42 protein-coding genes and 5 pseudogenes are annotated in these 44,832 nt (G+C 72.9%); 24 read left to right on the top strand and 23 right to left on the bottom strand.

From position 1 onward, the window contains the following. Positions 1-434, top strand: a 434-nt coding sequence (locus IE318_RS45490; protein ID WP_308438609.1) for a carboxyl transferase domain-containing protein, incomplete at its 5' end; no start/stop codon positions are given. Positions 435-447: 13 nt separating this feature from the next. Then, positions 448-1,101, top strand: coding sequence for a ScbR family autoregulator-binding transcription factor (locus IE318_RS33385; RefSeq protein WP_051845514.1), 654 nt, complete (start codon positions 448-450; stop codon positions 1,099-1,101). Between the two features lie 14 nt (positions 1,102-1,115). Here the strand turns inward: IE318_RS33385 and IE318_RS45485 are convergent. The 3 genes and pseudogenes from IE318_RS45485 to IE318_RS45480 all read right to left on the bottom strand — a co-directional run. Continuing rightward, positions 1,116-1,757 (bottom strand): annotated as a pseudogene (locus IE318_RS45485) (IS5 family transposase); the annotation flags it as partial. Between the two features lie 32 nt (positions 1,758-1,789). After that, positions 1,790-2,674 carry a hypothetical protein gene (locus IE318_RS33375; protein WP_229903913.1) on the bottom strand — a complete coding sequence of 295 codons (885 nt, stop codon included), beginning with the start codon at positions 2,672-2,674 and terminating at the stop codon, positions 1,790-1,792. Between the two features lie 257 nt (positions 2,675-2,931). Then, positions 2,932-3,122 (bottom strand): annotated as a pseudogene (locus tag IE318_RS45480) (hypothetical protein); the annotation flags it as partial. A 497-nt stretch (positions 3,123-3,619) separates the two neighbouring features. On the opposite strand from IE318_RS45480, the gene IE318_RS33370 reads away from it, so the two are divergent. Both IE318_RS33370 and IE318_RS33365 read left to right on the top strand, forming a co-directional pair. After that, positions 3,620-4,447 carry an AfsR/SARP family transcriptional regulator gene (locus IE318_RS33370; RefSeq protein ID WP_030186178.1) on the top strand — a complete coding sequence of 276 codons (828 nt, stop codon included), beginning with the start codon at positions 3,620-3,622 and terminating at the stop codon, positions 4,445-4,447. An 848-nt stretch (positions 4,448-5,295) separates the two neighbouring features. Then, positions 5,296-6,117 carry an AfsR/SARP family transcriptional regulator gene (locus tag IE318_RS33365; protein WP_189906377.1) on the top strand — a complete coding sequence of 274 codons (822 nt, stop codon included), beginning with the start codon at positions 5,296-5,298 and terminating at the stop codon, positions 6,115-6,117. Positions 6,118-6,207: 90 nt separating this feature from the next. Here the strand turns inward: IE318_RS33365 and IE318_RS33360 are convergent, their stop codons facing one another. After that, complete coding sequence (locus tag IE318_RS33360) at positions 6,208-6,438, bottom strand: DUF6059 family protein (protein ID WP_189906376.1); 231 nt, start codon at positions 6,436-6,438, stop codon at positions 6,208-6,210. A 71-nt stretch (positions 6,439-6,509) separates the two neighbouring features. Between IE318_RS33360 and IE318_RS44615 the strand changes: the two genes are divergently transcribed. The 4 genes from IE318_RS44615 (at position 6,510) to IE318_RS33345 (ending at position 11,647) form a co-directional block, all read left to right on the top strand. Then, the gene (locus IE318_RS44615; protein ID WP_194717506.1) at positions 6,510-6,995 is read left to right on the top strand and encodes a hypothetical protein; all 486 of its coding nucleotides are present in this window, start codon (positions 6,510-6,512) and stop codon (positions 6,993-6,995) included. A 473-nt stretch (positions 6,996-7,468) separates the two neighbouring features. Next, complete coding sequence (locus IE318_RS33355) at positions 7,469-8,446, top strand: aromatase/cyclase (RefSeq protein ID WP_189906374.1); 978 nt, start codon at positions 7,469-7,471, stop codon at positions 8,444-8,446. 305 nt (positions 8,447-8,751) lie between these two features. Next, a complete protein-coding gene (locus IE318_RS33350; RefSeq protein ID WP_189906372.1) occupies positions 8,752-10,563 on the top strand; it encodes an acyl-CoA dehydrogenase family protein in 1,812 nt (603 codons plus the stop codon). A gap of 121 nt (positions 10,564-10,684) precedes the next feature. Beyond that, positions 10,685-11,647 (top strand): 4'-phosphopantetheinyl transferase family protein, encoded by a 963-nt coding sequence (locus IE318_RS33345; RefSeq protein WP_229903912.1) that lies wholly within the window; start codon positions 10,685-10,687, stop codon positions 11,645-11,647. Positions 11,648-11,745: 98 nt separating this feature from the next. Here the strand turns inward: IE318_RS33345 and IE318_RS33340 are convergent, their stop codons facing one another. Next, positions 11,746-12,213 (bottom strand): nuclear transport factor 2 family protein, encoded by a 468-nt coding sequence (locus IE318_RS33340; protein WP_051845128.1) that lies wholly within the window; start codon positions 12,211-12,213, stop codon positions 11,746-11,748. A 165-nt stretch (positions 12,214-12,378) separates the two neighbouring features. On the opposite strand from IE318_RS33340, the gene IE318_RS33335 reads away from it, so the two are divergent. The 8 genes from IE318_RS33335 to IE318_RS33300 all read left to right on the top strand — a co-directional run bounded on the left by IE318_RS33335 (position 12,379) and on the right by IE318_RS33300 (position 20,492). Further along, the gene (locus IE318_RS33335) at positions 12,379-13,866 is read left to right on the top strand and encodes an FAD-dependent monooxygenase (RefSeq protein WP_189906370.1); all 1,488 of its coding nucleotides are present in this window, start codon (positions 12,379-12,381) and stop codon (positions 13,864-13,866) included. Between the two features lie 61 nt (positions 13,867-13,927). Further along, positions 13,928-14,623, top strand: a complete 696-nt coding sequence (locus IE318_RS33330) for an antibiotic biosynthesis monooxygenase family protein (protein ID WP_189906369.1) — start codon at positions 13,928-13,930, stop codon at positions 14,621-14,623. A 166-nt stretch (positions 14,624-14,789) separates the two neighbouring features. Next, positions 14,790-15,119 (top strand): TcmI family type II polyketide cyclase, encoded by a 330-nt coding sequence (locus IE318_RS33325; RefSeq protein WP_030184109.1) that lies wholly within the window; start codon positions 14,790-14,792, stop codon positions 15,117-15,119. Positions 15,120-15,226: 107 nt separating this feature from the next. Continuing rightward, positions 15,227-15,502, top strand: coding sequence for a phosphopantetheine-binding protein (locus tag IE318_RS33320; RefSeq protein WP_189906367.1), 276 nt, complete (start codon positions 15,227-15,229; stop codon positions 15,500-15,502). 12 nt (positions 15,503-15,514) lie between these two features. Continuing rightward, positions 15,515-16,300 (top strand): 3-oxoacyl-ACP reductase FabG, encoded by a 786-nt coding sequence (fabG, locus tag IE318_RS33315; RefSeq protein WP_189906365.1) that lies wholly within the window; start codon positions 15,515-15,517, stop codon positions 16,298-16,300. 88 nt (positions 16,301-16,388) lie between these two features. Further along, on the top strand, positions 16,389-17,333 hold the full coding sequence (locus IE318_RS33310; protein ID WP_189906363.1) for an aromatase/cyclase: 945 nt from the start codon (positions 16,389-16,391) through the stop codon (positions 17,331-17,333). 1 nt (position 17,334) lies between these two features. Continuing rightward, positions 17,335-18,837 carry an FAD-dependent oxidoreductase gene (locus IE318_RS33305; RefSeq protein ID WP_189906361.1) on the top strand — a complete coding sequence of 501 codons (1,503 nt, stop codon included), beginning with the start codon at positions 17,335-17,337 and terminating at the stop codon, positions 18,835-18,837. 149 nt (positions 18,838-18,986) lie between these two features. Beyond that, the gene (locus IE318_RS33300) at positions 18,987-20,492 is read left to right on the top strand and encodes an FAD-dependent monooxygenase (protein WP_189906389.1); all 1,506 of its coding nucleotides are present in this window, start codon (positions 18,987-18,989) and stop codon (positions 20,490-20,492) included. A 91-nt stretch (positions 20,493-20,583) separates the two neighbouring features. Here IE318_RS33300 and IE318_RS33295 read toward each other — a convergent pair whose 3' ends face one another. The 6 genes from IE318_RS33295 to IE318_RS33270 form a co-directional block, all read right to left on the bottom strand. Next, positions 20,584-20,985, bottom strand: coding sequence for a GNAT family N-acetyltransferase (locus IE318_RS33295; RefSeq protein WP_189906359.1), 402 nt, complete (start codon positions 20,983-20,985; stop codon positions 20,584-20,586). After that, positions 20,969-22,258: an adenylosuccinate lyase gene (gene purB, locus IE318_RS33290; protein WP_189906358.1), complete on the bottom strand. Its 1,290-nt coding sequence runs from the start codon at positions 22,256-22,258 to the stop codon at positions 20,969-20,971. Before purB ends, IE318_RS33295 begins: the two co-directional genes overlap by 17 nt. A 69-nt stretch (positions 22,259-22,327) precedes the next feature. Beyond that, a complete protein-coding gene (locus IE318_RS33285) occupies positions 22,328-23,866 on the bottom strand; it encodes a glutamine synthetase family protein (protein WP_189906357.1) in 1,539 nt (512 codons plus the stop codon). 26 nt (positions 23,867-23,892) lie between these two features. After that, entirely contained in the window at positions 23,893-25,284 is a 1,392-nt protein-coding gene (locus tag IE318_RS33280; protein ID WP_189906356.1) for an amidase, read from the bottom strand. A 10-nt stretch (positions 25,285-25,294) separates the two neighbouring features. Further along, a complete protein-coding gene (locus IE318_RS33275; protein ID WP_189906355.1) occupies positions 25,295-27,271 on the bottom strand; it encodes a hypothetical protein in 1,977 nt (658 codons plus the stop codon). After that, the gene (locus IE318_RS33270; RefSeq protein ID WP_086723334.1) at positions 27,268-27,597 is read right to left on the bottom strand and encodes a 4Fe-4S dicluster domain-containing protein; all 330 of its coding nucleotides are present in this window, start codon (positions 27,595-27,597) and stop codon (positions 27,268-27,270) included. Before IE318_RS33270 ends, IE318_RS33275 begins: the two co-directional genes overlap by 4 nt. Before the next feature lie 273 nt (positions 27,598-27,870). Here IE318_RS33270 and IE318_RS33265 point away from each other — a divergent pair, with 273 nt between their 5' ends. Next, positions 27,871-28,953 (top strand): methyltransferase, encoded by a 1,083-nt coding sequence (locus IE318_RS33265; RefSeq protein ID WP_189906354.1) that lies wholly within the window; start codon positions 27,871-27,873, stop codon positions 28,951-28,953. Positions 28,954-29,009: 56 nt separating this feature from the next. On the opposite strand, the pseudogene IE318_RS33260 reads toward IE318_RS33265, so the two are convergent. Then, positions 29,010-29,417: pseudogene (locus IE318_RS33260) on the bottom strand (RNA-guided endonuclease InsQ/TnpB family protein); the annotation flags it as partial. Between the two features lie 342 nt (positions 29,418-29,759). On the opposite strand from IE318_RS33260, the gene IE318_RS33255 reads away from it, so the two are divergent. Further along, positions 29,760-30,425 (top strand): response regulator transcription factor, encoded by a 666-nt coding sequence (locus IE318_RS33255; protein ID WP_189906387.1) that lies wholly within the window; start codon positions 29,760-29,762, stop codon positions 30,423-30,425. 145 nt (positions 30,426-30,570) lie between these two features. On the opposite strand, the gene IE318_RS33250 is transcribed toward IE318_RS33255, so the two are convergent. Further along, on the bottom strand, positions 30,571-31,260 hold the full coding sequence (locus IE318_RS33250) for a nitroreductase (RefSeq protein WP_229903910.1): 690 nt from the start codon (positions 31,258-31,260) through the stop codon (positions 30,571-30,573). Between the two features lie 102 nt (positions 31,261-31,362). On the opposite strand from IE318_RS33250, the gene IE318_RS33245 reads away from it, so the two are divergent. Next, entirely contained in the window at positions 31,363-31,944 is a 582-nt protein-coding gene (locus IE318_RS33245) for a TetR/AcrR family transcriptional regulator (protein WP_189906352.1), read from the top strand. A gap of 600 nt (positions 31,945-32,544) precedes the next feature. Here the strand turns inward: IE318_RS33245 and IE318_RS46885 are convergent. After that, positions 32,545-32,622, bottom strand: a pseudogene (locus IE318_RS46885) (IS200/IS605 family transposase); the annotation flags it as partial. Between IE318_RS46885 and IE318_RS33240 the strand changes: the two are divergent. Continuing rightward, positions 32,614-33,303, top strand: a pseudogene (locus tag IE318_RS33240) (alpha/beta hydrolase); the annotation flags it as partial. The pseudogenes IE318_RS46885 and IE318_RS33240 overlap by 9 nt on opposite strands. A 152-nt stretch (positions 33,304-33,455) precedes the next feature. Here the strand turns inward: IE318_RS33240 and IE318_RS33235 are convergent. After that, positions 33,456-33,788, bottom strand: coding sequence for a DUF6192 family protein (locus tag IE318_RS33235; protein ID WP_229903909.1), 333 nt, complete (start codon positions 33,786-33,788; stop codon positions 33,456-33,458). A gap of 190 nt (positions 33,789-33,978) precedes the next feature. On the opposite strand from IE318_RS33235, the gene IE318_RS33230 reads away from it, so the two are divergent. Beyond that, positions 33,979-34,395, top strand: coding sequence for an enediyne antibiotic chromoprotein (locus tag IE318_RS33230; RefSeq protein ID WP_189906348.1), 417 nt, complete (start codon positions 33,979-33,981; stop codon positions 34,393-34,395). Between the two features lie 148 nt (positions 34,396-34,543). Here the strand turns inward: IE318_RS33230 and IE318_RS33225 are convergent, their stop codons facing one another. The 3 genes from IE318_RS33225 to IE318_RS33215 form a co-directional block, all read right to left on the bottom strand. Then, positions 34,544-35,008, bottom strand: coding sequence for an iron chaperone (locus IE318_RS33225; protein WP_189906346.1), 465 nt, complete (start codon positions 35,006-35,008; stop codon positions 34,544-34,546). 94 nt (positions 35,009-35,102) lie between these two features. Further along, entirely contained in the window at positions 35,103-35,735 is a 633-nt protein-coding gene (locus IE318_RS33220) for a VOC family protein (RefSeq protein ID WP_189906345.1), read from the bottom strand. Positions 35,736-35,740: 5 nt separating this feature from the next. Next, positions 35,741-36,205 (bottom strand): helix-turn-helix transcriptional regulator, encoded by a 465-nt coding sequence (locus IE318_RS33215; RefSeq protein ID WP_189906343.1) that lies wholly within the window; start codon positions 36,203-36,205, stop codon positions 35,741-35,743. Positions 36,206-36,458: 253 nt separating this feature from the next. On the opposite strand from IE318_RS33215, the gene IE318_RS33210 reads away from it, so the two are divergent. Continuing rightward, the gene (locus tag IE318_RS33210) at positions 36,459-37,331 is read left to right on the top strand and encodes a helix-turn-helix domain-containing protein (protein WP_189906341.1); all 873 of its coding nucleotides are present in this window, start codon (positions 36,459-36,461) and stop codon (positions 37,329-37,331) included. 27 nt (positions 37,332-37,358) lie between these two features. Here IE318_RS33210 and IE318_RS33205 read toward each other — a convergent pair whose 3' ends face one another. From IE318_RS33205 to IE318_RS33195, 3 genes are all read right to left on the bottom strand, one after another. Beyond that, positions 37,359-38,552, bottom strand: coding sequence for a ParB/RepB/Spo0J family partition protein (locus IE318_RS33205; protein WP_189906339.1), 1,194 nt, complete (start codon positions 38,550-38,552; stop codon positions 37,359-37,361). A gap of 147 nt (positions 38,553-38,699) precedes the next feature. Further along, on the bottom strand, positions 38,700-39,533 hold the full coding sequence (locus IE318_RS33200; protein WP_229903908.1) for an ABC transporter permease: 834 nt from the start codon (positions 39,531-39,533) through the stop codon (positions 38,700-38,702). Further along, on the bottom strand, positions 39,530-40,456 hold the full coding sequence (locus IE318_RS33195) for an ABC transporter ATP-binding protein (RefSeq protein WP_189906337.1): 927 nt from the start codon (positions 40,454-40,456) through the stop codon (positions 39,530-39,532). Before IE318_RS33195 ends, IE318_RS33200 begins: the two co-directional genes overlap by 4 nt. Positions 40,457-40,684: 228 nt before the next feature. Here IE318_RS33195 and IE318_RS33190 point away from each other — a divergent pair, with 228 nt between their 5' ends. Both IE318_RS33190 and IE318_RS33185 read left to right on the top strand, forming a co-directional pair. Then, positions 40,685-41,455 (top strand): gamma-glutamyl-gamma-aminobutyrate hydrolase family protein, encoded by a 771-nt coding sequence (locus tag IE318_RS33190; RefSeq protein ID WP_189906335.1) that lies wholly within the window; start codon positions 40,685-40,687, stop codon positions 41,453-41,455. Positions 41,456-41,563: 108 nt separating this feature from the next. Then, positions 41,564-42,016: a carboxymuconolactone decarboxylase family protein gene (locus tag IE318_RS33185; protein WP_229903907.1), complete on the top strand. Its 453-nt coding sequence runs from the start codon at positions 41,564-41,566 to the stop codon at positions 42,014-42,016. A gap of 160 nt (positions 42,017-42,176) precedes the next feature. Here IE318_RS33185 and IE318_RS33180 read toward each other — a convergent pair whose 3' ends face one another. Both IE318_RS33180 and rfbB read right to left on the bottom strand, forming a co-directional pair. Beyond that, a complete protein-coding gene (locus IE318_RS33180) occupies positions 42,177-43,559 on the bottom strand; it encodes an NDP-hexose 2,3-dehydratase family protein (RefSeq protein WP_189906333.1) in 1,383 nt (460 codons plus the stop codon). Beyond that, positions 43,556-44,536: a dTDP-glucose 4,6-dehydratase gene (gene rfbB / locus IE318_RS33175; protein WP_189906331.1), complete on the bottom strand. Its 981-nt coding sequence runs from the start codon at positions 44,534-44,536 to the stop codon at positions 43,556-43,558. Before rfbB ends, IE318_RS33180 begins: the two co-directional genes overlap by 4 nt. Positions 44,537-44,832: the final 296 nt, after the last annotated feature.

The following is a 44,832-nucleotide window of genomic DNA, read 5'->3' as shown; positions in this document are numbered from 1 at the left end:
AGCACGGCGGGATCATCCGGCACGGCGCGAAGCTGCTGTACGCCTACTGCAACGCGACCGTGCCGCGGATCTCGCTGGTCCTGCGCAAGGCCTACGGCGGTGCGTACATCGTGATGGACTCCCGGTCGATCGGCGCCGACCTCGCCTTCGCCTGGCCGGCCAACGAGATCGCCGTGATGGGCGCCGAGGGCGCCGCGGGCGTCATCTTCCGCCGCCAGATCGCCGCCGCCGAGGACCCCGAGGCCATGCGGGCGCGGATGGTCAAGGAGTACAAGGCCGAGCTGATGCACCCCTACTACGCGGCCGAACGCGGCCTCGTGGACGACGTCATCGACCCGGCCGAGACCCGCGAGGTGCTCATCACCTCGCTCGCGATGCTCCGCACCAAACACGCCGATCTGCCCTCACGCAAGCACGGCAACCCGCCGCAGTAACGGAGCACTTCGAATGGTCAAACAGGAACGGGCGCTGCGTACCCGCGAGGCGCTGATCAACTCGGCCGCCACCGTCTTCCACCGGGACGGCTTCAGCGTGGCCTCTCTCACCGCGATCAGCTCACTGGCCGGGGTGAGCAACGGAGCGCTCCACTTCCACTTCGCCAGCAAGGCCCGCCTGGCCGAAGCGGTGGAGGACGCCGCCGCGCACCGGCTGGAGCGCATCGTCACCGCCCACGACGGCGCGGCCGGCAACGCCCTGCAGCTGCTGGTGGACGTCTCGCACGACCTCGCCCGCCGGCTCACCGAGGACGTGGTGCTGCGCGCCGGCTTCGAGCTGAGCCGCGACCAGGTCCGCGAGGGCGGCCGGGACCTGCACGGGCAGTGGCGCCGGTGGGTGGGGGCGGCACTGGAACGCGCGGCCGGCCAAGGGGTGCTGGGCGAGGTCACGCCCGGGGAGGTGGCGGCCTCCGTGGTGGCGGCGACCACCGGCTTCGAGGTGCTGGGCGCCCAGGACCCCGCATGGCTCTCGCACCGCACGATCACCCGGTTCTGGCAGCTGCTGCTGCCGAGGCTGGCCGCGCCGCCCGCCCTCGGCGGCCTCGTGGCGGCCGGCAGCCACCCGGTACAGCCCGGGCACCGGGGACAGCCGGGGCGGCCGCGCTAAAGGCGTGTCCGGGGGCGTCTGCGCAGACAGCTGCGGTTCCTGCGGGAGGAGTTCGCCTTGTCCGCGCTCATGTGTCCCGGCCGGGTGTGCGGGCGTTGCTCGCCCCCCGGGCCACGCGGATGCGTGGCGAGTACGGGAATCATCCGTGGTGCCTCGCCCCACCGGCCGGGGGTGACCAGCAGCGCGAGAGGTCTGCGACCACCTTCGCCGGCGAGGTGAATCCTGCTCGTCAGGCCGCCGGGGGACCTTCTGAGTCCCTCGGCGGGGCGATGCTGCTGGGGCGTGGCTCTTTTTCCGGAATGCGGGGTGTCTTGCTGTGGGCGCCGGCGGAGTGTCGGTGGGCACGGCAGGACGTCGGGTCGACGCCCGCCATGCTCCCCTCGATCCGGCCCTCGGCGTCGGCATCAGCCGGGACGGCCCGGGGGATCCGGTCCCAGGTGCCGTCCGCGGGCCAGCGTCTGTGCCGTTCGTGGACCGTCTTGCACCTGCCGGACCTCTCCGGCAGGTCCCGCCACGGGATCCCGGTCCGCTCACGGAAAAAGGATCTGGTGGCGGGACCTGCGGTGACGTGCCCACCGCCCACCGTGCCGTCCGCAGAGGGGCAAATGCGGCTCCAGGCGGTGCCGTTCCTCGTTCGTCAGATCACCACGGCCCACGGCCAACTACACGGCCGTGCAGGCCGGAACACTCATGATCCGCCGGACACTCCCTGGCGGCCAAGGGCCTGGCGCACGGTCAGATTGTGATACCTGCGCAGCCGGTACAGTTCCCAGCACGACAGCACCGTCACCGATACCGGAGCCCCGAGCAGGAACACGATCCGGGCAAGGACGGGAACCGTGGCGTTCTCGTTGTTGATCACGTCGAGGGCGGCCATCACCCACACCAGCAAGACGGCGAGGATCGGCGGCAGCACCTCGTGGATGTCGGCGGTGCGGAACACGTGCACGAGGCAGAGCGCGATCCCGTACAGGGCGAAGCCCAGCGACCATGCGCAGAGCGTGATGAGGACGACCATGCCGGCAGTCCCGATGACGTCACGGAAGCCGGCGGTCGCCGGGTCGGGCGCAACGGCGAGGGGGAACGTGGCCATGGACCCCATCAAGGCCGCCACCGCCCCGAAGGACTTCAGGGACCGCCGCAGGTAGAGCCCGCGCAGCGCACCGCGCGCGGCGAACGCGAACAGGGCGATCACGAACGGGAAGGCGCACACGAGGACGAGTGTGCTGATCCAGCTCTGGTCGAACTTGTCGCCCGCGACGGTCTCGACGCCCTTGGCGGTGTCGACCGGCTTGTAGGACATGACCAGCACGAGCCAGGCGGCGATGCCGAGCCCGGTCCGCCACATCTGGATCTTGCGCACCGTCAGGTCTTCGACCACGTCCGGGCGCGAGGGGCGGAAGGCCCGCTGGGCGGCGTAGAACGGGTTGTAGACGCACCTGAGGATCCGCTGTCCGCGCGTCAGCGGCGGCCGGGGCGGGCGCGGGAACGGCGGCTGCGGGCCACCGCCGTGCGGCTGCGGCGGGTAGGGGCCCCAGCCCTGCGGGTGCCCCGGGTACCCCTGCGGCGGCACGGGCGCGGGCTGCGGCGGGTAGGGCCCCGCACCGGGACCGCCCCGGTACGGGTGGTGTCCGGCCCCGGGGTAGGGCTGCCGGCCGGGACCTGGACCCGGCTGTCCACCGGGGCCGGGCCCGGGTCCGCCCGCCGGACCCCAGTGACCGTTGCCGCTCGCACTCATGCCGTGCCGCCCCCCGCTGCTCCGGTCCCTGCCATGCGCGGCGCGGCTGGAACCGCCCGCTCGACGTGCGGGGTGATCCTACCCATCGCGGGGGCCGAGCAAGTGGTCTCCGCCATGGCTTGGCAGGGGCCGCCGAAGCGGAGGAGCCGGAGCGGCTTGCCGAAGACGAACCGGTCGCCGATCGGCGGGCGGTGGCAGCCCAGTGGGCGGGCCGGAGCGTGGACCGCCGCTGGGGCAGCAGCACCGCAAATCGGGGGCCGGCACGCCCTGCCCCGCTGCCCAGCGTGCGGGACCCCGGCCGCAGGAGGCGGGGGAGGCGGGCGGCGGGCTGTGCAGCCGGTTGTGCAGCCGGGAACCGGAGCCGGGAGGTCGGCGCACAGGGCACATATGAGACCGTGCGGTCTGTTTTATTGGTGAAGTCTACCCCTTCTGACCCTCCCGGCCGTCGGCCGGCGCGGCGGCGCGGTGTGGCCCCGGGGTGCCCGCCGACCGCCCGCCGGCCTTCCGCCGTGCCCGTGCCGGAGCCCCCTGGCGGACCAACTGGGTCTGTTTCATGGCTCTTTGGCATATGCGATCCGCTGCCGGGGGGCCGGCCCTCACCAGCGGCCGGGCGACTCGTGTGGCCGAACGTACCCCCTTCCCATTGACAAACCGACTGTGCTGTTTTTTTAATCGTGTTCGAGCCAGAGCCGTCGAACGCCCTCCCGGCGTCCAAGCGGCGGCCCTCGCCGCATGGACCCGCACGCAACCGGCATTGGACCAAAAAAGGGGGAGACGGCAGTGGACATCGAAGTTCTGGGCGCGCTGTCAGCTCGTGAGCACGGCATCTCGGTCACACCGACGGCCCCGAAGCCGCGTCAGGTGCTGGCCCTGCTCGCCCTGCACGCCGACCGGGTGGTCCAGGTCTCCTCCCTGATCGAGGAGCTGTGGGACGACGAGCCGCCGCGCAGCGCCCGCACCACCCTGCAGACCTACGTCCTGCAGCTGCGCGAGCTCATCGGCGAAGCGCTGGCCAAGGCCGGTGAGGAGCACGTCACCGCCAAGGACATCCTGCTCACCCTCCCCGGCGGCTACCGCCTGGACACCCGGGGCGGCCGGGTCGACTTCCGCGAGTTCGAGCGGCAGGCCGGGGCGGGCTACCGGGCCATGGACGCCGAGGACTTCCCCGGCGCCGCGCGGCGGCTGCGGGAGGCGCTGTCGCTGTGGACCGGCTCCGCGCTCGCCGACGTGACCGCCGGCAGCCGGATCGGCCTGGAGGTCAAGCGCCTGGAGGAGGCCCGGCTGTGCGCGCTGGACCAGCGCATCGAGGCCGATCTGCGGCTCGGCCGCCACCGCGAGCTGCTGTCCGAGCTGACCGTCCTCGTCAACCGGCACCGCATGCACGAAAGTCTCCACGGCCAGTTCATGGTGGCCCTGCACCGCTCCGGCCGCCGCGGCGAGGCACTCAGCGTCTACCAGCGTCTGCGCACCACCCTGGTGCGCGAACTGGGCCTGGAGCCCTCGGCGACGCTCAGCCGGCTGCAGCGCTCCATCCTGATGGCCAGCCCGGAGACCGTCGCGGCCCGCGGCCCGGAGGTCACCGGCCCGGCCGTGGCACGGGTGGGCTGACGCGGCACGGGCAGGCCGACGTGCCACGGACGGGCTGACGCGGCCGGGCAGGCTGACGCGGCACGGGCAGGCTGACGTGCCACGGATGGGCTGACGCGGCACGGGCAGGCTGACGCGGCACGGGCAGGCTGACGTGACACGGACGGGCTGACGCGGCCGGGCAGGCTGACGCGGCACGGACGGGCTGACGTGCCACGGACGGGCTGACGCTTTTCCCGGCCGCGGGGGCCGTGCCGGCCCGTCCGGCGGCGGACCGGCGCCACCGGATTCCACGGACGCCTCCGGACGCCCCCGGGGCCACCGGATTCCACGGACGCCTCCGGATGACCCCGGACGGCTCCTGACAGCTTCCGGGCACTCTCCGGACGGCTCCGGGCGCCTCCAGGCGCCCTCCGGGCACTCTCCGGGTGTCTCGGGACGGCTTTGTCCGGCGCTCGGATTCCGGCCGGAAAAACAAAGCTGAAAATTTCTCGGGAATCGTTCCTTGGGCGGCGTGTGGGGGACGGCAAGGGGCGGCACGAGTCCCGCTCCAGCGTTTTTCCGGGACCGTCCGAGTTCACGTCATGCGGCGTTCGCGGTGCCCCGGCGGGAAAACGGCCGGGCTTCGGCGGCCGGGCGGGACCACTTCCGTGGACACAGCTGGAAGCGGCATTGCAAGAAGGCCGCTCAATGACTCCTCGACGAAATCCGAGGGCCGAGTTGCGGCGGGATACGGTGCGCCTCGGGCATACATCGCGGGGCAAGGACACCGGCCTTCCCGCGTGGCGCAATATCGGCGGACCTCGGGCACCGATTCGCACACCGGCTCGGACGCCGGGTCCAGCCGTCGAGGTACGGGGAGGGAAACCATGAAGATTCGCGTTCTGGGTCCACTGAGTGCCGACGTCAACGGGATGTCGATCGTTCCGACGGCCGGGAAGCCCCGCCAGATCCTGGCCCTGCTCGCTCTCTACCCGGGCCGGGTCATGCCCGTGCCCACGCTCATGGAGGAGATCTGGGGCACCGAACTGCCCCAGAGCGCCCTGACCACGCTGCAGACCTACATCCTGCAGCTGCGGCGCCGGCTCGGCACCGCCATGGGGCCGGGCGAGCCCGGCGCCGCGAAGGACGTGCTCGCCACCCGGCACGGGGGCTATCTGCTGCAGATACCGGCCGACGCGGTCGACGTCCACGCCTACGAGCGCCTGGTCAGCGAGGGCCAGCACGCCTTCGAGGACGGCGAGGACGAGCTGGCCGCCAGCACCTACCGCAAGGCGCTGGACCTGTGGCAGGGGCCCGCCCTGGTCGACGTACGCGTCGGCCCGGTGCTGGAGATCGAGGCGATGCGGCTGGAGGAGAGCCGGCTCGTCACCCGGGAACGCCGCATCGACGCCGACCTCAGACTCGGCCGGCACGCCGAGGTCACCGCCGAGCTGACGGAACTGATCGCCCGGCACCCCGAGCACGAGGGGCTGCACTCGCAGGCCATGGTGGCGCTGTACCGCTCGGGCCGGCAGGCCGCCGCGCTCGACGTCTACCACCGGCTGCGCCGGCGCCTGGTCGAGGAACTGGGCGTGGAGCCCTCACCGCAGCTGCAGCGGCTGCACCAGGCGATGCTCACCGTCGACCCGCAGCTGGACGTGGTGTCGGGACCGCGGCGCACCTCCACCTTCGACCTGTACGCCGCCTGACACCACCGCGGCCGATTCCCGCGGCCGGCTCCCGCGGCCGGTTCCCGCGGGCAGTTGCCGCGCCCGACGGCCCTCAAGCCCGTCGCTCCGTCAGCCCGCCGGGTCGAGTTCTCTTTGCAGGGCACGCTCCAGCGCGGTCAGGGGCAGATCGGGGCGCAGGCGTTCGGGATGGCCGGGCGGGGGCGCGTCCAGCAGGCGGGCTTCCGCCCGCGCCGCCTCGCTCGCGAAGTACATGGTGCCGGCGGCGACCAGGCCCTGCCAGACCTGGGCCGCCAGGGCGCGGGTGAACCGCCGCAGGCGCCGGGCGCCGGGAAACGCCATCAGGACTCCTTCGACCGACCGCACAACGTCATCCCACCCCGTCAGGCTCGGCCGCCCCGCTCGGGAACCGCATGACGTTCCCTCGAGCCCCGCTCGAGGCACACGCCCGACACCCGGCACCCGGCGCCCGCCCCGAGGCGACCCGCCCCGCCGTCCGCGCCCGAGCCGTCCGCGCCCGTGACCCGACGACCCGTCACACCGGCCCCGGCGGCCCGCGCGGCGCCGCGCCCCTCACGGCCTGGTCCTGGACACCGACGAGCAGCGCGCCCGCGCCGGCCACGCGCCCGGGCCGGCACCTGCCCGCCGTACGCCCGCGTGGCCGGGTCCGGGAGCCGCCGGAGTGTCTGCCGGCCGCGCCCGGTGGCCGCGGCCTCATCGACCGACCGGGAGCTGCCAGGGGGCTGCACGGCGGGCGGCGGCCGGCCGGGCATGGTGTCGGGGCTGCCCGGGCCGGAGCGGCCACCGGGGCGCTCACGGTCCGCGCCGCGGCCGGCGGTGACGCAGGAGGGAACCGCCGGGTCCTGGCCGGCGCCGAGAACGCCCGCAGGGCCCGTTGAGCGCGAACTGCCGCCCACCGCCATCGAGGCGCACGCCCCTCGCCCCGACCGCCCGCACCGGGACCGGCGGGGAACGCGGGCGCGCCATGACGTACCAGGCACACGCACCTGGCCGGCCGGCGCGACTCCCGCGCCCCTTCTCCTCTCCTCTCCTCTCTTCTTCTCTTCTTCTCGTATGCGGCCCGTCGGAGCGGCCCGCTGCGCATGCGCCCGCAGCCCGCACCTCTGCGGAGCCGGTACGGCGTCGTGGCCGTGGCGTGGCCGGGTCCGGGTCGAGGCGGCCTCGAGCGTGGGCGCCCGGGGGCCGGGACCGACGCGGCGTGCCGCCGACTCGAGCGGCGGTCAAGGAGCGGGCGAGCCGTTCTCCACCGGATCAGGACACCGTCCATAACGAGCCTGTACGGGCCGGCCGGCCACGGCGTCCCGTGGCCGTCCGCCCGGCCTTCCACGTCCGAGACGAGAGGGGTGTGTGGATGTACCTCGCGCCTGTGCACCGTATGGCCCAGCACGCGGTCGTTGACGCCCCGGCCGGTGTGCTCTACGGCCTGATCGCCGACGCGTTGCGCTGGCCCGTCTTCCTGCCGCCCACCGTCCACGTCGAACAGCTGGAGTTCGACGGCGCGTCGGAACGGCTGCGGATGTGGGTCACCGCCAACGGCGAGATCAGGTCCTGGACCACGCGGCGCGTCCTGGACCCCGTGGCGCACCGCGTCGACTTCCGCCAGGAGGTGCTGCCCCGGCCGGTGACCTCCATGGGCGGCAGCTGGACCGTCGAGCCGCGCGGCCCGGAGCGGTCGCTGGTCACCCTGCGCAACGACTTCGCCGTCGCCGACAACGCGCGCGCCGACGTCGACTGGGTCAAGCGGGCCACCACCGCCAACAGCCGTGCCGCGCTGGACAACCTCAGGCAGCTCGCCGAGCGCTGGCGCCGCCTGGACGACCTCGTGCTGTCCTTCGAGGACTGCGTCCACGTCGACGCGCCCGCCGAGCCGGTCTACGACTTCCTGCACCGGTTCGGCGACCGGGCCGACGCGGTGCCCGGCGCCACCGGCATCGACATCACCGAGCACATGCCCGGGGTGCAGCTGATGACCGTGGAGCTGGCCGGCGCCGACGGGACGGCACGGACGACGGAGTCGGTACGGATCGGCTTCCCGCACGCCGGACGCATCGTCTACAAGGACATCCGGGACACCGAACAGCCCGCGCTGCTGGCCGCGCACACGGGGGAGTGGTCGGTCGAACCCGACCCCTGGGGCGCGGGCGTCACCGTCGTCGCCCGGCACCACGCGGTCCTCGACGAGGACGGCGTCCGCCGGCTGTACGGCGACGGCGCGGACGCGGTACGCCTCGCGCGGCAGGCGCTGCGCGCACGGCTCGCCGCGGACAGCGGCCGCGCGCTGCGGCTGGTCAGGGAGCACGCCGAGGGCGCCCTGGCCCGCGGAGTCTGACCCACGCCGCCGGCCGGCCCACGCCGCCGGCCGGCCCACCCGGGCACCGGGCCCACCCGGGCACCGGGCCCACCCGGGCACCGGGCCCACCCGGCCCCCGGGCCCACCCCGGCCACCGGGCCCCCCTGGCCCTGGCCCCTTGGCCTCCCGGCCCCCGGGCCACCCGGCCCACCCCGGCCACCTGGCCGACCGGGCCACGCGGTCCACCGGGCCGCCCGGTGGGCCGGGCCCCGGGTCCGTGCGTGCACATCGCGCCGAACGACCCCGTCCGCCTGGCCGGACGGGCTTGATGCTGGAGGTCCCCCGTGAAAGACAGCCTGGCCGCGGGCGCCGACACGTCCGCGGCCGCGGGACGGCCCGCCGCCCCGCCCACCCGGCGGGTGCCCGGCGACGCGCGCCTGCGGGCCCAGTACCTCGAGGACCTGCTCGGCGATCCCTTCGCCGCCGGCAACCCGCACGGCCAGCAGGCGCTGCTCGCCGCCGACGAGCGGCGCGAGGCACCGGCCGCCACCGAGGAACTCCTCGACCGCTTCGGCCTCGCCGCCGAGTTCGTGCCAAGAGCCCTGGGCGGCCGCCTCACCGGTGTCGAAGGGCTCGCCCAGGTGCTGCGGCCGGTGTTCCGGCGGGACGTGGCGCTCGGCTTCGGCGCGGGGATGACCGCCCTGTTCGCCGCGTCCGTGGTGTGGACCGCGGGCGACGAGCGCCAGCGCCGGGACCTGGCGCGGCGGCTGCTCGACGGCGGCCGGATCACCATCCTGCACCGCGAGTTCGCGCACGCCAACGCGATCCTGCGCGGCGAGTACACCGCACGCCCCGCACCCGGCGGCTTCACGGTGGAGGGCCGCAAGGAGGTCGTCATCAACGCCGACCGCGCCGACGCCTTCGTCGCCTACGTGCGCACCGCGCCCGGCGACGGCCCCGACAGCCACTCCGTGTTCCTGCTCGAGACCGACCGGCTCCCCGCGCCCGCCGTGCACCGGCTGCCGCGCGCCCGCACCCACGGCATGCGCGGCGCCCACTACGCCGGACTGGAACTTCAGCGCTGCCCCGTGCCCGCCGGCGCCCTGATCGGCAGGCTTGGCGAGGGGGTGTCGCTGTCCCTGCGCACCTTCCAGGTCAGCCGGGCCCTGGTGTCCGGCGGCGCCCTGGTCGGCGGCATGGACAGCGCGCTGCGCTACGCCGTGCGGGCCGCCGGCGAGTCCCGCCGGGGCCTGGTGCCGCGCGGCCGCCGCGGCCGGGTCCTGGCCGGGGTCTTCGCCGACCTGCTCGCCTGCGACGCTCTCGCCGTCGCCGGGCTGCGGCTGCTCGACCTGGCCCCCCAGCACGCTCTCATCCCGTCCGCCGCCGTCAAGTACGCCGTGTCCGCCCTGCTCCACGAGGACCTCGACGAACTCGCCGCGGTGCTCGGCGCCCGCGGCTACGACCGCGGCCCCGCCTACGGCGGCTTCCAAAAGCTCGTGCGCGACCTGCCGGTGGCCGGGCTCGGGCACGCCGGCACCGCCGACACCCAGGCCGTGCTCGTCCCCCACCTGCGCACCCTCGCCCACGCCGGCTGGCGCGGCGAGGCCGGACACGAAGCCCCATCCGCGCTGTTCACCCCCGGCGCCCCGAGCACCGCGCTCGACTTCCGGCGCCTGGACGCCGAGCCCCGCGACCCGCACAGCGGCTGCGACGGGCTGCTCGCCGCGCTGCTCGGCGCCGCCGCCCGGCTCGAGGGCAAACGCACCCGCGGCCCCCGATGGGCGGCACTGGCCGCCCTCGCCCGCGCCTTCGCCGGCGAGGTGCACAGCCTCGCCGAACGGTGCGCCACGCTCTTTTCCCGCCCCGACACCGGGACGCTCGCCCCGGCCGCGTACGTCCTCGTCGACCGCTACTGCCTGCTGCTGGCCGCCGCGTCCTGCCTCGCCGTCTGCGAGAACGCCGACCCCGGCGCCGCGGAAGGAGACCTGCTCGCCGGACCCGACTGGGCACTGCTCGCCCTGACCCGCTTCGGCCGCCGCCTCGGCCTGGAGGTCCCCGACCTGCCGGACGGCACCACGCAGGACCTCGCGGCCGCACTGGCCGACCGCTACCGCCGCGGACGGAGCTTCGACCTGTACGGGATGCGACTCGCCTGAACCCCACACCCCGCACCCCCACCCCGCACCCCCACCCCGCACCCGGGCCCGGGCCGGGCCCCGGCAAAACGGTTCTGCGCCGCGGCGGGCGGCCGGACGACGACACAAGGAGGCGAACGCCGTGCACCACAGTGAGCCCGCGGCCGCGCCGAAGGACGGCGGCCGCGTCACCGACGACATCCGCGCCCGCGACGTGGCCGCTGTCCTGGACACCCTGCACCGCCTGAGCGCCCTCGGCGTCATCGCCACCGCGCACGGCTCCGCCGTCGCACCGCCCGTGCACATCCCGCGCCCGGACAGCTCCTGGCTGCGGATCCGGGAGAACCTCCTGGACCGCGGGGCCACCGTGGCGTACGCGACCTGGACCGAGTGGCTGCCCGCGGTGCTCACCACGCCGCGCCTCAAACCCCTGCTCGGCCGCGACTGGAACCGCTACGCCGCCACCCGGGACCCCGCGGTGCGCAGCCGGTTCGCCGCGTCCCGGCTGCTCATCAAGTACACGGCGGCCGCCGCGCTCGGCATCGAAGCGCAGGACATCGACATCGCCTACCGGCTCGGCGGCCGCCCCTACCTGCGCGGCCTCGACCAGGTCGAGGTGGGCCTGACACACACCGGTGAGCTGATGGCCGTCGGGATCAGCCGGATGGGCCGGATCGGCCTGGACGCCGAACGCGCGGACCGGCGTTTCGACCTCGGCCTGATGCGCCGGCAGATGTGCACGCCGGCCGAGGCCGCGGAGCTGGCGGCGCTGGCGGAGGAGGAGCAGGCGGCCTGCGTGCTGCGGCTGTGGACGCTGAAGGAGGCGTACACCAAGGCGCTCGGCCAGGGCATGCGGCTGCCCTTCACCGAGTTCGGGTTCGGCCTCGCCCTCGGCGGGCTGCGCACCCCCGACGGCGCCGCGGCCCAGGGCGAGGAGTGGGCGTTCGCCAGCCATCCGGTGCTCGGCCGCTACCTGATCAGCGCGGCCTGCCACGACGCCGGGCTCGACCCGGCCGGGGACACCTCGGTCGGCACCATGCTGGACCGGCGGCTGCTCACGGCCATGACCCCGCCCGGCGACCAGGGCCCGGCCGTGGACATCTGAGCGGCCCGGCCGGGGACGCCCGAGCGGCCCGGCCGCGGACATCCGAGCGGCCCGGCCGGGGACGCCCGAGCACCGCGCGGTCGGTCCCGCGCCGCGAGTCAGTCCCGCTGCGGGGGCTCGCCCTCGGTGAACAGCACCCGGAACGACAGCTCGCCCAGCCGCCACCCGGCCGCGGTCCTGCGGGCCTCGCCGGAGGCGAGCGTGCCCGCGCGGAAGAGCGGCGGCCGGTCGCCGCCGGGATGGTGGACGTGCGTGGTCAGCACGTTGGCGCGGAACACGGCCCGGTCGCCGCGGATGCTCACCACCGCCGGGGAGCCCAGATGCTGGGTGGCCGCGAACGCCGCGAGCGAGGCGCGGTGCCACTCGGCCAGGCCGGCGCGCCCCTGGTGGCGGCTCATCGGGAAGGTGACGACCGCGTCCTCGGTGAACAGGCTGCGGGCCCAGGCCTCGTCGGGCTCCTCGTCGTCGAGCGTGACCAGATAGCGGCCCAGGAGTTCCGCGACCTGGGCGGCGTCGGCGAAATCGGCGGCCGGGGCCGAAGCGCCGGGCAGAAGACTGGAAGTCACCGCCCGAGCATGGCGCCGGGCGCGGCCGCCGTACCAGATCCCTGCCAGAGATCTGACATTCCCGGCCAAGTTCTGTAGCGGCTTGTAAAAAGCCTGTACCGCATTCGCTTTACCGTTTCTCCGTGGCCCGGCAATACTCGTCAAACATCAGTCGGGAGAGGGCGGATGAACAGCATTGACGCGGACGTGATCATAGTAGGAGCAGGTCCCACCGGACTCATGCTCGCGGGCGAGTTGAGTCTCAATGGAGTCTCCGTCCTGGTCGTCGACCGGCTTGCCGAGCCCATCAGTCAATCCCGTGCCCTCGGCTTTTCCGCGCGCACGATCGAGGAATTCGCGCAGCGCGGGCTCATTTCCCGGCTCGGCGATGTCGATGTCATTCCGTTCGGTCATTTCGGTGGTGTGCCGCTCGACTACCGTGTCCTTCCGGGCGGTTCCTACGGTGCCCGCGGCATCCCCCAGTCCCTCACCGAGGCCATGCTGGCCGGCTGGGTCGCCGAGCGCGGCGTCGAGGTGCGCCGCGGCATCGAGGTCACCGGCGTCGAGCAGGACGAGGAGGGGGCAGGCGTCCGCATCGCCGGCCCCGAGGGCACGGCAATGCTCCGCGGCCGCTACGTCGTGGGCTGCGACGGGGCCCGCAGCGTGGTCCGCACCAGCGCCCGGATCGACTTCCCCGGCACCGAGCCCACCGTCGAGCTGCGTTTCGCCGACATCGCGGGCGTGAGGCTGCGGCCGCGGTTCAGCGGCGAGCCGGTGCCCGGCGGCATGGTCATGGTGCTGCCGCTCGGCCCGGACCGCAGCCGCGTCATCTACTACGACCGTGCACGGCCGCTGCGCACCGGAGCGGGCCCGATCACCTTCGAGGAGGTCGCCGAGGCGTTCGGGCGGCTGTCCGGCGAGGGCATCAGCGCCGCCACCCCGCTGTGGGTATCCTCCACCACCGACGTCAGCCGGCAGGCCGCCCAGTACCGCAAGGGCCGCATCCTCCTCGCCGGCGACGCCGCCCACATCCACCTGCCCATCGGCGCCCAGGGCATGAGCGCCGGCATCCAGGACGCCGTCAACCTCGGCTGGAAACTCGCCCTGGACATCAAGGGCCGGGCCCCCAAGGGGCTGCTCGACACCTACCACAGCGAGCGCCACCCGGTCGGCGCCCGCATCCTGGCCAACACCCTCGCCCAGCGCACCCTCTACCTCGGCGGGGACGAGGCCGACCCGCTGCGCCAGGTGTTCGGCGAACTGGTGCGGCACGAGGACGTGCAGCGCCACCTGGTCGGCATGGTCACCGGGCTCGACATCCGCCACGACGTCGGCTGCGACCGTCACCCGCTGCTCGGCCGCCGCCTTCCCGACCAGCAGATCACCCGCGACGGCGTCAAACAGAGCGTCTACACCCTCCTCCACGCCGGGCGCGGGCTGCTGCTGGACCTGACCGGCGACGCCGGGCTGCGCGCCGCGGCCCGGGGGTGGTCCGACCTGATCGACACCGTCACCGTGCAGGGCCTCGAGGGCGAGGGGGGCCTGGGCGCCGTCCTGGTGCGCCCCGACGGCTACGTCGCCTGGGCCGGCGCCGCCGGCGAGGGGCCCGCCGCCGGCGTCACCGGCATGCCGCTGACCGACGCACTCGCCCGCTGGTTCGGCCCCGCCCGCTGACCGGGGCCCACCCGCCTGTTTGGGACCGTAACGCACCTCCTTGAACGGAAGCGAAGGAACCATGCCGATCATCTCCACCCAGGACAACTACCTGACCGTCCTCAACCTGTTCACCACCGACACCCCCGAGCACCAGGCACAGTTGCTCACCGAGATGGGCAAGATCGTCGACGCGGCGGCCTACGAGGGATGGATCTCCTCCACCGTGCACGCCGGGCAGGACAGCCCCGGCACCGCCAACCTGATCCAGTGGCGCAGCGGCGAGGACCTTCAGAAGCGGTACGCCGGTGAGGAGTTCAAGCACCGCACGCTGCCCGTCTTCCGGGAGATCACCACGGCCATCCGGCTGCTGCAGAACGAGATCGTCTTCACCCAGACCCACCCCCGGCTCGGCGGCCGCATCGAGGTCTCACCGGACCGTGACGACTACACCGCCATCGAGGTGTACCGGGTCGGCGAGGCCGACCAGGCCGAGCTGATCAAGCTCCTGGGCGAGGGCCAGGACTGGCTGGTGAACGTCCCCGGCTACCGCTCGCACAGCGTCTTCAGGGGCCTGCGCGCGATGTTCGTCGAGGGTGCCTTCGCCGTCGTCTACTCCCAGTGGGACAGCAAGGACAGCTACGAGGCCTTCCGCGACCTGCCGCACGAGCGCAAGCCCAGGCCCCGGCGCACCAACGACGAGCGCATCACCGAGCTGACCGTCGAGCGCGACGCGAACACCTACCGCGTGGTGCACACACGCGCCGCCGGCCACTAGCCCCGCACCCCCGCACCCCGCACCCGCACCCCCACCCCGCACCCGGCACCCGGCGCCCTGACCGGCGCCCGGCGCAGGGCGGCCCGTGCGGCGTCCGGCGTCCCCGCCGGCGGTGCGCCAACCCGCCCCGAGCCACGCACCGGATCTCCTCAAGGAGCGAAAACCTATGCACAGCACGCTGATCGTGGCCCGTATGGCGCCCGGTTCGGGCGCGGACGTCGCCAGGCTGTTCGCCGATTTCGACGCCACGGACATGCCGCACCGGATGGGCACCCGGCGACGCCAGCTGTTCGCCTTCAACGGCCTGTACTTCCACCTGCAGGACTTCGACGAGGACAACGGCGGCGAGCTGATCCAGGGCGCCAAGGACGACCCGCGCTTCGTGCGGATCAGCGACGACCTCAAACCGTTCATCGCACCGTACGACCCGGCGACCTGGCGCTCCCCGGCCGACGCCATGGCACAGCGCTTCTACCGGTGGGAGGCGACCGCCTGAGCGGGCGGCGCACCGCAGCCGCCGGCACGCCGGGCGCCCGTGCCCGCGCGACCACGAGAACCGATCGGCTGGGGCCGCAAGGCCCCGAGATTGCGAAGGAAGTACCCATGCCCAGCATCCAGTTCACCCTCGACGACCTCAGGCGGATCCTTCTCGAGGCCGCGGGCGCCGACGAGAACGTCGACCTCGCCGGCGACATCCTGGACACCACCTTCGAGGTGCTCGGCTACGAGTCCATCGCCCTGCTGGAGACCGGCGGCCGCATCGAACGCGAGTACGGCATCGTCCTGGACGACGACGACCTCGCCGACGACATCACCCCGCGCGACCTGATCGACGCCGTCAACGCCCAGCTGTCCCCGGCCGGGGCCCGCGCCGCCTGAGAGGAGCACCCCATGTCCGACACCACGCGCAGGGTCGCCCTCGTCACCGGCGCGACCAGCGGGATCGGCCTGGAGGTCGCCCGCCTGCTGGCGGTCCAGGGCCACCGGGTCTTCATCGGCGCACGCGACGCCGACAACGTCGCCCTGACCGCCAAGGCGCTGCGCGAGGAGGGCCTGGACGTCGACGGCCGCCGGCTCGACGTGTGCGACGCCGCGTCCGTCAAGGAGTTCGTGCGCAGCGCCGTCGCCGCCTTCGGCACCGTCGACGTGCTCGTCAACAACGCCGGGCGCTCCGGCGGCGGCCCCACCGCGGAGATCACCGACGAGCTGTGGGACGACGTCATCGACACCAACCTCAACAGCGTCTTCAGGATGACCCGCGAGGTCCTCACCACCGGCGGCATGCGCGCCAAGGACCGCGGCCGGATCATCAACATCGCCTCCACCGCGGGCAAGCAGGGCGTCGTCCTGGGCGCCCCCTACTCGGCCTCCAAGCACGGCGTCGTCGGCTTCACCAAGGCCCTGGGCAACGAGCTGGCCCCCACCGGCATCACCGTCAACGCCGTCTGCCCGGGCTACGTCGAGACACCCATGGCCCAGCGGGTGCGGCAGGGCTACGCCGACGCCTACGGCACGAGCGAGGCGGAGATCCTCAAGAAGTTCCAGGCCAAGATCCCGCTCGGCCGTTACTCCACGCCCCAGGAGGTCGCGGGCCTGGTCGGCTACCTCGCCTCCGACACCGCCGCCTCCATCACCTCCCAGGCCCTCAACGTCTGCGGCGGCCTCGGCAACTTCTAGCGCAGCCGGCCGCGCAGGCCCCCTCCCCGCGCGGCCGCTGTGCCACGTCCGCGCAGTCAGCCAGCATCCCCTAGGAGAAGACGTCGCCATGACGACTCGTGAGGTCGAGCACGAGACCACCATCCATGCACCGGCCGCCGCCGTCTACCGCCTCCTGGCCGAGGTGGCCAACTGGCCGCGGATCTTCCCGCCCACCATCTACGCCGACCGGGAGGAGTGCGGCGCCGGCCAGGAACGCATCCGTATCTGGGCCACCGCCAACGGCGAGCCCAAGACGTGGACCTCGCGCCGCACCCTGGATGCCGAGGCCCTGCGCATCACCTTCCGGCAGGAGGTGACGGCGCCGCCGGTCGCCGCCATGGGCGGCACCTGGATCGTCGAACCCATGACCGGGGACACCTCACGCGTGCGGCTCCTGCACGACTACCGGGCCGTCGACGACGACCCGCACGACCTGCTGTGGATCGAGCGGGCCGTGGACGAAAACAGCACCGCCGAACTCGCCGCCCTCAAGGAGAACGTCGAACGCGACCACGCCGCACAGGCACAGGAGCTGACCTTCTCCTTCACCGACACCGTGACGATCGACGGCTCGGCCAAGGACGCCTTCGACTTCGTCAACGAGGCCGGGCTGTGGCCCGAGCGGCTGCCGCACGTGGCCCGCGTCCGCTTCACCGAGGACACCCCGGGCCTGCAGGAACTTCAGATGGACACCCGCGCCAAGGACGGCTCCACGCACACCACCAAGTCCTACCGGGTCGCCATCGGCCACCACCGCATCGCCTACAAGCAGGTCACGCTGCCGGCACTGATGACCCTGCACACCGGCGTGTGGACCTTTAAGGACACCGACGACGGAGCAGCCGTGGCCAGCTCCCAGCACACCGTCACCCTCAACACCGACAACATCGCCAGGATCCTCGGCCCCGAGGCCACCGTCGCCGACGCCCGCGCCTATGTGCACGGCGCGCTCAGCACCAACAGCCTGGCCACCCTCGGCCACGCCAAGGACCACGCGGAGCGGATGCGCTGACATGGCCGGCGCGCACACCCACGGCCCCACGCCGCAGGCCGGGCCCGCCGAAACGGTCGACACCCAGGTGATCGTCGTCGGCGCGGGCCCGGCCGGCCTGCTCCTGGCCGGGGAACTGGCCCTGCGCGGCATCCAGGTGACCCTCCTCGAGCGGCGCCACGGCCCGGACACCGCCTCCCGCGCCTCCACCCTGCACGCCCGCACCATGGAGGTGCTGGACAGCCGCGGCCTGCTCGCCGACCTGGGCAGCCCGCCGTGCGAGGTGCGCGGCCACTTCGGCGGCATCCCCCTGGACCTGACGCTGCCCACCCCCTACCCCGGGCAGTGGAAGGTCGCGCAGACCAGGACCGAGTCCGTCCTGGAGGAGTGGGCGCTCGGCCTCGGCGCCGACCTCAGATGCGGCCACACCCTGCACACGGTCGATGACCGCGGCTCGCACGTCGAGGCCGCCGCCACCGGCCGCCGCGGCGGCCGCCTCACGCTGCGCGCCGCCTACCTCGTCGCCTGCGACGGCCAGGACTCCACCGTGCGCCGCCTGATGGGCGCCGCCTTCCCCGGCACCCCGGCCGCCCGTGAACTGCTGCGCGCCGACGTCGACGGCATCGACATCCCCACCCGGCGCTTCGAGAGGCTCCCGGGCGGCTTCGCCGTCGCCGCCCGCAACCCGGCCGGCATCACCCGGGTCATGGTCCACGAGTTCGGCGCCGAGGTCCGCCAGCACGCCGGCAACCCGCACTTCGAGGAGATCGCCGCCGCCTGGAAACGCGTCACCGGCGAGGACATCACCGGCGGCACCCCGCTGTGGGTCAACCACTTCGACGACGAGAACCGGCTCCTGGCCCGCTACCGGCACGGCCGGATCCTGTTCGCCGGAGACGCCGCCCACCGCCAGATGCCCATCGGCGGCCAGGCCCTCAACCTCGCCCTCCAGGACGCCCACAACCTCGGCTTCAAACTCGCCGCCGCCGTCGACGGCACCGCACCCGCAGGGCTCCTGGACAGCTACGACAGCGAACGCCGCGCCGTGGGCGCCGCCGTCCTGGCCAACATCCGCGCCCAGGCCCTGCTGCTCCTGGGCGGCCCCGAGGTGGAGCCGCTGCGCACGGTGCTCGCCGAACTCATCGCCTACGACGACGTACGCACCCGCCTCGCCGCAATGATCAGCGGACTCGACATCCGCTACGACGTCGGCGGCCCCGAACACCCGCTGGGCGGCGCCCGCCTGCCCCACCTCGGGCTCCGCGTCGCAGACATCGTCTGCACCACGGCCGACCTGCTGCGCTCCGGACGCGGGCTGCTCCTGGGACTGGGCGGCCCGCCGCCGCCCCTCCACGCGCACCTGGCCGACCGCATCGACTCGGTCACCGCCCACCCGGTGCACGCCTCGCCGCTCGCGGGCACGCCCGCCGTCCTGGTCCGGCCCGACGGCCACGTCGTCTGGACGGGCGGAGGAGACGGCGAGGGCCTGGCCCGCGCGGTCGCACGGTGGTTCGGCTCCCCCTGAGACACACGGGGATCCCCAAGATCCACAGGATCCCGCTCACGACCCCGCCCGCGCACCGGCGCAGCCCGCCGCCTTGGCCACCCCCCGCCCGCACGAGCACGGACCACCGTTGACTAAAGAGGGATGACACGACCATGCAGGACACCAGGATGGACGCCGACGTCATCGTCGTGGGCGCGGGCCCGACCGGACTGATGCTCGCGGGCGAACTCCGCCTCGGCGGGGCCGAGGTGATCGTGCTCGACAAGCTGGTCGAGCCCACCGGCCAGTCCCGCGGCCTGGGCTTCACCGCCCGCGCCATGGAGGTCTTCGACCAGCGCGGGCTGCTGCCCCGCTTCGGGCAGGGCGAGAGCCTCGAGGTCAGCGACGTCGGCCACTTCGGCGGCGTCCAGTTCGACTTCACCGCCCTTGAGGGCGCCCACTTCGGCGCCCGCGGCATCCCGCAGAGCCAGACCGAGGCGGTCCTCGCCGACTGGGCCGCCGGCCGCGGCGCCGACATCCGCCGCGGCCACGAGGTCCTCGACCTGGCCGACGGCTTCCTGGACGGCGACCACGTCGAGGTCACCGCCCGCACCCCGCACGGCGTGCGGCGGCTGCGCGCCCGCTACCTGGTCGGCTGCGACGGCGGCAAGAGCACCGTGCGCAAGCTCGCCGGCATCGACTTCCCCGGCACCGAGGCGACCCGCGCCATGTTCCTCGCCGACGTCACCGGCCTCGACCTCAGGCCCCGCTACCTCGGCGAGGCCCTCCCCAACGGCATGGTGATGGCCGCCCCGCTGAAGGAGGGCGTGCACCGCATCATCGTCTGCCCGCACGGCGCCGCCGCCCGCGGCGCCGACGACACCGTCACCTTCGAGGAGGTCGCGAAGGCCTGGGAGCACATCACCGGCGAGGACATCAGCGGCGGCGGCGCCCAGTGGGTCAGCTTCTTCAGCGACGCCACCCGCCAGGCCGCCCACTACCGGCGCGGCCGCATCCTGCTCGCCGGGGACGCCGCCCACATCCACCTGCCCGCCGGCGGCCAGGGTCTGAGCACCGGCGTGCAGGACGCCGCCAACCTCGGCTTCAAACTCGCCGCCGTCGCCACCGGCCGCGCCGGCCAGGACCTCCTGGACACCTACCACGCCGAACGCCACCCGGTGGGCCGCCGCCTGCTGATGAACACCCGCGCCCAGGGCATGGTCTTCCTCGGCGGTACCCCGGCCGAGCCGCTGCGCCGGATCCTGACCGAACTCACCGGCTACGACACCGTCCGCCGCCACCTCGCGGGCATCGTCTCCCACCTCGACATCCGCTACGACGTCACCGACGACACCGGTCAGGTGGCCCACCCGCTGCTCGGGCGCCGCCTGGGCAAGCTCCCGCTGAGCGGACCCGACGGCCACACGGACACGTTCCCTCTGCTGCACGCCGGCCGCGGCGTCCTGCTCGACCTCGCCGGCGACACCCGCCTGCGCGAGGCCGCCGCCGGCTGGGCCGGCCGCGTCGACGTGGTGACGGCCACCCCCGCCACGGCCGACGCCGGCGCCGTCTTCGCCGGCGCCCAGGCGGTACTGGTCCGCCCCGACGGCCACGTCGCATGGACCCACACCGGCGGCACCGACGGCCTGGGCACCGCCCTGACCCGCTGGTTCGGCACACCCCTCCAGGGCTGACCGGCCCGCGGCCGAAGGCGGGGGACGCAGCGGACGAGGGGCGCTACCCGGGTCTCCGGGCGGCGCCCCTCGTGTGCGTGGCAAGCCGCTGTCAGTTGAGCACCCAGGCCGATCCGTGGCGGGTGAACCCGATGTGCGGGTAGTAGTCGACGGCCGCGGGCGCGGACAGCAGCACGAGCTTGGCCTGCGGTGCCTCGCCGCGCGCGGCGTCGATCAGGGCACGGCCGATGCCGGAGCGCTGACGGTCCTTGACGACGGCGATGTCCGAGACGTAGGTGACGTAGGAGAAGTCGGAGACGGCGCGCACGATGCCCAGGAGCGTGCCCTCGTCGTCGCGGGCGACCAGCACGAGGTTGGCGTTGTTCACCATGGCCGCGAACCGCTCCCGGTCCTTGACGGGGCGCCGCTCGCCCAGGCCCGAGGCGTGGTAGACGCCGAGGACCTCGTCCAGGTCGAGCGCCGCCCCCGCCACGCGGTCAATCTTCCAGCTCATGCAGCTTCTCCAATCGGGTGCGGATCACATCATGATGGGCGAGATGGCGCTCGGGGCCGAGCCCGGCCGCCAGGTCGATGCCCTCCTTGGCCAGGGACGCCCCGAAGTGCTCGCCCGTCGCCAGGGTGTGGTTCGCCGCGGCCTGCACGCTGCGGTAGGCGCGTTCGCGTTCCATGCCCGCGCCCAGGAGTTCGGCGAGGACCGAGGAACTGTGCACCAGGCCGTCGGTGGCGTCGATGTGGGCGCGCATCCGGTCGGCGTCGACGGTGAGCGAGGCCACCAGCTCGGCGGCCTTGGTCACCTGGAAGTGGCCGACGCAGAGACTGTCCGGGAGGATGACCCGCTCCACGCTCTGGTGGGCGAGGTCGCGTTCGTGCCACAGCGCCACGTTCTCCAGTGCCGTGTCGGCGTAGCCGCGCAGCAGGCGGGCGAGCCCGCACAGCCGCTCGCTGGTGGTGGGGTTGCGTTTGTGCGGCATGGCGCTGGAGCCCTGGTAGGCGCCGGTACGCCGCTCCTCGACCTCGCGGACCTCGGTGCGCTGCAACAGCCGCAGCTCCAGGGCGATCTGTTCCACGCAGGCGCCCAGGGTGGCCACGGCCTGCAGGAGCTGGGCGTGCCGGTCCCGGGCGACGACCTGGCTGGGCGCGGGCTCGACGCCCAGGCCGAGGGCGGTGCACACGTGCTCCTCCACGCGCGGGTCGATCAGCGCGTAGGTGCCCACGGAGCCGGAGACGGTGCCCACGGCGACGGCCTCGCGGGCGGCGGCGAGCCGGCCAAGCGAGCGGTCCACGGCGAAGGCGTGCCCGGCGAGTTTGTGCCCGAAGGTGGTGGGTTCGGCGTGCACGCCGTGGGTGCGGCCCACCATCGCGGTGTCCCAGTGCTCCAGGGCCCTGTCGGTCAGCACCCGGCGCAGGTGCCGGGCGGCGCCGGTGAGCAGGTCGGTGGCGCGGGCCAGGGTGTGGCCCAGCGCGGTGTCGACGAGGTCGTAGCTGGTCATGCCGAGGTGCACCCAGCGCGCGGAGGAGTCGGGGATGTCCTCGCAGTAGGCGGCGAGGAAGGAGAGCACCTCGTGGTCGCGTTCCCGTTCGATCTCGGCGACCCGCTCCGGGTCGGGGACGCGGGCGCGGCGCATGTCCTCGACCGCCTCGTGCGGTACGCGGCCGAGGGCGGCCTGCGCCTCGGAGGCGAGGATCTCCACCCGCACCCAGGTGGCGTAGCGGGATCGGTCGTCAAAGAGGCCGGCCATCTCGGGCAGCGTGTAACGGGCAATCATGCGGGGCCTTCCTCTTCGCAGGGACCGGCAGGGGACGGGCTCTCGGCGGGGAAATCGCTGCGGCGCAGGTCAGTAGGCGCCGAAGTACTCACGCTGCTCCCACTCGGTGACCTGCCCCGCGGCGGGCGCCATCTGGCCGCACCAGGCCTCGTAGCGGCGCAGTTCGCTCTCCTTGAGCTTGGTGAGGCAGGCGGCCAGCGGCTCGCCGAGCAGCTGGGCGGCGCGGCCGGCGCGGAAGGCGTCGAGGGCCTCGCGCAGCTGCTGCGGCACCAGAGCAACACCGCCGGCCCCCGCGGTGGTGTCAGGGTCTGCGGTGCTGCCGGCCTCCGCGGGGTCTGCGGGGGTGGCCTGGCCGGTCATGCCCTCAAGTCCCGCGAACAGTTGCGCGGCGATGTTCAGGTAGGGGTTGGCGCACGGCTCGCCGATCCGGTTCTCGATGTGGGCGCCGGCGCCGTGGCCGACGACGCGGAGCATCGCGCTGCGGTCCTCCTGGCTCCAGCCGAGCCGGGTGGGCGCGAGGGTGTGCCGGGCGTCGAGCCGCCGGTAGCCGTTGACGGTGGGCACCGAGAGCAGGAACAGCTCGCGTGCGAAGGACAGCAGCCCCTCGGCGTAGGCCTTGCCCTGCGGGGACAGGCCACCGAAGGGGCCCTCGGTGCCGAACAGGTTGCCGCCCGAGGCGAGGTCGGTGACCGACTGGTTCAGGTGCCAGCCGCTGGGGTCGGCGGCGTCGATGAGCGGCTGCGACATGAAGGAGGCGTGGTGGCCGCGGCGGGCGCACCAGCTCTTGGTGACCGTGCGGAAGAGCAGCATCGCGTCGGCGGTGTCCAGCGCGGACATCGGGTGGAACGTCGTCTCTACCTGCCCGGGCCCGGACTCGTGCTCCATCGACCGCAGCGGCAGGCCCAGGGCGAGCAGGTGCAGGGCCAGCGGGTCGGTCAGGGGGGCGACGGTGTCGTAGTGGGCGTCGAGGTTGAACTGGTAGCCGGCGTTCAGGGCGGCCACGCGCGGCGCCCGGCCCTGCAGGCCGAAGCCGTTGCCGGTGTTGCCGGGCGCGTCGTCGAGCCGCCGGGTGAGGTACCACTCGACCTCCAGGCCGAGGACGGGGGCCAGGCCCTGCCCGGTGTACCGGTCGATGACGCGGCGCAGCACGGCCCGCGAGGACAGCGGGTGTGGGCTGCCGTCGCGCAGGTACTCGTCGCCGATCACCCAGGCGGTGCGGGCGGCGCCGCCGGGCAGCACCTGGAAGGTGAGCGGGTCGGGGACGAGGATGAAGTTCCCGGCGCCGGCGATCTCGTCGACGCCGATGCCGTGCTCGCCGAGGAAGTCGACGGCGACGGCGTGCCCGGTGTCGAAGACGAACGGCCCGGGGCTGAAGTTCATGCCGTTGCGCAGCACGGTACGGAACGCCTCGGCGGTGAGGGTCTTGGAGCGGGCCAGTCCGTGCGGGTCGCCGAAGACGAGACGGACGAAGTCGAGACCGGCGAGGCTCGCCTCGATCCGCCGGGCGGCGTCGGTACGGGCGTCGTCCCACAGCCCGTGATCGGCCACGAACGAGGGCCGCCCGACGCTGCCCTCCGCGGCCGGCGAGGACCATGACCTGGCGTACATGAAAACGTCCTTTCCACGGGTGGGGGTCACCGGGCGGCGGCGGGCTCCAGGGCCCGTACGGCGGGCGGATGCACCGGTGTGCCCAGGTCCGCCTCCAGGCGCCCGGCGAGCGAGAGGACCAGGTCGTCCGCGCCGACGGGCCCGACCAGCTGCAGGCCGGCCGGCAGCCCGGAGCGGGTCAGTCCGGCGGGCAGCGACAGGGCCGGCTGGCCGGTCATGTTGAAGGGGTAGGAGGCGGGCGCCCAGGCCAGCCACCGCAGGTCCCGCGGGTCGGCCGCCCAGGCCGGGCCGATGGCGCCGGCGGCGAACGGCTCGACGGGCACGGTGGCCATGGCCAGGACGTCGTAGCGGTCCATGACGGTGCGCAAGGTGGTGCGCAGGCCCTGGCGGACCTCCTCGGCACGGATCACGTCGGCGCCGCTGAGGGTGCGGCCGTGCCGGATCACCTCCAGGCGGCCGGGATCGGCCCACTCGTCGTCCTCGGGCCGGGCCCCGGCCGCCTCGGAGGCGGCCAGGAGGTCGACGAGCGCGGGGTAGAGGTGGGTGCAGCGCACCTCGACGTCCTCGACCAGGTGGCCCTGCCCGAGCAGGGCCAGACGGGCCTGCTCGGTGACCTCGCGGACCTCCTCGCAGGTGCCGTCGTACTCGATCCAGCCGATCCTGAGCACCCCCTCGCCACGGGGCGCGTCGAGGGAGCCGAGGGCGGAGTCGGGGTCGGCCGGGTGCGGGCCCGCCATGACCTGCCCGAGCAGCGCGGCGTCGGCGACGGTGCGGGCCAGGGGGCCCTGGTGGGCGAGCCGGTCGGCGCTGTTGGGAACATACGGGATGCGGCCCAGGGACGGCTTGTAGCCGACGACGCCGCAGAACGCCGCCGGGATCCGGATCGATCCCGAGCCGTCGGTGCCCAGCGCGCCGTCGCACAGGCCCATGGCCACCGCGGCGGCGGCGCCGCCGCTGGAGCCGCCCGCGCTCAGGCGCGGGTCGTAGGGGTTGCGGGTGGGCGGGGCGACGCGGCTGACCGTCGAGGCGCTCCAGCCGTACTCGGAGGTGGCGGTCTTGCCGACGACGACCGCCCCGGCGGCACGCAGCCGGGCCACGGCGGGGGCGTCCTTTCGGGGCCGGTCGTTGGGCAGCAGCGAGCCGCGGCCGGTGGGCAGGTCGCGGGTCTGCAGCAAATCCTTCACGCAGACGGTGACGCCCAGCAGCGGCATGGCCTGCCAGGCGTCGGCGCCCCGTTCGCGGATGTGCGCATCGGCGCGTTCCGCCGCGCGCAGCGCCTCCTCGCCCGCGACGGCGACGTAGGCGTCGAGGGTGTCCCGCTCGCGGACAGCCCTCAGGACGGCACGGGTGTGCTCGACGGCGGACAGCTCGCCCTGCCGCAGGAGTTCCCTGGTGTGGCTGATGCCGCGGGCGGTCATCGCTCTCCCTTCAGGACGCTTTGGGGACCTGGCCGCCCGGGGAGGCCGCAGCCGCCGGCCCCCGGCCCGTGACGGCCTTCCAGTGCCAGCCGGAGTCGAACGCGGTGACCTCCAGTGCCATCCCGGCGGCGACGAGTCGGGCGGCGAGCGAGGTGGCCTGGGCGATGAACGCCGACACCTGGTGCGCGGCGAGCAGGTCCTGCTCGTCGAACGGGTCACCGGCGCAGCGCAGCAGCCTGAGGTCCATGAAGCCCTCGAAGCGGCGCCCGTCGACCTCCACGGCGTGCGGGGAACGGATCGAGAACCGCACGTTGTTGTTGACGTGCCCGTGGTGGTGCTGGTCGGAGAAGAACGCGATGTCCGGGATGACGGGCGGCACGAAGTGGTCGCGGGCCGTCACCTCGGGCACGCGCGGCAGGTTGCCGGCCACGAAATGCCAGGAGTTGTACTGCATGCGCGAGGACATCGCCCAGGCCGCGTCGGCCAGCGCGGCCGTAGAGCCGCCGAAGTGGACGGCGGCCTGGGGCCGGGGCACCACGCAGCAGAAGAAGCGGGTGATGTCCCAGTCGCAGATCTCCGCCCAGCTCTCCCCGCGCAGCGCCCGTACCAGGTCGGGCAGCGACCGCATGCCGCGGCTCATCGCGAAGTCGGCGCCGAAGGCGTCCGCGGCCGCGGCCACGCTCTCGTACACCAGCGACTCCAGGCCGGTGCCGAAGCCGCCGTGCGGTTCGGCGAGCCAGCCGGGCGCGGCGGCCAGGCTCTCGCCCAGCTCGGCGAGCGTACGGCCGGCCAGCGGCAGCCCGGCGCGCAGACGCTCGGTGACGGCGTCCTGACGGGCGCGGGCGGCGGCACCGGGCGCGGCGGCCACCCGCTCCACCTTGTGCATCAGCGCACCGTGGATCTCCCGGTACAGCTGGGCGTGGGCGCCCACCGACCGGCGGCGCTCGCGCAGTGCGCCGGCGAGCCGGTCCAGGTCGGCCACCCGGTGCGAGGCGGCGGCGGGCACCGGCTCGGCGCCGGGTACGGCGTTGTAGAGGCGGCGCACCCGCTCCAGCGTGTCGGCGACGTGGTCGACGGTCAGCTGGGTGCCGTTGGCCTCCTCGATGCGGCCGAAACCGGCCGAGCGGATGAGCAGCGTGAGGCAGACCAGCAGCTGGATGTCCTGGTCGGACCACAGCTGAAGCGGCAGGCCGATGAGCGCGCTGAGGGCGCAGTCGGGGTGGCCGGGCCAGAGGGTCTTGCCGGTCAGGGTGTTGCGGCCCCGGAAGTTCGTGTACTGCGTGTCCTCCTGGTAGAGGACGAACGGGGCGGTGCGCAGGGCCGCCTCCCGGGCCTGGACGAGCAGGGCGTCGCGGCCTGCGGCGCCCTGCGCGGCGAGCCAGGCGCGGCAGTCGGCGGCACGGGCGGCGCCGCGCTTGTGGGCGCGCCCGAGTTCGTCCTGGTAGGCGGCGAGGGCGGCACGGCTCCAGGGCACGCGGCGCACCCCGCCGACCAGGTCACGGGGGTCGAGGGGGCGGGCGCCGGGGGTGCGCACGGCGATGCGGCCGCCGGCCGTCAGGCCGATCTCGCCGAGGAAGACGGGGGGTTCACCGCCGTCGGGGGCCGCCTTGGCGGCCGCCGCCGTCCGCGTCGCGGCCGCGCCGCCCGCGGTGGTGTCGGCGGTGTCGTCCGCATCCCGCCAGCTCAGGCCGCACAGCGCGGTCAGGGCGGCCTGCTCCACGGAGTTCAGGGCGCGCAGCTGGATGCCGGCGGGGACGTGTCCGTCCAGGGTGAGCAGGACCTGAAGACTCGCCCGCAGGTCCCCGGCCTCGGCCGCGCGCCGCCACACGCGCTTGAGCAGCCCGGAAAACCCGGCGTCGGCTTCACGGACGCGGTCCGGTTTGGCCGTGCTTCCGGCGGGCAGGCCGAGCCGGCTGGGACGGCGGCTGATCCGCTTCCTGGCGTTGGCGGCGCGGCGGGACTCGGGGCGCCCTGCGGGGTCCTTCATGCCGCACTCTCGGCGGTGAGCTCGATGTGGTTCCACATCGCGTCGTCGGTCGGGGTCCAGTCCTCGTCCACGTAGATGCAGTCGACCGGGCACTCCAGCACGCAGGCGGGGCAGCCCGAGCACAGCTCGGGGACGATCACCACGTCCAGGCCCCGGTCGAAGACGGCACCGAACTCCGCCGGACAGCCTCGCAGGCAGCTGTCGCAGGTGATGCACTCGGACGGCTCGATACGGCGCGGGGGCTTCTTCCAGTTGCCGGCGCGGGAGCGTCGGGCGATGCGATCGGCGCGCTCCGACAGCGCGGCAGACGAGGCAAGCTTCTTCACAGGATCGGCCCCCTCCGGGACTCTTCTCGGCCACGGCCAAGACGGACGGTCCCGATCGTCACCGGGCCCTCTCGACTGCCCCCGGAGCGCGGGTGGGAACCGGCTGGAGTCCCGCCGCGCCCGCTCGAGCCGGCTGCGAGCGCGGCCCGTCCACGGCACCGGAGCGTGGGTGTGCCAGGCGCGCACCCGGCCCTTCACGGCCGGGGTGCGCGCCGACCTGCCCGCCCGCGGGCCGGCCGCTCGGGCCGCCCGCCGCCCACCACGGAGGAATCCATGCCGCTGCCGCCCGCCCGCCTCGTCCGGGCCGTCGAAGGCGTGCGCACCGGTCTGCGGAGGCTGGCACAAAAGCTGGCCCCCGCACCGTTCTCGCTGCTGGAGATGGTCCAGGGCGCCATGCTCAGCCAGGCCCTCTACGCCGCCGCGGAGCTGCGCGTCGCCGAGGCGCTCAGCAACGGCCCGCTGCCCGCCGGCGCTCTCGCCGAGCGCGTCGGCGCCCACCCCGAGACGCTGCACCGGCTGATGCGGCTGCTCGCCTCCAACGGTGTCTTCGCCGAACGCAAGGACGGGGCCTTCGCACTGTCCCCGATGGGCAAGGCGTTGCTGGAGGACGCCCCGATGTCCATGCGCGGCATCGCGGTGCTCATGGGCCACCCGGTCCACTGGGAGGACTGGTCGCACTTCGTGGACGCGGTGCGCTCCGGCGAGCCGAGCCTGCCCAAGCTGCGCGGCATGACGGCGTTTGAGTTTCTTGAGGCCAAGCCGGAGTACGGCGAGGTGTTCATGAAGGGCATGGGCGCCATGTCCGCCACCGAGACCGAACCGGTCCTGGCCGCCTACGACTTCTCGCGGTTCGCCACGGTCGTGGACTTCTGCGCCGGCCGCGGCGAACTGCTCGCCGGCATCCTGAAGAAGTCCCCGGGCGTGCGGGGGATCCTCGCCGACCCGCGGGTGGACGGCAACGGCGCGGCGCAGTACCTGGCCGAGCAGCAGGTCGCCGACCGGTGCGAGGTGGTGGCCGCCGACCTGTTCGGGCCGGTGCCCGAGGGCGGGGACGCCTACATCCTCAAGCACATCGTGCACGACTGGCCCGAGGAGCGGGCCCTTGAGATCCTGCGCAACGTGCGCGCCGCGATGCGGCCCGGCGGGCGGCTGCTGCTGATGGAGATGGTCGTGCCGCAAAAGCCGAACGCCGCGCACGCCTCGAAGCTGGTCGACCTGTGGCTGATGCTGCTCGTGGGCGGCAAGGAGCGCACCGCCGCCCAGTACGCGCAGCTGCTTAACGAGGCGGGCTTCCGGCTGGAGCGGGTGGTGCAGACGGCGGGGGCGATCTCGGTCGTGGAGGCAAGCGTCCGTTGACTTGCACCTCGGGCTGAAGCCCGAGGATTCTGGCCTTCTCGATCGTTGCTGTGCCGCTACGCGGCACGGGGTTCGGTCGGGAATCCGTGGCTTCCTGTTTCTTCGCGCTGTGCCGGGATTGCTCCTGGTCTTACCGGCGCTCCGCAGGCCGATACCGCCAGTCCGGCGGCCGTCTTCACGTTGATCGCGGCATTGGTGTCCCGGTCGTGGACGGTGCCGCAGGCGGTACAGGTCCATTCCCGGACGTTCAGGGGTTTGGGTCCGTCCTTGACGCCGCAGGTGGAGCAGGTCTGGGAGGTCGGCTCGAACCGGCCGATCTTGACCAGGGCACGGCCGTACCGTTCCGCTTTGTATTCGAGCATGCTGATGAACGATGCCCATCCGGCGTCGTGCACGGACTTGGCCAGCTTCGTGCGGGCCAGTCCCGCCACCGACAGGTCCTCCACGGCGATCCCTTGGTTCTCGGACCGCCGACCTGAGTCTGCGACGCTCCGCGTCGCCACTGTCAGATTCGCTTCACCACCGGCCTGAAGGCCGATGCACTGCGAATGAATTCGGGTAGCACCCGCCCACGGGTCAGCCGGGCTGTACCGGGGCTCGACCGTGCTTGCCTAGATTCACGGTCAGGGCAAATCCCGTCACCCGCGCACCGCACCGGATCCCCCGGGGGAGGCATGACCGTGACATCGGCACAGGCGCTGCTCGACACCCGCCCGCCCGCCGGCCCCGCCGGTGAGGGCCCGGGCGGCCCCCGGCCCGCTGCGGACCGCGAGGCGGGGGCCGCCGGCCACGGTGCGACCGTCTCGATGCCCTCCGGCCGCCGTGTCCTCGTCGTCGACGCCGACCCCGCCTGCGCCGACTCCCTGGTCACCCAGTTGCGCCGGCACGGCCACGAGGCCCTCGGCGTCCGGCGCGGCGGGGCGGCGCTGCGCGCCCACGAGGACGCCGACCTGGTGCTGCTCGACCTCGAACTGCCCGACCTGGACGGCCTGGAGGTCTGCCGGGCCATCCGTGCCGTCAGCCGGGTGCCCGTCATCATCGTCACCGCCCGCGCCTCCGAACTGGACTGTGTCCTCGGCCTGCAGGCGGGCGCCGACGACTACGTCGCCAAGCCCTACGGCCTGCGCGAGCTGATGGCCCGTATCGAGGCCGTGATGCGCCGCGCCGAGTGGCAGCCGGCCGCCGCCCGCGAGATCCGGCACGGCCGCCTGCACATCGACGTGGGCGCCCGCGAGGTCCTGCTCGGCGGTGAGGAAGTGGCCCTGACCCGCAAGGAGTTCGACCTCCTGTGCCTGCTGGCCTCGCACCCGGACACCGTCATCCCCCGCAAGCAGCTCCTCCAGCAGGTCTGGGGCGACTCCTGGTCCCGCCGCACCGTCGACACCCACGTCAGCAGCCTGCGCGGCAAGCTGGGCGACAGCGGCTGGATCGTGACGGTACGGGGCGTGGGCTTCATGCTCGGCAGTCCCTGAGCTTGTTCTTCATCTACCAAGATCGAACCGGGTCTGCCGATGGCCTTGAGGATCTCGGGGCGTTTGACGGTTTTGCCGACGTCGTAGCGGGTGGCGGGCGGACCGGGATGTCCGGCACTGGCGGATCTCGGGGCTCGGCGCCTGGTCAGCCATGGAATGTCGTGGTCTCCTCCAGCGCGGCACGCCCTGTGTTGACGCGGTTCACCCGCGCGATGGTGTCCGCGTATCCGAACGAGATTCCGACAAGCAGTTTCCCTCCGGTGACTCCGAGCTCGGCGCGTATCTCGTCGGCATAGAAACTCAGCAGTCCCTGTGGGCAGCTGGCCACGCCGTACGCGGACATCGCCAGCAACAGGGTCTGCATGTAGCCGCCGACGTCGGCGGCCAACCGCGGGTTGTCCTGTTCCGAGACGAAGAGGAACGCGACGTGCGGGGCGCCGTAGAAGCCCAGGCTCTCGGCGTCGTATGCCGCGCGTGCCGCGTGGTCGTCGAGGCCGATGCCCAGGGCCCCGTAGAGCTGGCTACCGAAGGCGGCCCGCCGCTTTCGCTGCGTCGGCGAGTACATGTCGTCGCTGTACGGGAGGTCGACCGATGTCCGTCGCGCGGCATGGGCCGCCCGCAGGGCCGCCGCCAGACGGTCGCGTGGTGCGCCGCTGACGACCTCCACTCTCCACGGCTGTGCGTTGGAGTTGGACGGCGCCGCTCCGGCGAGCGAGAAGATCGCGCGCATCGTCTCCTCGGGCACGGGCTCGGGCCGAAAAGCGCGCGTCGCACGCCGGCCTCGGATGAGCTTCTCCGCGGCGCCGCTCAGTTCGGCGCGGTGGGACCAGGTCACGGCGACTCCTTGCACAAGAGCGATGTAACCGGATGCGTTTACCTTGATGCCGATCATACTGGCTCACCGCGGATGAGGTAAACGCAGGCGTATACTTGAGTCATGGCTGTGGCGAGTGACACGACGCGAGGGCGAGGGGCGAGGGAGCGCATTCTGGCCGCCGCCACGCGGTTGTTCGCGGACAACGGGATCACCGCGACGGGCATGGAGCAGGTCGCGGAGGAGGCACCGGTGTCCAAGCGCACGCTCTACGCCCACTTTCGGACCAAGGACGACCTGGCGGTCGCTTACCTGCAGGCGCTCGCATCGTCGGGGGACACCATGGAGAGCGTGCTGGTCCGAGAGGACCTCAGCCCTCGCGAGCGGATCCTTCGCCTGTTCGATGTGACGACCACGGGCACGTCCGCGGTGCGCGGGTGCCCCTTCATCGATGCGGCAGCCGAGTTCCCCGACCCGATGAGCCCGATCCACGCCTACGCCCGCGAGCAGAAGCTCCGGATGGTGGGGTTGGTCACGGGACTGGTGACGGAACTGGGCTGCCGCGAACCCGCAGCCCTCGCCGAGCAGTTGGTCACACTCGCGGACGGGGCGGCCAGCCGTGCGATGGTGCTGAATCAACCGGATTACGGCCGGCACGCACGCGCAGCCGCGCAGATCCTGCTCGAACAGGCCCGTCAGGGGTAGTTCACCCTTCGGCCATGCTGCGGCGTCCCGCCTCGAACTGCCCTGTCCCTTGCGTCGCAGCGCGGCGTGCACGCGAGGGGAGTCCTACGCGCCACGCGACGCTCCACGGATCTGCCCCATCTCCTCAGCGAGTTCGTCCTCGGTCCGCTGCCGTGGCGGCGGCCGGCCGACGGGCGAGCCAGGCGCAATAGCTGGCGCTCGGGAGCTTCAGCACGCGCAGCGTCACGCGGTAGCACTCGGGTCTGCCGTAAGGCACGGCAGCGCGGCAGCCCTGCGGTGCTCCGCTGACCGTGCGCGTTGGGCATGCGGGTGCTCGGCTCTCTGCGCCTCCAGCCAGGTGATCGATGCCCGAGCCGTGGTGAGCGGGCCGTCGAGCCTGCATGACGCAGTGTCAGGTGTGTGTGAGGATCGGCACCCCCGCGTCCGGTGTGGCCTGCCGTGCGTCTGCGTCGGGATCCCCCTCAGTGTCTGAAGGTGCCCAGTGAAGAGATCCGTCATGGTGGCGCTCGCTCTCACCGCGTCGGTTACCGGGATTCTTGCAGAAAGCCCGGGCGTTCACGCCGGGGATGAATGCATCTCAAGGCTGCTCTGACGTGCACGTTAGAGCGGACGTTTTTGCTGCTCGATGTACTGGCGGACGATGGCCAGCGGTGCTCCGCCGCACGATGCGGCAAGGTGGGGCCGTTCGAGCTGGAGGACACATATCTGGCCGGCGCCTACTACAACGGCTACTGGCCCTCCATGGCAGACGCTTTCGCCGCCTACGTCAACGACCATGACACGGCGCGCCTGGTGGACCTCTTCGAGGAGCTGGGCGCCGTCGACTCCGAAGGCGACAACAGCTACTCCGTCTACTCCGCAGTGCAGTGCCGCGACGCTCCCTGGCCTCGCGACTGGACCACCTGGCACCGCGAAACCTCCGACGTGTACGCCAAAGCGCCCTTCCAGGCCTGGAACAACGCCTGGTACAACGCCCCTTGCGCGTTCTGGCCCGTCAAGTCCCTGAAGCCGCTCAACGTGGCCAATGCCAAGATCCCGCCCGCCCTTCTGGTCCAGGCAACGGACGACGCCCCCACCCCCTACGAGGGCGCCCTCGAAATGCACCGGCTGCTGCCGGCCTCCCGCCTGGTCGTGGAGGAACACGGCGGCAACCACGGCGTCAGCCTCTACAACGGCAACCCGTGCATCGATGAATACCTGACGAGATATCTGGCCACCGGTGCTCTGCCACGCAGCGGCCCAGGCCCCGACGCGATCTGCCAGGCGCTGCCCGACCCCGAGCCGACCGACGCCCCGGCTGCCACGGACCGGGCCACCGGTTTCGGCGCCGGCGTGCGTGCCGGGCTGCTCCGCAGGTAGACCAGGGGCTCGTCTCCCGGCTTTGCCGACGCCTCCACCGAAGCTGCATACAGGGCTGCATGACCCGCGGGGCGTGCGTCCATCAGGGCGACACGGACCAGGTCGCCGTAGTGCTCGGCCAGCGGCCGGGTCTCCCGGCGCCACGGCACGGCCTACCCGCCCTTGAGCAGCTGGAACAGCTGCTCCTCCAGGGTGAACTCGCCGTTGTCGAGCGCTCCTTCGAGCCAGTCCGCCGCAGCGCGGACACGGCCGATCCCACGGCGCACGGTCTCGCGCTCGTCCTCGGCGAACTCCTGCCCGCGCGGCTGTGGGACCAGGCGGCCGAGCGTGGCCACGAAGCCGTGACCGGAGCCGACCAGGTCGAGGTACTCGATGGTGTGCTCGATCGCGCGGACGGCCGGGGTGCGCTCCCGGATCCGGTCACGGGTCTGGTCCGAGGTGTCGAACCGGGCGCCGCTGACGAGCATCCCGGTGGTGTCGTCCACCGACTGACAACTCCCCGAAAACAGGCTCCGCGCAGCGCCGGACGGGGGGTGCGCAGACCCGGACGCCTTCCGCTGGGACTCAAGTGGTCTTCGAGCCGGTCTCATGCGCTCCGGTCGACTCTGGGTGAGGCGTGATCAACAGGAACGCGCCGTTCCATATCCGCTTTCCGCACCCATCGGGGAGACGAACATGCAGATCCGCTCGCGTCTGACCAAGACCGGCATGCTGGGCGCGGCCGCCGTGGCCGCCCTCGCCCTCTCCACCGGCCCGGCCTCCGCGGCCGCGGCGGTGACCGCCTCGCCCAGCAGCGGCCTGGCCGACGGCCAGTCCGTGACCGTGACCGGCACCGGCTTCCCGGCGGGCGCCCAGGTCGCCGTGTCGCAGTGCCGGGAGAGCACCACGTGCACCGACGCGCTGACCAAGGTCACCGTCGGTGCCGACGGCAGCTTCACCGCCCCCTACACCGTGCACAAGCAGTTCACCGCCACCGACTGGAGCACCGGCACCGGCACCTCCGTGACCGTGGACTGCGGCACGCAAGCGTGCCAGCTGGTCGCCTACCTGGAGGCCACCGGCCCGGTCGGTACGGGGATCTCCTTCCGCTGAGGCACCCCGTCCCCTCGTCCTCCCGGACGACCGGAGCCCACCGAGCGGTGCCCGCGACCGGCACCGCTCGGTGGGCTCGCCCGTGTGCGGCCCTGCCCAGGACGAGCGCCCGGGAAGGGACGCCGGCCCCGGAAGGAGAGACCCGCCCTCAGCCCACCGCCTGCTTCAGGAGGGCGGCGATGCGCTTCTCCTCGGCGGCGGTCAGCTTGGTCAGCGCGTAGGACGTCGGCCACATCGCTCCGTCGTCGAGCGCCGCCTGGTCGCTGAAACCGAGCGTGGCGTACTTCGACTTGAACTTCTGCGCGCTCTGGAAGAAGCACAGGACCTTGCCGTTCTTGGCGTAGGCGGGCATCCCGTACCACAGCCTCGGCGTGAGCTCCGGGGCGCTGGCCTTGACGATCTCGTGGAGCTTCTCGGCGAGGACCCGGTCCGCCTCCTCCATCTCCGCGATCTTCGCGAGCACCTCGCCCTCGGGGTCCCCCTTGGACCCGCGTCGCGCGGTCTTCAGCTCCTTGGCCCGGTCCTTCATCGCCTCCCGTTCCTCGGCGGTGAAGCCCTCGTGCTTCCCGGCGGCCGAACCGGAGTTCTCGGCGGACGACTGCGTGCGCTTCATGGCGGTTGTTCCTTCCTTGCCGGATTCAACGTGACCTTCTCACGCGGGGGCATCGCCCCGCACGGCGTTCAGGCCCACGGTCTTTCGGTTCGGATCAGGCCGGCGTGGACGTCACCGGTGCGGGCTCCCAGGCGAAGCCGTCCGGGTCGGTGAAGGCCCCGGTGGTGCCGCCGAGCACGATCCGGTGCGAGCCGCTGCCGTCCTCGCTCACCCCCACGTCCTTGGCCAGGCCCCGCCGCTTGTACAGGGCCAGCTTGACGGGGGCGTCGTCGGCGGAGGCGAACTCGACGTACTTGCCGCCGAAGCTCTTTGCCACGGACAGGCCCTGCTCGACGTAGAACTGCTTGCTCGCCTTGACGTCCTCCACGCCCAGCAGGAGCACGAGCTGGTCGATCTTCCGGGTGGCGGGGCCGGTGTTCTTCTTCGACGAGGTCGCCAGCTTCCAGATGGTGCCGTCCGGGGCCTGCACGACGCCGCCGTAGCCCCACAGGGACTTCGAGGCCGGCTTCAGCGTGGTGGCGCCCGCCTCGAGGGCGGAGGCGATGAAGCCGTCGACGTCGGCCGGCTGGGAGACGGTGATCGACATCGTGAACCCGCGGAAGCCGGCCGTCGGCGTCTCGCAGGCCCGCAGGCGTACCTGCGAACCCAGCCCGAACGCGGCGGAGTAGAAGCGGTCGGCGGCCGTGGCGTCGGCCACCTCCAAAGTGACGGATGCGAGAGAAGTCATGGCGATCACGCTAGCCGCGCCGTGCTCGCCGGGGCTTCTTCATTCCTGCTCGATACCGGCACCGCCGCCCTCGCATGCCACGGCAGTCCTGCCGTGCCGAGGGCCGCCCGGCTGCGGTAGAGGCCGGGCTCCATGCCGGCCAGCTCGGTGAAGCGGGTGGTGAACGCGGCCGCCGACGGGCAGCCGACCGCGCGGCAGACCTCGCCCACGCCGGCCTCGCCGTGCCGCAGCAGGGCCATCGCCTGCTCGACGCGCAGCGTCATCACATAGGCGTACGGCGACTGGCCGTAGGCGTCGCGGAACTGCCGGCTGAGCCGGCCGGGCGCCATGCCCGCCTCGCGGGCGAGGGCCTCGACGTCCAGCGGCTGCGTGTACTGCCGGCCGATCCGGTCGCGGACGCGGCGCAGGCGCGCGAGGTCGAGCAGGTGCTGCGCGGCGATCTGCGCCTGCCGCCAAGCGGGGTGACACATGGCAGGGCCCCTCCCTACTCGGTGCCGGAGCGCAGCTGCTGTATGCGGGCCAGGTTGAGGGAACTCGTATGAGGGTTGAGGTCCATGGCCTCACGCTAGCCGCGGGCCCGTTCTGCGGGCTTCTTCGATCCTGATCCCTTTTCAAGGCCCGGGACCTGCGGTGAGCCTGCAGCGGATCCCGAGCGTGACTCGAGCGGATCACGACGGCCGCGAGCCATCCTGTCGAGTGGACCGACAGGTGGTGAGGTGGGCCATGGACCCAGCAGTGGAAAACGCGGTCGCGTATATGCGCGAGCGTTTCGGTGATCCGCTGACCGTCACGGACATCGCCCGAAAAGCTTGGCTCAGCCGTTTCCATTTCTCGCGCGTTTTCAAGGAGGAGACCGGGGTCAGCCCCGGCAGATTCCTCGCCGCGGTCCGTATTCACGAGGCCAAGCGGCTCATCGGCGGCACCTCGATGACCATTGCGGAAATCTCCGCCGCGGTCGGATACACCAGTCTGGGCTCGTTCACCCATGCCTTCACGGCCGGTGTCGGGCTGTCTCCCGGCCGGTTCCGCCGGCTGTGCCGCGGGGAGGGGCAGGGGCTGCCGCCACCGCGGCCGGCGGGTCCGAGGTCACGGCACGGCTCGGTCGCCGGCACCGTCAGGCTGCCGCAGGGCCACGGCAACGCGCGCGTGTACCTGGGGGCCTTCGCCACGGCCGTCGTGCAGTACCCGGCCCTGGCGTCGGCCGTCGTCGACGTGCCGTGCGACCGTCCGTCCTGCTACGTCCTGCCCGAGGTCCCCGAGGGGAGCTGGCATCTGCTGGCGGTGGCGGTGGCGGTGGCCGCGGGCACCGGCCACGATCCGCAGGCCGTGCGGAGCGCGCTCGTCGGGGACCGGGGCACCACCGCCGTGACCGTCACCGCCGGCGCCGTCACCAGCGCGGCGGTGCGGCTGCGCCTGGCACACCCGGCCGATCCGCCGGTGCTGCTCGCCCTGCCCGAGCTCGAACCACCGGCGACGGTCGTGCCCCACCCCGGCTGCGCGGCCGCCCCACCGGGCCCGCTCCCCGCGGGCCGGGACCGGCCCGCCCCCCGGCTGTGGCTGCTGCCCGGCGCCTCGGCGCCGTCACCGGGGGCCTGATACCGGCAGGCGGCGTCTGCCGGGCCGTCAGGAGGAGGGGCTGCGGCACAGTTCCTGGCGGGCCTTGAGCCGCTCGGCGAGCAGGCACCACTCCTTGCCGATGTGTTCGGCGATCGGGGCGACGACGCCGAGCCAGTGCGGCGGGACCGCGTCCACCAGCCGCCGCCAGTCCTCGCCGGGCTCGGTGGCGTGCGACTGCATCCAGCGCAGGAACTCCCGGCCCCCCGCGGTGTACCGGATGGCGGGGTCGGTGGCCATCTTGGCCGCCACGGCCGCCCAGGTGGGCGGGGTGTCGGTGTGGTTCCTGCGCTGCGGCGGTGCCGGCGGCACCTCGGCGCTTGCGGCCACCCGCAGCGGCACCCGGCGGACGCCGTCGGCGGCCGCGTCGGTGTCCGCCGTCAGGTCGTCGGGCCGCGGCACGGACGGCACGGACGGCACGGGCCGCATGTGCGGCGGGCGTGCGGTATGGGTGCGGCGCCCGTTGCGTTCGGGCCCCTCGCCGCGCCGCAGCCGTGCGCTGACGTCGTGCACCGTGCCCAGCGACACGTCGGTCGCCCGGGCGACCTGGCGCAGCGGGGCGTCGGGGTGGGCGGCGATGTACTCGGCGGCGCGCCGCCTGCCCTCGCCCGCGTCCACCGGGCGCCGCCTGCCGTCCTGGCCGATGCGCTTGCCGCCCAGCGGCGTCGCGATCGCCGACCGCTCGCGCAGCGACGCGATGGTCTTCGCGCTCAGCCCGGTGATGCCGGCGATGGCACGGTCGGACCAGTCGGGGTGGGAGCCCAGGACCCGCTGGGCTCCGGCGACGCGGTCGGCCTTCGACAGCGGCAGGCCGTGCGAGCCGTTGGCCTTCATGGCGATGACGAGCGCCTCGGAGTTGGAGCAGTCGAGGAAGTGCGCCCGGATGCTGTCGTCGCCCATGAGCCGGGCGGCCTCCAGCCGGTGCAGCCCGTCGATGACACGGCAGCCGTCCACCTGGACGAGAATGGGAGGAAGTTCCGCCGAATCCGCCGCGTCGACGAGAAGCCGGACATGCGCGGCGTCCGTTCCGCCCTGGCGAAGGGAAACCCCGGGAGAGAGCGCGGCGATGGGGACTTCACGGGCCGGGAGTTTCTCGAAGTTCTTCAGGTCGAATTCGGTGTGCGCCGACGATCCGGCGCCCTCCATCCGGACGGGACTGAATGCACTCGTCATCGACACGGCTTGCGCGTTGTTCTGAGCCATTCCGGTAACTCCCTCTCTGCTGCCGCCGCTGCCGCCGCTGCCGACGAGGGTCGCAGGAGGGTCTCCAGCCGTAGTGGAGAGCAGGTCGACGTTGCCTGGAAACGCCGCACCGCGGGCATCCGCGAAAAGGCGGATGCCCGCGGGGGATCAGGCGTCGCGGCGCCGCAGCTGCACCGCGGCGACGGCCAGCAGGACGGCCGTCCACAGCGCGAGCACGCCCAGGCCCTGCCAGGGCCCCAGCACGTCGCCGGCGCGGGAGTGCTGCTGGGTGATCATGAAGCCGGCCTGCGTGGGCAGCCAGGCGTGGACGTGCTCGCCCACGCTGCCGGGCAGCAGGCCCGCCATCGGGGTGATCACCAGGACGAAGCCGATGACGACGGTGATGCTCGCCGCGGTGTGCCGGATGATCGCGCCGACGGCGAGGGCGAACAGGCCGAGCAGGGCGAGGTAGAGGCCGCAGCCGACGACGGCCCGCAGGACGCCCGGATCGCCGATCGCGACCGGCGCCTTGCCGTGCAGGATCGGCGCGCCGATGAAGAAGGAGCCGAACGCGGTCAGTTCGCCCACCGCCAGCACCAGCAGGGCGAACACCGTGCCCTTGGCCGCCAGCACGGGCACCCGCCGGGGCACCGCGAGCAGGCTGGCACGGATCATGCCGGTGGAGTACTCCGAGGCGATCGCCATGACGCCCAGCACACACACCGCCAGCTGGCTGAGCAGGATGCCGCTGCCCAGGATGGTGCCCGTCGGGTCCAGCCGCATCTCGGCCCGCTGGGAGGCGTCGGTCTTGTCCCAGTTCGCGATGCCCATCTCCATGAACAGCGCGGTGAACACCAAGGTGAGCACCACCAGGATGGCCAGCGACCAGACAGTGGAGCGCACGGAGCGGATCTTGGTCCACTCCGAGAGCATCAGGTTCCCCAGGCCCGGCCCGCGGCCCTGGGTGGCCGGGCCGGACGCGGGGGCGGTTGCGGTCGTCACTTCGTACCTCCGGTGGCGGGCACGCCGGCGTCGTACTCGACGGCGTCCTTGGTCAGTTCCATGAAGGCGTCCTCGAGGGAGCCGCGCCGGGTCGACAGCTCGTGCAGCACCAGCCCGTCGGCGGCGGCGAGTTCGGCGATGCGCGGGGCCTCCAGCCCGGTGACGTCCAGGTCGCCCTCGTCGGTGGTGGTGACGGTGGCGCCCTTGCCCCGCAGCAGCTCGGCGAGCTGCGCCCCGTCGGGCGTCCTGACCAGGACGGAGCGCTGGGTGCTCCGCTCGATGAACTCCTCGGTGGAGCAGTCGGCGACCAGCCGGCCGCGGCCGATGACGATGAGGTGATCGGCGGTGACCGCCATCTCGTTCATCAGGTGGCTGGAGACGAAGACGGCGCGGCCCTCGGCCGCCAGCGACTTCATCAGGTTCCGGATCCACAGGATGCCCTCGGGGTCGAGGCCGTTGACGGGCTCGTCCAGGACCAGCGCCGCGGGATCGCCGAGCAGCGCGGCGGCGATGCCCAGCCGCTGCCCCATGCCGAGCGAGAAGCCGCCCGCCCGCTTGCGGGCCACCGAGGCCAGCCCGACCTGCTCGATGACCTCCTCGACCCGGCGCCGGCCGATGCCCTGGGTCTGCGCGAGACAGAGCAGGTGGTCGTAGGCGCTGCGCCCGGTGTGCACGGCGCGCGCCTCCAGCAGCGCTCCCACCACCCGCAGCGGCCGGGCCAGTTCGCGGTAGGGCACGCCGTTGACGGTGGCCTGGCCGGCATCGGGCCTGTCCAGTCCCAGCAGCAGTCGCATCGTGGTGGACTTGCCTGCGCCGTTGGGGCCCAGGAAGCCGGTGACCCGGCCGGGCTCGACCGTGAACGACAAATCGTTCACGGCCGTCTTGTCGCCGTAGCGTTTGGTGAGGTTCTTCGCCTCGATCATGGTCACCTCGGTTGAATGGCCTGCGAGAGTTACGCCGGGGCAGAATTCCCCCCGGGCACCTGTGATAGCAGGATCGCTATCTGTTCAGTAGTCGCAGCCTGGAGCGGCCGTGAACGATGGCCCGCGCATCAGGGCACGGATATTTTGGCAGCTGTGACGGTCCGGGGAAGCCCCGTGTTCCATCTGCTTACTTTCCTCGGTTGAACCCGGAAACCCACGAGGGTGGTCATGAATTCACTCACGAACGATCCGGTGCCCGCCCGGCGGCGTCCGGTGATCGGGATCTGCGCGCGGACGGCGCCGGTCACCCTCCAGGGCAGCGACCTTCTCGTCGCCCTGGCACTGCAGTCCCACGTGGCCTTCCTGTCCGAGGCGGGCTGCACGCCCCTGCTGCTGCCGCTGCTGCCGGGGGCCGAGGACCTGGTCGGCCGGCTCGACGCACTGCTGGTCCCCGGCGGCCCCGACCTGGACCCGGCGCTGTACGGCCAGGGCGCCCACCCGGCGACCCGGGCGATGAGCCCGGACGCCGACCGCGTCGAACTGGCGCTGATGAGAAGGGCACTTGACGCCCGCCTGCCCGTGCTGGCGATCTGCCGCGGCATGCAACTGCTCAACGTGCTGCACGGAGGCAGCCTCCACCAGCACCTGGCGGACGTCACCGGCCACGACGGCCACCGTCCGCAGGCGCAGTCCTTCACCCTCGGCCGCCTGCCGCTGAAGCTGCTGCCCGGCAGCAAGATCGCCGCGATCCTCGAGGAGGACGCGCCGGAGACGGCATGCCACCACCACCAGGCGGTGGACCGGATCGGCGACGGCCTCACCGTCACCGCACGGGCCGAGGACGGCACCGTCGAGGCCGTCGAAGTCACCGGCCATCCCTTTGCGATCGGGGTGCAATGGGAATCCGGGCACACGGCCGACAAACGACTCCACCAGGCCCTCGCACATGCCGCCAGGCGCCCGAAGAATGAACCGGCCGCCGCAATTTCGATTCATTGAGAAAAGGCGGCCCCGAGGGCAAACTGATTTCCGATCCCCATGCGAAGGAGAATTATGTCGCCGCGGATGCCCAACCCCTCGTTGGTGGTTCCCGATGTCCTTCCGCCCATGCGCGCACTGGTCAAGGCCGTCAACAGCGTCGGCGTGCCGCTGCAGACGCTTGTGCTCATCCACCTGCGGGTGAGCCAGATCAACGGCCGGACGGTCCACCTGCCCAGGAAGCAGAAGGAGTTCGAGGCGGCGGGGGAGGAGGACCACCGTCTGCCGCTGGTGGAGACCTGGCGGGAGCAGACCTGCTTCACCGACGCCGAACGCTCCGTACTGGCGCTGGCCGAGGCCGCCACACGCATCGACGACCGCGTGGATCCGGTGTCGGACGAGGTCTGGGAGGAGGCCGCCCGGCACTGGAACCAGGTGCAGCTCGCCGCCGTGGTCCTGCACATCGGGCTGGTCAACCTCTGGAACCGGGTCAACGTCGCCACCAAGCAGGAGCCGGTGGACTGGCGCATCAACCCCAAGACCTGGACCCCCATGACAAGCCGGCTCACCGCGGCCCAGTAACCTCCGCGCGGCTTTGAGGCCCTGTCCGGCGGCTCATCCCCGGACAGGGCCTTACGTTGTTCGCGTCACGCATCACGCGCCCCGGGGCCCGTGGATCGCCCCGGCCCGGGGACCCCTGGCACGGGGGCGTGCCCCGGCCGGGTGCGGGGGGCGTGCCGGTTCAGTGTGTGCCGCCCCCCTGGAGTGCCGCGTCGAGGACGGCGAGCAGCGTCCTGGCCTGCACGTTGACGTAGCGGCTGTGTCCGGCCAGCCAGTTCAGCTGGCCCGGTGTGACCCAGTGGTATCCCGGGGGCGGCTGGGTGGGGGTGGTCGCCTCGTCGGTCTCGACGATCAGATAGCGGCTCTCGGCGTTGAGGAACCGGCCGCCCTCCTCGGAGTGGACGGTGGAGTAGCAAACGCGGTCCGGGGAGGCGTTCAGCAGCGCGTCGAGGAACGGCGGGCGCTCCTCGGCCCCGGCGGGGGCGTAGTTCGAGGGCACGCACTGCACGGTCGGCGCGAGCTCGACGGTGTCCAGGAAGCCGCCCTCGACGCGTGCGTGCGCCAGGACGTGCGGGACGCCGTCGAAGAGGCGGTAGGCGAAACCGACGACCCCGTGCTCCACCGGTTCGATGATCGGCTGGGTCCAGCCGGCCACCTCACGGCCGGCGCCCTCGACCGACACCGCCACCACGCGGAAGAACCTGCCGTCGACGCGGCTGACGGAGTGCTCGTCGGTCTGCCACCCGGCGATCTCGCGCAGCGGCATGCGGCGCGCGCGCACGTCGTGCCGGGCCCGTTCGCCCGTGAACCAGGCCAGCAGGGCGGAGTCGGACGACAGCGCCCTGGTCTCGGCCGGCAGCGCCGGGGCGCTGGCCAGCACCGTGCGCGCGTCCATGTTCACGACGTTGTCCAGGCGCAGCAGCCGCAGGATCTGCCCGAGGGTGAGCCAGCGGAAGGCGTCGTGGACGGGGACGTCGCCGTCCACCTCGACGATCATGTTGCGGTTGCGTTTTTGGTAGAACCAGGCGCCGTGCTCGGACTGCAGGACGTCGGTGAGCACCTGCTGCGGCCGCGGGGCGAGGAAGTGCTCCAGGTACCGCACCTCCGTTCCGCCGTGGGCCTTGGTGTAGTTGCTGCGGGTGGCCTGCACGGTGGGGGAGAGCTGCACCAGGTTGGGGTTGCCGGGCTCCATCTTGGCCTGCATCAGGAAGTGCAGGACCCCGTCGAACTCCTTGGCCAGGATGCCCAGGATGCCGATCTCCGGCTGCACGATGATCGGCTGCTGCCACTCGGCCCCGCCCCGTACGACGTGCAGTCCCTCGATGGTGAAGAACCGCCCGCTGCTGTGCCGCAGGTCACCGGTGTCCGGGGCGAACGACCAGTGGTCCAGCCCGGCGAACGGGATCCGCCGGACGACGGTCGCGCCGGCCCGCCGGTGCTCTGCCAGCCAGCCCGGCACCTCGGCCGTCGCGGTGTGCGCGCCCTCGGCCGTCGCGGCCGACAGCGCCAGGCGCTCGGCGATGTGCGCCCCGGTACGCGCGACCAGCTGTGCGGGGGCGCTCACGGCCGACCACCGCTGTCCTTGACCGGCTTCCACCAGCGGGGGTTGTCCCGGTACCAGGCGACGGTCTGGGCCAGGCCGGCGTCGAAGCCGGTCAGCGGCCGGTGGCCGAGCTCCCGCTCGATCTTGCCCTGGTCCAGGGCGTAGCGCCGGTCGTGGCCCTTGCGGTCGGTGATGTGCCGGATCATCTCCGGCCCCGCCCCGCACAGCTTCGCGAGTTGGTGGGCCAGCTGAAGGTTCGCCACGGCCGTGCCGGCGCCGATGTTGTAGACCTCGCCCGCCCTGCCCTGCTCGAGGACCCGCTGCACCGCGCGGCAGTGGTCGTCCACGTGCAGCCACTCGCGGATCTGCCCGCCGTCCCCGTAGACGGGTATGGGGCGCCCCTCGAGCAGGTTGGTGACGGCGAGCGGGATGAACTTCTCCGGGTGCTGGTAGGGGCCGTAGTTGTTGGAACAGCGGGTGACCGAGACGTCGAGGCGGTGGGTGCGGAAGTAGGCCAGGGCGATCAGGTCGGAGGACGCCTTGGACGCGGCGTAGGGCGAGTTGGGCAGCAGCGGGGACTCCTCGGTCCACACGCCCTCCTCGATGGAGCCGTACACCTCGTCGGTCGAGATGTGCACCACCCGCTGGACGCCTGCCGTCACACAGGCCTCCAGCAGCGCCTGCGTGCCCTCCACGTTCGTGCGGACGAACGCCGCCCCGCTGGCGATCGAACGGTCGACATGGCTCTCGGCCGCGAAGTGGACCACCACGTCCTGGCCGTCGAGGACACCGCCCAGCAGTTCCCGGTCGAGGATGTTCCCGTGTGTGAAGGTCAGCCGCGGATGGGAGGCGGGGAGGTTGTCACGGTTTCCCGCGTAGGTCAGCGCGTCCAGGACCGTCACATGGGCGTCCTCGAAACCCGGATAACCCCCGTCGAGCATGGTCCGTACGTAATGCGAGCCGATGAATCCGGCACCGCCGGTGACGAGGATTTTCATGAGACCACATCGCAGTCGGAGTTCCACGCTCGAAGCATGACCTTTTCCTTTTCGATGAGGAGACGAGTGCGCTGCCGCGACCCTACCGGCCGGTGCGGGCCGCGAGATGTTCGTCCCCGGCTCGTGCTCCACCGGGACGGTCCTCGCCCCTGTCGTGCGGCGGCAGCTCGCTCATCCGCCGGATGCCGTGCGGGTACGGGCTCGAAGAAGGCTGCACGACCGCCCTCGCAGCCCTCTCGAGACGTGCTCGAAGGGCTGCGAGGGCGGTCAGAAGGGGGGCGCGTTCGTCGCCGGCT

The organism is Streptomyces spiralis (genome assembly GCF_014654675.1).
Classification (GTDB): domain Bacteria; phylum Actinomycetota; class Actinomycetes; order Streptomycetales; family Streptomycetaceae; genus Streptomyces; species Streptomyces spiralis.
Note: the sequence above shows the minus strand (reverse complement) of the source record. Positions and strands in the feature narration are given on the sequence as shown.

What these genes read in the sequence shown, in the direction of transcription:
- IE318_RS33225 (WP_189906346.1), bottom strand. Translation starts at nt 35,008, where the DNA reads ATGAAGCGCACGCAGTCGTCCGCCGAGAACTCCGGTTCGGCCGCCGGG.
- IE318_RS33245 (WP_189906352.1), top strand. Translation starts at nt 31,363, where the DNA reads ATGGCTGTGGCGAGTGACACGACGCGAGGGCGAGGGGCGAGGGAGCGC.
- IE318_RS33335 (WP_189906370.1), top strand. Translation starts at nt 12,379, where the DNA reads ATGAACAGCATTGACGCGGACGTGATCATAGTAGGAGCAGGTCCCACC.
- IE318_RS33355 (WP_189906374.1), top strand. Translation starts at nt 7,469, where the DNA reads ATGTACCTCGCGCCTGTGCACCGTATGGCCCAGCACGCGGTCGTTGAC.
- IE318_RS33325 (WP_030184109.1), top strand. Translation starts at nt 14,790, where the DNA reads ATGCACAGCACGCTGATCGTGGCCCGTATGGCGCCCGGTTCGGGCGCG.
- IE318_RS33220 (WP_189906345.1), bottom strand. Translation starts at nt 35,735, where the DNA reads ATGACTTCTCTCGCATCCGTCACTTTGGAGGTGGCCGACGCCACGGCC.
- IE318_RS33330 (WP_189906369.1), top strand. Translation starts at nt 13,928, where the DNA reads ATGCCGATCATCTCCACCCAGGACAACTACCTGACCGTCCTCAACCTG.
- IE318_RS33360 (WP_189906376.1), bottom strand. Translation starts at nt 6,438, where the DNA reads ATGGCGTTTCCCGGCGCCCGGCGCCTGCGGCGGTTCACCCGCGCCCTG.
- IE318_RS33255 (WP_189906387.1), top strand. Translation starts at nt 29,760, where the DNA reads ATGCCCTCCGGCCGCCGTGTCCTCGTCGTCGACGCCGACCCCGCCTGC.
- IE318_RS33310 (WP_189906363.1), top strand. Translation starts at nt 16,389, where the DNA reads ATGACGACTCGTGAGGTCGAGCACGAGACCACCATCCATGCACCGGCC.
- IE318_RS33275 (WP_189906355.1), bottom strand. Translation starts at nt 27,271, where the DNA reads ATGAAGGACCCCGCAGGGCGCCCCGAGTCCCGCCGCGCCGCCAACGCC.
- IE318_RS33230 (WP_189906348.1), top strand. Translation starts at nt 33,979, where the DNA reads ATGCAGATCCGCTCGCGTCTGACCAAGACCGGCATGCTGGGCGCGGCC.
- IE318_RS33280 (WP_189906356.1), bottom strand. Translation starts at nt 25,284, where the DNA reads ATGACCGCCCGCGGCATCAGCCACACCAGGGAACTCCTGCGGCAGGGC.
- fabG (WP_189906365.1), top strand. Translation starts at nt 15,515, where the DNA reads ATGTCCGACACCACGCGCAGGGTCGCCCTCGTCACCGGCGCGACCAGC.
- IE318_RS33385 (WP_051845514.1), top strand. Translation starts at nt 448, where the DNA reads ATGGTCAAACAGGAACGGGCGCTGCGTACCCGCGAGGCGCTGATCAAC.
- purB (WP_189906358.1), bottom strand. Translation starts at nt 22,258, where the DNA reads ATGATTGCCCGTTACACGCTGCCCGAGATGGCCGGCCTCTTTGACGAC.
- IE318_RS33205 (WP_189906339.1), bottom strand. Translation starts at nt 38,552, where the DNA reads ATGGCTCAGAACAACGCGCAAGCCGTGTCGATGACGAGTGCATTCAGT.
- IE318_RS33305 (WP_189906361.1), top strand. Translation starts at nt 17,335, where the DNA reads ATGGCCGGCGCGCACACCCACGGCCCCACGCCGCAGGCCGGGCCCGCC.
- IE318_RS33365 (WP_189906377.1), top strand. Translation starts at nt 5,296, where the DNA reads ATGAAGATTCGCGTTCTGGGTCCACTGAGTGCCGACGTCAACGGGATG.
- IE318_RS33320 (WP_189906367.1), top strand. Translation starts at nt 15,227, where the DNA reads ATGCCCAGCATCCAGTTCACCCTCGACGACCTCAGGCGGATCCTTCTC.
- IE318_RS33265 (WP_189906354.1), top strand. Translation starts at nt 27,871, where the DNA reads ATGCCGCTGCCGCCCGCCCGCCTCGTCCGGGCCGTCGAAGGCGTGCGC.
- IE318_RS44615 (WP_194717506.1), top strand. Translation starts at nt 6,510, where the DNA reads ATGACGTTCCCTCGAGCCCCGCTCGAGGCACACGCCCGACACCCGGCA.
- IE318_RS33185 (WP_229903907.1), top strand. Translation starts at nt 41,564, where the DNA reads ATGCGCGCACTGGTCAAGGCCGTCAACAGCGTCGGCGTGCCGCTGCAG.
- IE318_RS33210 (WP_189906341.1), top strand. Translation starts at nt 36,459, where the DNA reads ATGGACCCAGCAGTGGAAAACGCGGTCGCGTATATGCGCGAGCGTTTC.
- IE318_RS33300 (WP_189906389.1), top strand. Translation starts at nt 18,987, where the DNA reads ATGGACGCCGACGTCATCGTCGTGGGCGCGGGCCCGACCGGACTGATG.
- IE318_RS33190 (WP_189906335.1), top strand. Translation starts at nt 40,685, where the DNA reads ATGAATTCACTCACGAACGATCCGGTGCCCGCCCGGCGGCGTCCGGTG.
- IE318_RS33295 (WP_189906359.1), bottom strand. Translation starts at nt 20,985, where the DNA reads ATGAGCTGGAAGATTGACCGCGTGGCGGGGGCGGCGCTCGACCTGGAC.
- rfbB (WP_189906331.1), bottom strand. Translation starts at nt 44,536, where the DNA reads ATGAAAATCCTCGTCACCGGCGGTGCCGGATTCATCGGCTCGCATTAC.
- IE318_RS33215 (WP_189906343.1), bottom strand. Translation starts at nt 36,205, where the DNA reads ATGTGTCACCCCGCTTGGCGGCAGGCGCAGATCGCCGCGCAGCACCTG.
- IE318_RS33195 (WP_189906337.1), bottom strand. Translation starts at nt 40,456, where the DNA reads ATGATCGAGGCGAAGAACCTCACCAAACGCTACGGCGACAAGACGGCC.
- IE318_RS33285 (WP_189906357.1), bottom strand. Translation starts at nt 23,866, where the DNA reads ATGTACGCCAGGTCATGGTCCTCGCCGGCCGCGGAGGGCAGCGTCGGG.